Annotated in this window: 43 protein-coding genes and 4 pseudogenes (1 of these 47 running past the window's edge); 15 read left to right on the top strand and 32 right to left on the bottom strand. The window is 68.7% G+C overall.

Annotated features, from left to right (window positions below):
- Positions 1 to 123: 123 nt before the first annotated feature.
- Positions 124 to 330, bottom strand: a pseudogene (locus ACFPZJ_RS30650) (hypothetical protein); the annotation flags it as partial.
- Between the two features lie 466 nt (positions 331 to 796).
- On the opposite strand from ACFPZJ_RS30650, the gene ACFPZJ_RS30645 reads away from it, so the two are divergent.
- Entirely contained in the window at positions 797 to 2,851 is a 2,055-nt protein-coding gene (locus ACFPZJ_RS30645; protein WP_215153574.1) for an alpha-L-fucosidase, read from the top strand.
- A 150-nt stretch (positions 2,852 to 3,001) separates the two neighbouring features.
- Here ACFPZJ_RS30645 and ACFPZJ_RS30640 read toward each other — a convergent pair whose 3' ends face one another.
- The 9 genes from ACFPZJ_RS30640 to ACFPZJ_RS30600 are packed head-to-tail and all read right to left on the bottom strand — an operon-like array spanning position 3,002 to position 11,051.
- Positions 3,002 to 3,637, bottom strand: a complete 636-nt coding sequence (locus ACFPZJ_RS30640; RefSeq protein WP_381028317.1) for a LutC/YkgG family protein — start codon at positions 3,635 to 3,637, stop codon at positions 3,002 to 3,004.
- Positions 3,634 to 5,133 carry a LutB/LldF family L-lactate oxidation iron-sulfur protein gene (locus tag ACFPZJ_RS30635; RefSeq protein WP_381028315.1) on the bottom strand — a complete coding sequence of 500 codons (1,500 nt, stop codon included), beginning with the start codon at positions 5,131 to 5,133 and terminating at the stop codon, positions 3,634 to 3,636. The genes ACFPZJ_RS30640 and ACFPZJ_RS30635 overlap by 4 nt, the downstream gene beginning before the upstream one ends.
- The gene (locus tag ACFPZJ_RS30630) at positions 5,130 to 5,870 is read right to left on the bottom strand and encodes a (Fe-S)-binding protein (protein ID WP_215153577.1); all 741 of its coding nucleotides are present in this window, start codon (positions 5,868 to 5,870) and stop codon (positions 5,130 to 5,132) included. The genes ACFPZJ_RS30635 and ACFPZJ_RS30630 overlap by 4 nt, the downstream gene beginning before the upstream one ends.
- A complete protein-coding gene (locus tag ACFPZJ_RS30625; RefSeq protein ID WP_381028314.1) occupies positions 5,861 to 6,778 on the bottom strand; it encodes an amidohydrolase family protein in 918 nt (305 codons plus the stop codon). Before ACFPZJ_RS30625 ends, ACFPZJ_RS30630 begins: the two co-directional genes overlap by 10 nt.
- A complete protein-coding gene (locus tag ACFPZJ_RS30620; RefSeq protein ID WP_381028311.1) occupies positions 6,766 to 7,077 on the bottom strand; it encodes an L-rhamnose mutarotase in 312 nt (103 codons plus the stop codon). The genes ACFPZJ_RS30625 and ACFPZJ_RS30620 overlap by 13 nt, the downstream gene beginning before the upstream one ends.
- On the bottom strand, positions 7,074 to 8,084 hold the full coding sequence (locus ACFPZJ_RS30615) for an aldo/keto reductase (RefSeq protein ID WP_381028309.1): 1,011 nt from the start codon (positions 8,082 to 8,084) through the stop codon (positions 7,074 to 7,076). Before ACFPZJ_RS30615 ends, ACFPZJ_RS30620 begins: the two co-directional genes overlap by 4 nt.
- Positions 8,081 to 8,854 carry an SDR family NAD(P)-dependent oxidoreductase gene (locus ACFPZJ_RS30610; RefSeq protein ID WP_215153580.1) on the bottom strand — a complete coding sequence of 258 codons (774 nt, stop codon included), beginning with the start codon at positions 8,852 to 8,854 and terminating at the stop codon, positions 8,081 to 8,083. Before ACFPZJ_RS30610 ends, ACFPZJ_RS30615 begins: the two co-directional genes overlap by 4 nt.
- Complete coding sequence (locus ACFPZJ_RS30605; protein ID WP_215153581.1) at positions 8,851 to 10,188, bottom strand: L-fuconate dehydratase; 1,338 nt, start codon at positions 10,186 to 10,188, stop codon at positions 8,851 to 8,853. The genes ACFPZJ_RS30610 and ACFPZJ_RS30605 overlap by 4 nt, the downstream gene beginning before the upstream one ends.
- Positions 10,189 to 10,199: 11 nt before the next feature.
- Complete coding sequence (locus tag ACFPZJ_RS30600; protein WP_381028306.1) at positions 10,200 to 11,051, bottom strand: fumarylacetoacetate hydrolase family protein; 852 nt, start codon at positions 11,049 to 11,051, stop codon at positions 10,200 to 10,202.
- An 855-nt stretch (positions 11,052 to 11,906) separates the two neighbouring features.
- On the opposite strand from ACFPZJ_RS30600, the gene ACFPZJ_RS30595 reads away from it, so the two are divergent.
- The 4 genes from ACFPZJ_RS30595 (at position 11,907) to ACFPZJ_RS30580 (ending at position 16,469) form a co-directional block, all read left to right on the top strand.
- Positions 11,907 to 12,956, top strand: a complete 1,050-nt coding sequence (locus tag ACFPZJ_RS30595; protein WP_215153583.1) for a sugar ABC transporter substrate-binding protein — start codon at positions 11,907 to 11,909, stop codon at positions 12,954 to 12,956.
- Between the two features lie 105 nt (positions 12,957 to 13,061).
- The gene (locus tag ACFPZJ_RS30590) at positions 13,062 to 14,633 is read left to right on the top strand and encodes a sugar ABC transporter ATP-binding protein (RefSeq protein WP_215153584.1); all 1,572 of its coding nucleotides are present in this window, start codon (positions 13,062 to 13,064) and stop codon (positions 14,631 to 14,633) included.
- 2 nt (positions 14,634 to 14,635) lie between these two features.
- Positions 14,636 to 15,679, top strand: coding sequence for an ABC transporter permease (locus tag ACFPZJ_RS30585; protein WP_215153585.1), 1,044 nt, complete (start codon positions 14,636 to 14,638; stop codon positions 15,677 to 15,679).
- 88 nt (positions 15,680 to 15,767) lie between these two features.
- The gene (locus ACFPZJ_RS30580; RefSeq protein WP_215153586.1) at positions 15,768 to 16,469 is read left to right on the top strand and encodes a FadR/GntR family transcriptional regulator; all 702 of its coding nucleotides are present in this window, start codon (positions 15,768 to 15,770) and stop codon (positions 16,467 to 16,469) included.
- Positions 16,470 to 16,508: 39 nt separating this feature from the next.
- Here the strand turns inward: ACFPZJ_RS30580 and ACFPZJ_RS30575 are convergent, their stop codons facing one another.
- Entirely contained in the window at positions 16,509 to 17,108 is a 600-nt protein-coding gene (locus ACFPZJ_RS30575; RefSeq protein WP_215153587.1) for a TetR/AcrR family transcriptional regulator, read from the bottom strand.
- 82 nt (positions 17,109 to 17,190) lie between these two features.
- Here ACFPZJ_RS30575 and ACFPZJ_RS30570 point away from each other — a divergent pair, with 82 nt between their 5' ends.
- Entirely contained in the window at positions 17,191 to 18,120 is a 930-nt protein-coding gene (locus ACFPZJ_RS30570; RefSeq protein ID WP_215153588.1) for an oxidoreductase, read from the top strand.
- A 29-nt stretch (positions 18,121 to 18,149) separates the two neighbouring features.
- Here the strand turns inward: ACFPZJ_RS30570 and ACFPZJ_RS30565 are convergent.
- From ACFPZJ_RS30565 to lgt, 3 genes and pseudogenes are all read right to left on the bottom strand, one after another.
- Positions 18,150 to 18,791, bottom strand: a pseudogene (locus ACFPZJ_RS30565) (siderophore-interacting protein); the annotation flags it as partial.
- Between the two features lie 313 nt (positions 18,792 to 19,104).
- Positions 19,105 to 19,527: a DUF6069 family protein gene (locus tag ACFPZJ_RS30560; RefSeq protein ID WP_215153589.1), complete on the bottom strand. Its 423-nt coding sequence runs from the start codon at positions 19,525 to 19,527 to the stop codon at positions 19,105 to 19,107.
- Positions 19,528 to 19,558: 31 nt separating this feature from the next.
- A complete protein-coding gene (gene lgt, locus ACFPZJ_RS30555; RefSeq protein WP_215153590.1) occupies positions 19,559 to 20,425 on the bottom strand; it encodes a prolipoprotein diacylglyceryl transferase in 867 nt (288 codons plus the stop codon).
- A gap of 179 nt (positions 20,426 to 20,604) precedes the next feature.
- Here lgt and ACFPZJ_RS30550 point away from each other — a divergent pair, with 179 nt between their 5' ends.
- Together ACFPZJ_RS30550 and ACFPZJ_RS30545 are read left to right on the top strand one after the other, a co-directional pair.
- On the top strand, positions 20,605 to 21,828 hold the full coding sequence (locus ACFPZJ_RS30550) for a sensor histidine kinase (protein ID WP_215153591.1): 1,224 nt from the start codon (positions 20,605 to 20,607) through the stop codon (positions 21,826 to 21,828).
- Complete coding sequence (locus ACFPZJ_RS30545) at positions 21,825 to 22,472, top strand: response regulator (protein ID WP_381028303.1); 648 nt, start codon at positions 21,825 to 21,827, stop codon at positions 22,470 to 22,472. The genes ACFPZJ_RS30550 and ACFPZJ_RS30545 overlap by 4 nt, the downstream gene beginning before the upstream one ends.
- 176 nt (positions 22,473 to 22,648) lie before the next feature.
- Here the strand turns inward: ACFPZJ_RS30545 and ACFPZJ_RS30540 are convergent, their stop codons facing one another.
- The 3 genes and pseudogenes from ACFPZJ_RS30540 to ACFPZJ_RS30530 all read right to left on the bottom strand — a co-directional run bounded on the left by ACFPZJ_RS30540 (position 22,649) and on the right by ACFPZJ_RS30530 (position 24,042).
- On the bottom strand, positions 22,649 to 23,014 hold the full coding sequence (locus ACFPZJ_RS30540; protein WP_381028300.1) for a thioredoxin family protein: 366 nt from the start codon (positions 23,012 to 23,014) through the stop codon (positions 22,649 to 22,651).
- 27 nt (positions 23,015 to 23,041) lie between these two features.
- Positions 23,042 to 23,158, bottom strand: a pseudogene (locus ACFPZJ_RS30535) (thioredoxin-disulfide reductase); the annotation flags it as partial.
- A 62-nt stretch (positions 23,159 to 23,220) separates the two neighbouring features.
- Positions 23,221 to 24,042 carry a tyrosine-type recombinase/integrase gene (locus tag ACFPZJ_RS30530; protein ID WP_381028297.1) on the bottom strand — a complete coding sequence of 274 codons (822 nt, stop codon included), beginning with the start codon at positions 24,040 to 24,042 and terminating at the stop codon, positions 23,221 to 23,223.
- Between the two features lie 641 nt (positions 24,043 to 24,683).
- On the opposite strand from ACFPZJ_RS30530, the gene ACFPZJ_RS30525 reads away from it, so the two are divergent.
- From ACFPZJ_RS30525 to ACFPZJ_RS30510, 4 genes are all read left to right on the top strand, one after another.
- Entirely contained in the window at positions 24,684 to 24,911 is a 228-nt protein-coding gene (locus ACFPZJ_RS30525) for a helix-turn-helix domain-containing protein (protein ID WP_381028294.1), read from the top strand.
- Between the two features lie 350 nt (positions 24,912 to 25,261).
- A complete protein-coding gene (locus ACFPZJ_RS30520; RefSeq protein ID WP_381028291.1) occupies positions 25,262 to 27,202 on the top strand; it encodes an ATP-dependent nuclease in 1,941 nt (646 codons plus the stop codon).
- A gap of 3 nt (positions 27,203 to 27,205) precedes the next feature.
- Positions 27,206 to 29,113, top strand: a complete 1,908-nt coding sequence (locus tag ACFPZJ_RS30515; RefSeq protein ID WP_381028289.1) for a UvrD-helicase domain-containing protein — start codon at positions 27,206 to 27,208, stop codon at positions 29,111 to 29,113.
- A 386-nt stretch (positions 29,114 to 29,499) separates the two neighbouring features.
- On the top strand, positions 29,500 to 30,123 hold the full coding sequence (locus ACFPZJ_RS30510; RefSeq protein ID WP_381028287.1) for a hypothetical protein: 624 nt from the start codon (positions 29,500 to 29,502) through the stop codon (positions 30,121 to 30,123).
- Between the two features lie 6 nt (positions 30,124 to 30,129).
- Here ACFPZJ_RS30510 and ACFPZJ_RS30505 read toward each other — a convergent pair whose 3' ends face one another.
- Positions 30,130 to 31,287 (bottom strand): hypothetical protein, encoded by a 1,158-nt coding sequence (locus ACFPZJ_RS30505; protein WP_381028284.1) that lies wholly within the window; start codon positions 31,285 to 31,287, stop codon positions 30,130 to 30,132.
- Between the two features lie 5 nt (positions 31,288 to 31,292).
- The gene (locus ACFPZJ_RS30500) at positions 31,293 to 32,408 is read right to left on the bottom strand and encodes an ImmA/IrrE family metallo-endopeptidase (protein ID WP_381028283.1); all 1,116 of its coding nucleotides are present in this window, start codon (positions 32,406 to 32,408) and stop codon (positions 31,293 to 31,295) included.
- Between the two features lie 339 nt (positions 32,409 to 32,747).
- Between ACFPZJ_RS30500 and ACFPZJ_RS30495 the strand changes: the two genes are divergently transcribed.
- Positions 32,748 to 37,265: an NACHT domain-containing protein gene (locus tag ACFPZJ_RS30495; RefSeq protein ID WP_381028280.1), complete on the top strand. Its 4,518-nt coding sequence runs from the start codon at positions 32,748 to 32,750 to the stop codon at positions 37,263 to 37,265.
- 63 nt (positions 37,266 to 37,328) lie between these two features.
- Here the strand turns inward: ACFPZJ_RS30495 and ACFPZJ_RS30490 are convergent, their stop codons facing one another.
- The 7 genes from ACFPZJ_RS30490 to ACFPZJ_RS30460 form a co-directional block, all read right to left on the bottom strand.
- Entirely contained in the window at positions 37,329 to 37,640 is a 312-nt protein-coding gene (locus ACFPZJ_RS30490; protein WP_381028277.1) for a hypothetical protein, read from the bottom strand.
- Between the two features lie 125 nt (positions 37,641 to 37,765).
- Positions 37,766 to 38,086: a hypothetical protein gene (locus ACFPZJ_RS30485; RefSeq protein ID WP_381028275.1), complete on the bottom strand. Its 321-nt coding sequence runs from the start codon at positions 38,084 to 38,086 to the stop codon at positions 37,766 to 37,768.
- A 536-nt stretch (positions 38,087 to 38,622) separates the two neighbouring features.
- Positions 38,623 to 39,336, bottom strand: coding sequence for a ParA family protein (locus tag ACFPZJ_RS30480; RefSeq protein WP_381028272.1), 714 nt, complete (start codon positions 39,334 to 39,336; stop codon positions 38,623 to 38,625).
- 191 nt (positions 39,337 to 39,527) lie between these two features.
- Positions 39,528 to 39,734, bottom strand: coding sequence for a helix-turn-helix domain-containing protein (locus tag ACFPZJ_RS30475; protein ID WP_381028269.1), 207 nt, complete (start codon positions 39,732 to 39,734; stop codon positions 39,528 to 39,530).
- Positions 39,709 to 40,098: a helix-turn-helix domain-containing protein gene (locus ACFPZJ_RS30470; RefSeq protein ID WP_381028267.1), complete on the bottom strand. Its 390-nt coding sequence runs from the start codon at positions 40,096 to 40,098 to the stop codon at positions 39,709 to 39,711. The genes ACFPZJ_RS30475 and ACFPZJ_RS30470 overlap by 26 nt, the downstream gene beginning before the upstream one ends.
- Positions 40,095 to 41,618 carry a helix-turn-helix domain-containing protein gene (locus tag ACFPZJ_RS30465; RefSeq protein WP_381028265.1) on the bottom strand — a complete coding sequence of 508 codons (1,524 nt, stop codon included), beginning with the start codon at positions 41,616 to 41,618 and terminating at the stop codon, positions 40,095 to 40,097. The genes ACFPZJ_RS30470 and ACFPZJ_RS30465 overlap by 4 nt, the downstream gene beginning before the upstream one ends.
- Before the next feature lie 502 nt (positions 41,619 to 42,120).
- Positions 42,121 to 42,948 (bottom strand): SAM-dependent methyltransferase, encoded by an 828-nt coding sequence (locus ACFPZJ_RS30460; protein WP_381028262.1) that lies wholly within the window; start codon positions 42,946 to 42,948, stop codon positions 42,121 to 42,123.
- Between the two features lie 160 nt (positions 42,949 to 43,108).
- Between ACFPZJ_RS30460 and ACFPZJ_RS30455 the strand changes: the two are divergent.
- Together ACFPZJ_RS30455 and ACFPZJ_RS30450 are read left to right on the top strand one after the other, a co-directional pair.
- Positions 43,109 to 43,276 (top strand): annotated as a pseudogene (locus ACFPZJ_RS30455) (molybdopterin dinucleotide binding domain-containing protein); the annotation flags it as partial.
- A 116-nt stretch (positions 43,277 to 43,392) separates the two neighbouring features.
- On the top strand, positions 43,393 to 43,536 hold the full coding sequence (locus ACFPZJ_RS30450) for a hypothetical protein (RefSeq protein ID WP_381028368.1): 144 nt from the start codon (positions 43,393 to 43,395) through the stop codon (positions 43,534 to 43,536).
- Here the strand turns inward: ACFPZJ_RS30450 and ACFPZJ_RS30445 are convergent.
- From ACFPZJ_RS30445 to ACFPZJ_RS30420, 6 genes are all read right to left on the bottom strand, one after another.
- On the bottom strand, positions 43,523 to 44,917 hold the full coding sequence (locus ACFPZJ_RS30445; protein ID WP_381028259.1) for a GH1 family beta-glucosidase: 1,395 nt from the start codon (positions 44,915 to 44,917) through the stop codon (positions 43,523 to 43,525). The genes ACFPZJ_RS30450 and ACFPZJ_RS30445 overlap by 14 nt on opposite strands.
- A 125-nt stretch (positions 44,918 to 45,042) precedes the next feature.
- Complete coding sequence (locus tag ACFPZJ_RS30440; RefSeq protein WP_381028256.1) at positions 45,043 to 45,636, bottom strand: DinB family protein; 594 nt, start codon at positions 45,634 to 45,636, stop codon at positions 45,043 to 45,045.
- A 274-nt stretch (positions 45,637 to 45,910) separates the two neighbouring features.
- Positions 45,911 to 46,621: a GAF and ANTAR domain-containing protein gene (locus tag ACFPZJ_RS30435; protein WP_381028254.1), complete on the bottom strand. Its 711-nt coding sequence runs from the start codon at positions 46,619 to 46,621 to the stop codon at positions 45,911 to 45,913.
- A 464-nt stretch (positions 46,622 to 47,085) separates the two neighbouring features.
- The gene (locus ACFPZJ_RS30430; protein ID WP_381028251.1) at positions 47,086 to 49,026 is read right to left on the bottom strand and encodes a protein-arginine deiminase domain-containing protein; all 1,941 of its coding nucleotides are present in this window, start codon (positions 49,024 to 49,026) and stop codon (positions 47,086 to 47,088) included.
- 113 nt (positions 49,027 to 49,139) lie between these two features.
- Positions 49,140 to 49,538, bottom strand: coding sequence for a hypothetical protein (locus tag ACFPZJ_RS30425; protein WP_381028248.1), 399 nt, complete (start codon positions 49,536 to 49,538; stop codon positions 49,140 to 49,142).
- Positions 49,442 to 50,933, bottom strand: partial view of an NACHT domain-containing protein gene (locus ACFPZJ_RS30420; RefSeq protein ID WP_381028245.1) — the 3' portion only. Its footprint extends 1,556 nt past the window's final position; 1,492 of the gene's 3,048 nt are visible here — the last part of the coding sequence; its start codon lies off the right edge, out of view; the stop codon is at positions 49,442 to 49,444. The genes ACFPZJ_RS30425 and ACFPZJ_RS30420 overlap by 97 nt, the downstream gene beginning before the upstream one ends.

Genomic DNA, 50,933 nt, shown 5'->3' with positions numbered 1-50,933 from the left:
CGCGACCCGCGTCGCCACCGACCAGCTCAACGCCCGCGCCCGACCCTGGATCTGGGGCAGACCCGCACCACCCACCAGGCGCTTACACCGCCGATATGTGTACATCCTTTGAGGAACGCAGCACTAGTTCTTGGACGGCACCTTCGGCATTCCCGGGAACGGCAGCCACAGCGCACCGAAGGCCTCCGCCGGGACCGCGGTCTCGCGGGAGGAGCCGATGGGGCAGCCGCCGAGGAAGTGGGCCGTGAGGGGAGTCCCCACCAACTTGCCGACGTGCGACCCCGCGACCCCATTGATCTCGGCCGCGATGGCCGACGCGCCCTCCGAAGCCTCCCCTGTCAGGTACGCCCAGGAGCTCGTGGCGGGCATCGCTCATGCCGCCCTGGAGATGCTCGATACCGCCCATCTTGCGGTCGAGGATCCACGAGCCCTGAGGGCGGTGCTCCAGGCCCGTCTGGACAGGGTCGACACTCGGGCGCTTCAGGGGTTCCGCCGCTCGACTGAGCCGGTCAGCATGGGCTCTGGCTCGGATCGGGAAGAGTGGAACATCAAGAGATCCGATGTGTGGCGGGTTCCTGAGGCTTGAGGGTGGCCTTCAAGGCTCGGCAGGCCTCTAGGAATCGCCTGTCTATAGTGCTGCTTTGGTTGAATCTCCGTCCCAGCTCTAGACGCGGCCACCTTCGTGCTTCTATAAACCCATCCGATGTCTTCTTTAGGGCGACGCGAAGCATGGCCGTCGTGTCGGCGTTCCGCTCCTGACGCCCTGTCATCCCCCCTTGACCCATGGAGCCGCACCATGTCCTCTGCCTCCCTCAGCAGACGCTCTCTGATGAAGGCCGCCGCCCTTGCCGGAGGAGTGGCGGCCTTCGGGCTGCCCCAGGCCCTGTGGCCCTCCACCGCCGAGGCGTACACCGTCCCCTCGAAGATGGACTGGTGGTACCAGGCCAGGTTCGGGATGTTCATCCACTTCGGGTCGTACTCGTACCTCGGCCAGGGCGAGTGGGCGTTCGACAGCCAGCAGTGGAGCAAGGCGGACTACCAGACCCAGGTCACCAAGAACTTCAACCCGACCCAGTTCAACGCCGCCACCATCGCCGAACTGGCCAAGAACGCCGGCATGAGGTACCTCGTGATCACCGCCAAGCACCACGAGGGCTACGCGATGTGGAACTCCGACGTGGCGGGCTTCACCGACACCACGGGCACCAAGCAGTACAACCTGCGCGACTACAACGGCATCCAGACCGACCTGCTCATGGACCTCAAGACGGAATGCGAGAGCCGTGGCATCAAGTTCTGCCTCTACTACTCGATCCTCGACTGGAACCACCCGTCCCAGACCGACCGCCACGAGAGCGGTCTCACCACGATGTCCTCTCAGGCCGCCCGCACCGCCTACATCGCCGACATGAAGGCACAGCTTCAGGAACTGCTGGACCGCTACGACCCGGCACTGCTGTGGTTCGACGGCGACTGGTTCGACGAGCCCTCCAGCCCCACACTGCAAGACTGGTGGCTGACATCGGACGGCGAAGACCTGTACGACTGGCTGATCGCCCGCAAGCCCGACCTCATCGTCAACGAACGGGTCAAGCGGGACCACGGCCTCGGCGACTACGCGGTCGCGGAGTTCGCGATACCCAGCACGCCGATGGGCCGCCCGTGGGAGCGGTGCGCAACCATGAACGGCTCCTGGGGTTACGACGCGTCGAAGGAGAATTCCTACAGATCAGTCACGGACATCGTTCGAGAGCTCGTGACGGTCGTCTCCCGGGACGGCAACCACCTGCTGAACATCGGTCCCAAGGGCGACGGCTCGGTCACCGCGGGAACGCAGACGGTCCTGAACGGCCTGGCCTCGTGGATGTCGACGTACAGCGACAGCATTCACGGCACCAGCGGCAGCCCGTTCGCCGCGGAACCCGCCTGGGGGAAGGTCACCAAGAAGAACGGCAAGCTCTTCGCCCACGTCTTCACTTGGCCCACGAACGGGCAGCTGCGGATCCCGGCGATCGACAACAGGATCAACCGCGTCTATCTGCTGAACAACCCCTCGGTCTCGCTCTCGTACACGGTCACCGACCAGATCAACGTCACCGTCCCCGCCACCGCGCCGAACGCCAGCGACTCCGTGGTGTGCGTCGAGGTGCAGGGCATGCCCGTGAGGGTCTCGGCGACGGTATTCCAGAACGTCAACTACGAAGGTGCCCGGGCCGTCCTGCCGCTGGGCGGCTACACCTCCTCCCAGCTGTCCGCCGCCGGCCTGGGACCTGCCATGACCTCCTCCCTCCTGGTGCCCGACGGCTACCAGGTGACGGGCTACTCCGGCGACAACTTCACCGGCACCGCCTGGACGTTCACCTCGAACACCCCCGACCTCCGGGTGACCGGCAACAACGACGTCATCGCCTCGCTGAAGGTGACGTTCAGGCCCGACAAATACTTCAGCCTGACCAATGTCACGAACCACCTGGTGCTGGACAGCGGCGGCAATGTCGCCAGTGGCTCGAACCTGAAGCAGTGGGAGTCGATAGACAACGCCAATCTCCAGTGGCAGGCGATCGAACTCGGGAACGGCTACTACAGGCTCGTCAACCGCACGAACGGCATGGTCGCCGACGGCTGGGGCGCCACCCGCAACGGCGACCCGGCCCGGCAGAAGGCCTGGGACGGCAGCAACACCCAGCAATGGCAGATCGTCCACCGCGGCCAAGGCCAGTACTCCATCGCCAACCGCAGCACGGGACTGGTCCTCGACGGCGGCGGAATGGTCGCCTCAGGGTCCGTGACCAAGCAGTGGACGTGGCAGCAGAGCACCAACCTGCTGTGGACGATCAGGCCTGTTGGCTGACTGGGTCGGTGGCTGCACAAGCGACTCAAGAACACAGCTGAGCGGTCACATCGGATGCGGCGGCGCTGAGGAGCGCCCCCGCCCAGTGACCACAGGACGGTGGACATCTCCCGTCACCCACTCGGCCTCGGGCTGTCCGCCGACGGGCCGCTACGCGTCCTCGACCACGACGATGTCCAGGACGCGCGGCCCGTGCACGCCTTCCACCCGGTCCAGTTCGATGTCGCTGGTGGCCGAGGGGCCGGAGACGAGTGTCAGCGGCCGGTACGGGTCCAGCCGGCTCAGCGCCTCGGGCACGTCGGGGGAGATCTGGCTCGCCCGGACCACGCAGATGTGCTGGTCCGGCAGTAGGGTCAGGGCCCGGCGGCCCTGGCCGGGGCCGTGGTCAAGGGCCACGGTTCCGGTGACGGCGATGGCGGTGGCGACGGTGGTGATTACGGCGTCCGCCGCGTCGAGCTGGTCCACCGTCAGCGGCGGGACGTCCTCCAGCCGCGACCAGGGCCCCTCGGAGACGAGGTCCTCGGAGAGTCCCGGCGGCAGGACCACGGACCGCGCTCCGGTGCGTGTCAGCGCGCGCCCGACGGCGGCCGCGGCACCGGCACTCGGCACACGGACCACCGTGGCTCGGTACTCGGCGGCGCGTTCGGTGAACATCCCGACGGTGTCCGGCCCCGCGTGATCCGCGCGACGTCCGTGCGGGACCGGTACGTCATCGGGGCTCTCAGAGCCCGGCACGTCGCCCAGAGCCGTCCTCACGGCGCTCAGGATGGTCTCGCGGCCGCTCATCGTGCTTCCTTCCCTTCCGCCGTCGTACGGCCTTCGTCTCGTCCGGTCGTTCTCGTACGGCGCCACCAGGCACGCATCGATTCCCGGGCCGGCGCGGGCGCGTCCCGGGTGGCGGACCAGCGGGCGAGGGGACCCGGCAGGAAGCCGATCCGGCCCTCGCGGCCCACGAGTCGGGCCCCGAGGGCGGCGAGCTTCTGGACTGCGGCCAGCCGTCCGGGGGAGGACAGCACGGCGCCCGCGGCCTTCATGGCCAGCGCTTCGCTGGTGGGCAGCAGCCGGGCCGCACGTTTCGCCTCCACGGCCTTGGCGCGCAGATGGACCAGCACTTCAGGGATGTTGATCTTCACGGGGCAGGCGTCGTAGCAGGCACCGCACAGGGTCGAAGCGAAGGGCAGCGAGGCAGCGTTCTCGACGCCGACGAGCTGCGGCGTCAGGACGGCGCCGATCGGGCCGGGGTAGACGGAGCCGTAAGCGTGGCCTCCAGTGCGCTCATACACCGGACAGACGTTCAGGCAGGCCGAGCAGCGGATGCAGTTCAGCGCCTGGCGGCCCACCTCGTCCGCCAGGGTGGCGGTGCGGCCGTTGTCGAGGAGCACCAGGTGGAAGTCCTGGGGGCCGTCGCCCTCGGTGACGCCGGTCCACAGGGAGGTGTACGGGTTCATGCGCTCGCCCGTGGACGAGCGGGGCAGCAGCTGGAGGAAGACGTCCAGGTCGGCGAAGGACGGCAGCACCTTCTCGATACCCATGACGGTGATCAGTGTCTCCGGCAGCGTCAGGCACATCCGCCCGTTGCCCTCCGACTCCACGACCACCACCGTGCCGGTGTCGGCGGCGGCGAAGTTGGCACCGGAGACGGCCACCTTGGCCCGCAGGAACTTCTCCCGCAGATGGAGCCGGGCCGCTTCGGCGAGGTCGTGTGGGTCGTCGGTGAGTTCCTCGGGGGCCGGTCTGCCCCAGTCGCCCATCTGCCGCCGGAAGATCTCCCGGATCTCGGAGCGGCCCCGGTGAATGGCCGGCACGAGGATGTGGGAGGGGCGGTCACCGCCCAACTGCACGATGAGTTCGGCGAGATCGGTCTCATACGCGCGGATGCCGGCGTCGGCGAGTGCCTCGTTGAGGCCGATCTCCTGCGTGGCCATCGACTTGACCTTGACGACCTCCCTTTCGCCGGTCGCCTCCACCAGACCGGTGACGATGCGGTTGGCCTCGGCGGCGTCCGCCGCCCAGTGCACGGTTCCGCCCGCGGCGGTCACCGCCTTCTCCAGCCCCAGGAGATGGTGGTCGAGGTGGCGCAGGGTGTGGCGCTTGATCGTCGCGGCCGTCTCCCGCAGGTCCTCCCAGTCCTCCAGTTCGGCGGCGACCGCGAGGCGCTTGTCGCGGATGGTGCCGGTGGCCCGGCGCAGGTTCGCCCGCAGCCGGGTGTCGGCGAGCGCGCCTCGCGCGGCCTCGGGGAAGGCCGGTGTGCCCAGCCATACGACGTTGTCGGCGCCACTCACCGTGCGTCCCCTTCCGCGGCGGCCAGGATCTCGGCCAGGTGCAGGGTCTCGACGCCGGTGCGGAGCCGGGACAGGCCGCCGCCGATGTGCGTGAGACAGGAGTTGTCGCCGGCGGTCAGAAACTCGGCGCCGGTGTCCAGGACATGGCGCATCTTGTCGGCCAGCATGGCGTTGGAGACGTCGGCGTTCTTCAGCGCGAAGGTGCCGCCGAAGCCGCAGCAGGAGTCGGCGGCGGGCAGTTCGACGAGGTCGATGCCCTTCACCGCGCGCAGCAGCCTGAGCGGCCGGTCGCCGACGCGCAGCATGCGTAGTGAGTGGCAGGTGGGGTGGTAGGTGACGCGGTGCGGGAAGTACGCGCCGACGTCGGTGACGCCGAGCACGTCGACGAGGAGTTCCGACAGTTCGTACACCGTGGGCGCAACCTGCTCGACCGCCTCGGTGAGGGCGGTGTCCCCGTATTGGGCGGCGACCACCTGGTGGTGGTCGCGCACCATGCCGGCGCAGGATCCGGAGGGGGCGACGACGGCGTCGTAGCCTGCGAAGACCTCGGTGAATCGGCGCACCATGGGCAGGGTCTCGGGGCGATAGCCGGTGTTGAAGTGCATCTGGCCGCAGCAGGTCTGAGCCTGCGGGAACTCGACGGTGTGGCCGAGGCGCTCCAGGAGTGCGGTCACCGCCTGGCCAGTGCGCGGGAACATGGTGTCGTTGAAGCAGGTGATGAAGAGGGCTATGCGCATGGTGCTTCCTGGGGTGGGCCCGGCAATCCAATGACGGGCAGGCCGTAGGTCCGTGCGGCGGTGCCGGTGAAGACTTCCTGGCGTTCCGTGGGGGCGAGCCAGGCCGTCAGCTTTTGTGCTGTAGCGATCACTTGGCCGTAGGAGGCAGCGAGCCGGCAGACCGGCCAGTCGGAGCCGAACATCACGCGCTCGGGGCCGAAGGCGTCCAGTACCGTGTCGGCGTACGGCCTGAGGTCCTCGACGGTCCAGGTGCCCCAGTCCGCCTCGGTGACCAGGCCGGAGAGTTTGCAGACGGTGTTGGGCAGGGCGGCGAACCATCGGATCTCCTCGGCCCACGGGTCGACGGCACCGGACACGATGGGCGGCTTGCCCGCGTGGTCCAGGACGAACATGAGTTCCGGCAGGCGCGCGGCGGCCTCGGCTGCGGCCCTGAGTTGATGCGGCTTCACCACGAGGTCGTAGACGAGTCCGGCTTCGGCGACCGCGGTCAGCCCGCGCAGCACGTCGGGGCGCACAAGCCAACGAGGGTCCGGTTCTCCCTGCACCTGATGGCGGATGCCGACCAGGTACTCGCCACCGAAGCTCGCACGCAACCCCGCGAGGGTGTCGGCGACATCGGGGGCGGTCAGGTCGGTCCAGCCGACTACACCGGCGAGCAGATCGCTGGACGCGGCGAGGGCCAGGAACTCCGGTGTCTCCTCCGGCACGGTGATCGTCTGTACCAACATGGTGGCCGAGACTCCAGCGGCATGGGCCTCCGGCGCCAGGTCGGCGAGAGTGAAGTCACGGCGCAGTGAGGCGAGTTCGGGGCCGGTGAGCCAGTCCTGGTCGCGTACCGAGAGCTGCCACACATGATGGTGGGCGTCGACGATGCCCGGCCAGGGATGCGGCACGGTCACAGCTGCCACACCACCGGCAGTGAGGCATCCGCGCCCTCGGCGGAGTAGTCGTGGACGACCTTCAGCAGCTCGGCCATCCGCGCCTGCCAGGCGACGTTGACCGGCAGCTTCTCCAGTTCGGCGATCATCGCCGGGTAGTCTTCGACCTCCAGCAGGTGGAACAGGTCGGTCCCGCTGCGCCAAATCGTCCACTCGCTCGCCCCGGCGGCGCGGATGGCGGCGGTCAGCTCCTCGGGCACCTCCCGGTGCGCCGCCTCGTACTCCTCGACGCGGTCGGCGCGAACCTTGGTGTGCAGGGCGATCCTCATGAGGGCTCCTTCGACGGCGGGGCTACGGGGACGGGGGTGCCCTCGGTGAGCAGCCCCTCGGCGCGCAGCTCGTCCCACAGCGCGTCCGGGATCGGACGGCGCAGCTGCTCGACGGTGTCGCGTACCTCGTCGGCGGAGCGGGCGCCGGTCAGGACGCTCGCGACCGCGGAGTGGCCGAAGGGGAAGCGCAGGGCGGCGGTGCGCAGCGGAACGCCGTGGCGTTCGGCCACCTCCAGCAGGCGCAGCGCGCGGTCGAGCACCGCCCGGGGCGCCGGGGCGTAGTCATATGTGGCGCCCGGCCTCGGATCGGTGAGCAGGCCGGAGTTGAAGACCCCTCCTACGACCACGCTCCGGCCTCCCGCGGCGGCCTCCGGCAGTAGTTCGGCGAGCCCGCCCTGCTCCAGGAGGGTGTAGCGGCCGGCCAGCAGCACCACGTCGATGTCCGTCTCGCGTACGAATCGGGTGGGCAGCGCCGACTGGTTCATACCGATGCCGATGGCTCCCACCACGCCTTCGGTGCGTAGGCGTTCCAGGGCCGGGTACGCCTCGCGCAGGGCCTGCTCGGCATGGTCGTCCGGGTCGTGCAGCAGGGCCACGTCGATCCGGTCGAGGCCGAGGCGGTCCAGGCTCGCCTCCAGCGAGCGCAGCACCCCGTCGGCTGTGAAGTCCCAGACGCGGCGGTGGGTCGCGGAAACGGCGAAGCCGTTCGCGAGGTCGTCGCCGCAGCCGGCCTCCGGGTCGGGGACGAGCAGCCGGCCCACCTTGGTGGAGACGGTGTAGCTGTCCCGGGGGCGGTCGCGCAGGGCCGCGCCGAGCCGCCGTTCAGACAGGCCGAGCCCGTAGTGGGGTGCGGTGTCGAAGGTGCGGATTCCGGCGTTCCAGGCCGCGTCCACGGTGGCGAGGGCGGCCTCGTCGGTGACCGGCTGGTAGAGGTTGCCGATGGCCGCGCACCCGAGCGCGAGTTGCGTGACCCCGACCGCGCTGCGGCCCAGCGTGGTGGTCCTCATGACCGGTCCGCCGGGCGCAGCCGTAGCCCCTGCATGCCGCCGTCCACTGCGAGGGCGGTGCCGGTGACGGACGCCGCGGCGGGACTGGCGAGGTAGATGATGGCGGCTGCCACCTCGTCGGCGGTGACCAGGCGTCCCATGGGCTGGCGGGCGTTGAGCGCGGCGCGTTCGGCGGCCGGGTCGGCGGCGGCGTCGAGCAGGCGGCCGACCCAGGGGGTGTCGGCGGTGCCGGGATTGACGCAGTTGACGCGGATGCCCTCACGGACGTGGTCGGCGGCCATGGCGAGGGTGAGGGACAGCACGGCGCCCTTGCTGGCGGAATACAGGGCGCGCTGTGGCAGTCCCGCGGTGGCTGCGATGGAGCAGGTGTTGACGACGGCCGCAGTGCCCGGACGGGCAGTGGCAGCGCGGCGCAGATGGGGCAGGGCGGCCCGGGTGGTGCGGACCATGCCGAGGACGTTGACGTCCAGGACGCGGTGCCACTGCTCGTCGGGGTTGTCCTCGACGGTACCGATGGCGCCGATGCCGGCGTTGTTGACGAGGATGTCGATGCCGCCCAGCCCGGTGGCCGCGGCCTCCACGGCGGCGCGTACCGAGGTGTCGTCGCTCACATCGGCCTTGAGACCGAGCAACGGCCGGGGCACACCGGCGGGTTCGAGATCGAGGACGACCACCGCCGCGCCCTGCGCGGCCAGCGCGCGGGCCGTGGCGAGCCCGATCCCGGCAGCGCCTCCGGTGACGACGGCTCTGAGACCTGACAGTTCGGTCATGCCGCATCCTCCTGCCCGGCGTGGTAGGCCACCCAGAAGCTCCCGTCCGGGTAGCGGTACTCGGCGATGGACTCCTCGCGCATGGTGGCGGAGAAGCCGGGGGCGAGCGGCGCGGTGTAGTGGCCGTCGCGCATCACCACGGGCGTGGTGAAGTGCTGGTGGAGGTGGTCGACGTACTCGATGACGCGGTTCTCTGTGGTTCCGGACAGGGCCAGGTAGTCGAACATCGACAGGTGCTGCACCAGCTCGCACAGCCCCACCCCGCCGGCGTGCGGGCACACCGGCACCCCGAACTTGGCGGCGAGCAGCAGGATGGCGAGGTTCTCATTGACCCCACCCACCCGGGCGGCGTCGATCTGGAGGACGTCGAGGGCGCCGGCCTGCAGGAGTTGCTTGAAGACGATGCGGTTCTGGACGTGCTCGCCGGTGGCGACCTTGACCGGGGCGACCGCCTTGCGGATCGTGGCGTGGCCGAGGACGTCGTCGGGGCTGGTGGGCTCCTCGATCCAGTACGGGTCGAACTCGGCGAGGGCGCGGGTCCACTCGATCGCCTCGTCGACGTTCCAGCGCTGGTTGGCGTCGATGGCGATGCGGATGCCGTCGCCGACGGCGGCCCGGGCGGTGCGCAGCCGCCGGATGTCGTCGTCCAGGTCGGCGCCGACCTTGAGCTTGATCTGGGTGAACCCGTCGGCGACGGCCTGCTTGGCCAGCCGGGTGAGCTTGTCATCGGAGTAGCCGAGCCAGCCAGGCGAGGTGGTGTAGCCGGGATAACCGCGCTCCAGCAGGATCGTCTCGCGCTCGGCGAGCCCCGTCCGGCCCTCGCGCAGCAGCTTCAGGGCCTCCTCCGGGGTGAGGGCGTCGGCGATGTAGCGGAAGTCGACCTGGGAGACCAGCCACTCGGGTTCTGCGTGGGCGAGCAGCTGCCACAGCGGCTTGCCCTCCCGCTTGGCGGCGAGGTCCCACACGGCGTTCACGACGGCGCCGATCGCCATGTGCATCACGCCCTTCTCGGGGCCGAGCCAGCGCAGCTGGCTGTCCCCGATCAGGTCGCGGCTGAGCGAGCCCGGGTCGGCGCAAAGCTCCGCCACGTCACGCCCCACCACGTGCAGCCGCAGTGCGTTGATCGCGGCCGCCTGGACGTCGTTGCCGCGTCCGATGGTGAAGGTGAAACCGTGGCCTTCGAGCCCGTCACCGGCGTCGGTGCGCAGCACCAGATAGGCGGCGGAGTAGTCGGGGTCCGGGTTCATCGCGTCTGAGCCGTCCAGTTCCCGTGAGGTGGGGAAGCGGACGTCGAAGGTGTCGACCGCGGTGATCCGGGCGGAGGTTGCAGTCAAGGGGGTGCCTTTCACGCTTGGCCGAAGGTCTGGCGCTGGCTGCCGAGCCCGTCCACGGACAGCTCGACGGTGTCACCGGAACGCAGATAGGGGGTGCCGGGCAGACCGAGGGCCACGCCCGCGGGTGTACCGGTGTTGATCACGTCGCCCGGCTCGAGAACCATGTACTGGCTCAGATACGCCACGATGTGGTCCACCGGGAAGATCATGTCGCCGGTGTGGCCGTCCTGCCGCTTCACGCCGTTGACGCTCAGGTGCAGTCCGAGGTTCTGCGGGTCGCCGACCTCGTCGGCGGTGACCAACCAGGGGCCGAGGGGATTGAAGGTCTCGCAGGACTTGCCCAGGTCCCACTGCGGCGAGTACTCCAGCTGGAACTCACGCTCCGAGACATCGTGGCTGACCGCGTAGCCGGCGATCACGGCCCGCGCGGCGGCAGGCCCGTCGAGGTAGCGAGCCCGGCGGCCGATGACGACCGCCAGTTCGACCTCCCAGTCCGTCTTCACCGAACCGCGGGGAATCAGCACCTCGTCGTACGGGCCCACGACCGTGCCCGGGTCCTTCATGAAGACCACCGGACGCGGCGGGATCGGTGCACCGGTCTCGGCGGCGTGATCGCGATAGTTCAGGCCGGCACAGACGATTTTGCCAGGGCGGGCGACAGGTGCGCCGACCCGCAGACCGTCCGCGTCCAGTTCGGGCAGCCCGCCCGCCGCGACCGCCGCACGGGCTCGGTCGACACCGTCCTCGGCAAGGAACGCGCCGTCGATGTCGGAGGCCACGGAGGACAGATCCAGCAGTCGGCCGTCGTCGGTGCGGACAGTGGGCCGCTCCTCGCCGGGCGCGCCGACTCGTAGCAGTTTCACTGGGCAACTCCTTGCCATGGATGGGTTCGTGAGGGGGTGACCGGCCGTATGGGCCGCGACGCCGTCGGTGCCATGAGCCAGACCTGCGGAGGGTTTTGCGCCTCTTCGCAGTCATCGGAGGAATGGCGGGCAGGGCGACTGTAAACGCAGAAGGGCCCGCTGACAAAGGAAACCTCGGATGTATTTCGCTGTCGCTGGCAGTTGAGCCCCGCTTGTCGGGTCGTTATAGGACGTTTTGCCCGTAAATGGAGATTGGGTTCGACTCCTTCCCCCGGATGAATCCCAAGAGTCCTCACAGGCCCATCTTCCCTGCTGAGAGCAGGGAGCGTCTGTCAGTCCTCCTGGTATCCAGGGGCGAGCGCCGCCTCGCTTGCCCCTGGCCTCGCCATCACGCGGTGGTCTGTGGTGGCGTCGTTGCTGAATTGTGAGCTGTTGTCGCTCTAAGTCCTGAACCCACTGCCATCGATATAAGTGCAGGTGAGAAGCAGTTGGGACAGGTGGTCCAGGGTGCCCGCGCGGACTCGTGGCGCTCTGCGGACCCATGTCGCGGAAATCTGCAGCCACGCACTCTTGTCAACGCTGGCAACGCCGTCGTAACGTCCTCGACGTCCCAAATACATCGGAGGAATAGCTCGCACATTCCGGTGTGCAACCGGTGTGCACCGTGCGGCCGTTCGGCCTCCACGTCCGTCTGGCTGCCACTCCCTCACGCCCCCGTTTGGTGCGGTCCGCACATGCCCTGCGCCGGATCCGCAGTCTGCCCGGCGGCGGCCTCGTCCTTCCCCCCGCAGGCGAGTACGCCCCCTCCACCCTCGCCCGGCGGCTCCCCGCCCTGCCTGAAGAGAGAACACGGTCATGAAGCTCGCTCGCACCCGCTCCACCGCCGCAGGCGTCATCGCCGTCGTGGCGGCGATGTCGCTCGTCACCGCGTGCAACCGCGACAGTTCCGACTCGGCCGGCTCGAGCAGTGACGCACCGGCGATCGGTATCGACCTGCCGCGCTCCGACTCCGACTTCTGGAACTCCTACGCGCAGTACCTGAAGAAGGACATCAAGTCCGAAGGCATCAACGCCCTGCCGCTGAGCAACTCGCAGAACGACGTCACCAAGCTGGTCGCCAACGTCCAGGTGTTCCAGAACACCGGGGCCAAGGCGGTCGTCATGGCGCCCCAGGACACCGGCGCCATCGCCTCCACCCTCGACACCCTGTCGGCGGCGAAGATCCCGGTGGTCAGCGTCGACACCCGTCCCGACAAGGGCGACGTCTACATGGTCGTCCGCGCCGACAACAAGGCGTACGGCACCAAGGCCTGCGAGTTCCTCGGCAAGCAGTTGAACGGCGAGGGCAAGGTCGCCGAGTTGCAGGGCGCCCTGGACTCCATCAACGGGCGCGACCGCTCCGAGGCCTTCGCCGCCTGCATGAAGGAGAAGTTCCCCAAGATCAAGGTGTTCGAGCTGCCCACCGACTGGAAGGGCGACGTGGCCTCCGCCAAGCTCCAGTCGCTGCTCGCCCAGCACCCGGACCTGAACGGCATCTACATGCAGGCCGGCGGTGTCTTCCTGCAGCCGACCCTGGCACTGCTGGAGCAGAAGAAGCTGCTCAAGCCGGCGGGCCAGAAGGGCCACATCACGATCATCTCCAACGACGGCATCCCGCAGGAGTTCGACGCCATCCGCAAGGGCCAGATCGACGCCACGATCTCCCAGCCCGCCGACCTGTACGCCAAGTACGCGCTCTACTACGCCCAGGCCGCGGCCGAGGGCAAGACCTTCAAGCCGGGTGCGACCGACCACGACTCCACGATCGTCAAGATCCCGAACGGCCTGGAGGACCAGCTGCCCGCCCCGCTGGTGACCAAGGACAACGTGGACGACAAGGCCCTGTGGGGCAACAACGTCGGCTGATCACCGGCAGCTCACGCCCGTGGTGGGGAGGGACCGGCACCTGCCTCCGTCCCCACCGCGCTCTTCCCCGCTCCCAGCATCCGACGTCAAAGGACGGAATCCACCATGGCGGATACCGCGACCGGTCCCGGGCATCCGGCCCCGGTGGCCGAGGCGACCGGCATCAGCAAACGGTTCGGCGCGACCGTCGCCCTGCGCGACGCACGTATCAGCGTCGCCGCGGGCGAGTCGCACGCCTTGGTCGGCCGCAACGGCGCCGGCAAGTCGACGCTCGTGTCCATCCTCACCGGCCTCCAGCAGCCCGACACCGGCAACCTGCGCTTCTCGGGCGAACCGGCGCCCGCCGTCGGCGACATCGACGCCTGGCGCTCCCGCGTCGCCTGTGTCTACCAGCGCTCCACCATCATCGGCGACCTGACCGTCGCCGAGAACCTCTTCCTGAACCGGCAGAGCGCCGGCGCGGTACAGCCCATCCGCTGGAAGCAACTGCGGCTGCGCGCTGAGGAGCTGCTCGGCGAGTACGGGGTGGCTGTCGATCCCGCCGCTCGCGCGAAGGACCTCACCGTCGAGCAGCGGCAGTTCGTCGAGATCGCCCGGGCGCTGTCCTTCGGCGCCCGATTCATCATCCTCGACGAACCGACCGCCAAGCTCGACGCCCGCGGCATCGGCCGACTCTTCGACAAGCTCCGCGACCTGCAGGACCAGGGCGTCGCCTTCCTCTTCATCTCCCACCACCTGCAAGAGGTGTACGACCTCTGCAGCACGGTCACCGTCTACCGCGACGCGGCGCACATCCTGACCGCGCCCGTGGCCGAGCTCGGTCACCAGGCGTTGGTGGAGGCCATGACCGGCGAGTCCGCCTCCGTCGCGGCGGTTGCCGAGAGCAGGAATCCGGCCGCACGGGCAGGCGCTGCGGAGCTGCTGGAGATCAGCGGCCTGACACTTCCCGGTGCCTGCGAGGAGCTGTCCCTCTCGGTCCGCGCGGGCGAGGTGATCGGGCTCGCCGGTGCCGCGGCCAGCGGCAACGTCCAGGTGGGCGAGGCCGTCGCCGGTCTCCACCGGGCCAAGGACGGCAGGATCTCAGTCGGTGGCAGGAGCGTGCGCACCGGGAGCGTGCCGTCCGCCCTCGCCGCCGGGGTCGGTCTGGTCCCCGAGGACCGCCACCTCCAGGGACTGGTCAACAACCGCAGCGTGGCGGAGAACGCCACCCTGACCGTCACCGACCAGCTCGGCCCGTTGGGCACGGTCCTGCCCGCCCGGACCAGGGCCTTCGCCCAGCGCATGATCCAGGACCTCGACATCAAGACCCCGGGCGCCGCCACCCCGGTCTCCGCCCTCTCCGGAGGCAACCAGCAGAAGGTCGTCATCGCCCGCGCCCTGGCCACCGACCCCCACGTACTGGTGGCCATCCGCCCCACCAACGGCGTCGACGTCAAATCCAAGGAGTTCCTGCTCGGCAGGATCCGGCAGGTCGCCGACAGCGGCAAGGCCGCGCTGATCGTCTCCGACGAACTGGACGATCTCAAAGTGTGTGACCGGGTCGTCGTCATGTTCCACGGCCGGGTGGTCGCCGAGTTCGACCGCGGTTGGAAGGACGACCATCTCGTCGCCGCCATGGAGGGCGTCGGCACCCCCCTCGCATCCACCGTATCCGGCACCGACGAGCACGGAAGGTAGTCATGTCCGCCACCACAGATCTCACCGAGCCCGCAGCGAGCGCGGCGGAGCCGGCCACCGCGGACACCGCCCGCCGCCGGGTCGACCTCGGCCGCTTCCGCGACCTGTCCCTGGTCCCCGCCATCCTCGTCCTGATGCTGATCGGGTTCATCGTCTCGCCGGCCTTCCTCACCGCCGACAACCTCATCGGCGTGCTGCAGCAGTCCACCGAGCTGAGCCTGCTCGTCCTCGCCACGGCGCTCATCCTCATCTGCGGCCGGATGGACCTGTCCCTGGAGTCCACCATCGGTGTGGCTCCGGTCATCGCCGTGTGGCTCGTGCTGCCTTCCAGCGGTGGGCGGTTCACGGGCCTCGGGCTGTTTCCCGAATGGGCGGCGGTCCCGCTCTGCCTCCTGGTCGGCGCGGCGATCGGGGCCGTCAACGGCTTCCTGATCCTGAAACTGCGCCTCAACGGCTTCATCGTCACGCTTGGCGCCCTGACCATGCTGCGTGGCCTCCAGGTGGCTCTGTCCGAGGGGCAGTCCATCGTGGAGCTGCCGTCCTCGTTCACGTACCTGGGCAAAGCCTCCTGGCTGGGCGTCCCGGCCGCCATCTGGATCTGCGCGCTGCTGTTCGCGGTGGGCGGCAGCGCGCTGGCGTGGCTGCGGCACGGCCGCGCGCTGTACGCGATCGGAGGCAACGCGGAGGCCGCCCGCACCGCAGGCATCCGCGTCGACCGAATCGTCTGGGTGGTGCTGATCATCGGCAGCCTGCTCGCCGCGTTCGCCGGCATCCTCTACAGCGGGCACTACGGCTCCATCTCCGCCACACAGGGCAGCGGCTGGATCTTCCAGGTCTTCGCCGCGACCGTCATCGGCGGGGTCAGCCTCAACGGCGGCAAGGGCTCCGTCTTCGGCGCCCTCACCGGTGTGCTCACCCTTCAGCTCGTCGTCAACGTGATGACACTGGCGGGTGTACCGCCCCTGTGGAACCAGTTCCTCAACGGCGCGATCATCATCGTCGCCCTGATCATCTCCCGCTTTGCCTCCGGCGAGAAGCAGGAGTAGAGGCCGACTCCCGGTGGCTTCGCGCTCCGCCCGGACGAGGACCGGGCGGAGCGCGACGGCCCCTACCCCCCCACAGAGAGGCATCCCAGTGGCACTGACGGACGAGGCGATGGACAAGATCAAGGCGATGATCGTCGCCGGCGAACTCGCCCCCGGCTCCCGCCTTCCCAAGGAGGAGATCCTCGCCGCCCAGCTCGGGCTCTCCCGGAATTCGCTGCGCGAAGCCGTGCGGGCCCTGACCGCCATGCGAATCCTGGTCAGCCGACAGGGCGACGGCACCTACGTCTCCAGCCTGGAGCCCCACCTTCTCCTCGAAACGCTGTCCTTCGCAGCGGATGTGTCCCAGGGGCGTGCCGCGCTGCAGTTGCTCCAGGTGCGCAGGTTGCTCGAGCCCCAGGCGACCGGACTGGCCGCTGCCATGCTGCAACCGCACGACCTCCAGGAACTCCGCGACATCCTCGACCGGTGCCGTTCGGCCGCAACCGTCGAGGACTTCGTCGCCCACGACATAGCCTTCCACCTGCGCATCGTCGAAGCCGTCGGCAACCCGGTTCTCTCCATGCTCCTGGAGGTGCTCTCCACCCGTACTCAGCGGGTACGCATCGTCCGCGGCAGCCGCACCCGTGATGCGCTGGACAGCGCCCACCAGGATCACGAGGCGATCCTCCGCGCGCTCCAGGCACGCGACGCGCTGCTCGCGGTCTCTGCCGCGACTGTTCACATCACCGCCGTCGAGCAGTGGCTGGTGACGAGCTGCGTGGACGACACTCTCCGCCCGATCGACGGCTGATTCTCCTGGGACTGACCAGTCCCGGTCCCTGCAGTACTCCTAGTCAGGCGCGCATCCTCGCAGGATGTACGCGATCACGTCGTCCAGACCGTGTTCGGCGGTCTCGGTCGGCAGCGTGCCGTTGGCTGCCAGCCCGGCATAGCCGCGCAGGGTGGTGAAGACCGGCAGGGCCAGGCGCTGCCACGGTCCTTCCCGCACCTCGCCTCGGCGCTGGCCCTCGCCGATCATGTCGACGACCTGCTGACCAAAGCGCTGCTCGGCCGCGCGCAGTGCCTCCGACGCCTCGGGCGCGTGCTTGACGGAGTACATCAGGTCGAGCAGCGCGGCGTTGGTCAGGGCGAAGTCCACGAAGGCGCGGGCCAAGGCGTCCAACTGCTCGGCGAACGACTCACCGGCCCGCTCCTGAGCCGCCGTGCTGATCTCGATAAGCCGCTCGAAGCCGATCAACGCCAGCGCGTCCAGCAGCGCCTGCTTGTCCGGGAAGTGGCGGTTCGGCGCCCCATGGCTGACGCCCAGGTCGCGGGCGAGCTCACGCAGCGACAGCGCGGTCGGCCCTTTGTCCCGCAGGGTCTCCTCGGCCCTGATCAACAGCGCGGCGCGGAGGTCTCCGTGGTGGTAAGGGCGACGACGAGTCTGCATGGCAGCCATAGTACAAGGCGAGTGGCCGCCGTCTACATTGTAGACATTGACAGCAATGTAGATGGCGTCTACTTTAGCGGCCATGGCTACTGCATCCAGCAAATGGAAAATCACCGACATCCCCGACCAGACCGGCCGCACCGTCGTCGTCACCGGTGCCAACAGCGGGCTCGGCCTCGCCACCGTCGAAGCACTGGCCGGCGCGGGTGCCCATGTGGTCCTCACCGCGCGGGACGTGAAGCGCGGCGAGGCCGCGGCCGCTACCGTGCCAGGGAGCGTGGAGGTGCGCCGGCTCGACCTGGCCGACCTCGCCTCCGTGCGCGAGTTCGCCGCCGGCTGGCACGGCGATCTGGACGTGCTCATCAACAATGCCGGCGTCATGAACATCCCGAAGCCCACCCTGACCAAGGACGGCTTCGAGATGCAGTTCGGCACCAATCACCTGGGGCACTTCGCCTTGACCAACCTGCTGCTGCCGCACATCACCGACCGAGTGGTGACCGTCTCCTCCGGCGCGCACAAGGCGCCGGGCAGCCCGCGGATCCACTTCGACAACCGCAACCTGACCGGCGAGTACGCCCCCATGAAGGCGTACAGCCAGTCCAAGCTGGCCAACCTGCTGTTCACCTTGGAACTCCACCGCAGGCTCACCGAAGCGGGCTCACCTGTGTGCGCCCTGGCCGCACATCCCGGCGCGGCCAAAAGCAACCTCAGCAGGCACAGCATGCAAGACTCCCGCGTCCTCATGCGTGTCGGCAGCCGGTTGGCCCAATGGTTGCTCGCGCAGGAGACCCAGGCCGGCGCGCTGCCCACCCTGTATGCCGCCGTCGAGGACCTGCCCGGCGCCAGCTACGTCGGTCCCGACGGCTTCGGCGAGTTCCGGGGAGCCCCGACCCTGGTCGGCCGCTCGAAGGCAGCCAGCGACCCGACCACCGCCCGACGCCTGTGGACCGTCTCCGAGGAACTGACCGGCACCGCCTTCCCCGAACAGGCTCTGACAGCGCGGGCGTGAAGCCCGGCCCGGCTCAAGCTCCTGTCGATGGTGAGGACCGATCGCCGGTCCCAGCCTGCCTCCCGCACGAGCACCTGTTTCACCGCTTGCACCGTCCGTGCTTCCCCTGCGACAGGCGATGCCGCCGGGCGGGGGCGCGAGCCGTCGTACGGCAGCAGGCAGCGGTGTATCGCCCCTGACCAGCCAGTCCAGGCGGTCGCCGTGGTCCAGCGGCAGCCGGTCGGCCTCCGTCGCCGTCTCCACGCAGCCCGAGACCCGCGCGTTCTCAGGGAGCGCGGCCAGCATCGCCCCGAAGGCGATGGCCGCGGTCTCGTCCCCGGCGAAGAAATGGTTGGTGGCGTCGGGGCGCAGCACGAAGGATCCCTCCGGCTTGCTCAGCCGCACCTGGTCTCCCACCTCGGCGGTCCGTCCCCACCGGGCCCCGCGCCCGGATGATCCAGCACGCACAGCTCGACAAGGCCCGCGGGTTCGTAGCGCCACACCGAGTACGTGCGCCGGGTCAGCCCGCTGCCCACCAGCACCCGCACCTGCTGGCCGGGCCGCACCCTCAGCCCGGCGAGCGAGTCGCCCTCGATGCGTAGCCGGCGCATACGCGCGGCGACCGGCTCGGTGGCCGTGACGGTGCCGCGCAGCATCAGCAGGTCGAGGACGGGGTCCAGCAGGGCGGGCATGGTGGACTCCAGGGGGATAGTGGCAACAAGGCGATGAGGGAACTGAGTTGGCGTCAGGTGGACGCCGGGACAAGCGACACTGCGTGTTCCAGGTCAAACGCGATAGCAGGCGAGCCGCCCCTGGCGTCGTACCCGGCCATCACGTCCGGGAGCGGCCTGGACCCGTTGCTGCCATCGAATGTTGAGCGCACCGGCAGGCGGCAGACGCACCTCGCAACAAGGCGCCGGCCGGAGGTTACGGACGTACGGGTTCCCGAGTTCACGGAGCGCGTGAGCGCGACCAGCGGGGCCCAGGTGCCGGACTGGCGCCTGGTCACCGAACCGAGCTCAGTGGCATGACCCTGTAGTACGTCGGCACTGCGATCACCGCGACCGCGACGTGCATCAGGAGCAGCGCCACCACACCGGTCACCTCGCCCTCGCCGAACAGGAAAAAGTCCGGCACGAAGGACAACACGACGACCGACGGGACGATCCGGTGGAGCAGCCGTTCGGGATCGGGGGAGAACCTGCGGACGAGGGCCCACCCGACGGACCCTCCCAGCACTCCCAGCGCGGTCGAAAAGACGTACGACGACGGCTCCAACGGGCCGAAGTCCTCCGGTGCACCGAGCGCGTGCGCCAGTACGGCGATCAACGCGTTCACCAGCGAGGACAGCAGGAAGGCGACGAACACACCTCCCGCCACCATGATCGGACCCCGACGGGAGGGGAGCGTCTCAGAGACACGGGACATGGCAACTCCAAACAGATGCGAGGGACATTGGTCAGTTCTTGGGGCTACTGGGGGCATTCACTTGTTGAAAGGAACGGCCGACGTCGACGCCGTCACGCCTGCCGGCTGCGCGCCGTGTCGTAGCCACGAGGTAGTAGACGGCGACGGCGATAACCAGCAGCGCGGTCCAGTCGTTCAGGCGCAGGCCGAGGATGTGGTGGGCCTCGTCCACCCGCAGGTACTCGATCCAGAAGCGACCTGCGCTGTACGCGGCGGCGTACAGCGCGAACGCCCGCCCCCGGTCGAGACGGAAACGGCGATCCGCCCACAGGACCAGGGCGACCACGCCGAGACACCACAACGACTCGTACAGGAACGCCGGGTGATACGTGGCCAGGTTCGGGGTGGCCTCAGGCCGGTGTGCGGGGTCGATCTCCAGGGCCCAGGGGAGAGTGGTGGCCCGCCCGTAGAGCTCCTGGTTGAACCAGTTGCCCCAGCGGCCGATGGCCTGCCCCAGTGCGATGCCGGGAGCGACGGCGTCGGCGAACGCGGACAGGGCAACGCCCTTGCGGCGGCAGCCGATCCAGGCTCCGACGGCCCCACCGGCGATGGCGCCCCATATACCGATGCCTCCGTCCCAGATGAAAAGGGCCTTGACCGGATCGCCGCCCTTGCCGAAGTACAGCTCGCCGGACGTGATCACGTGGTAGAGGCGGGCACCGACGACACCGAATGGAACCGCCCACAGGGCGATGTCCGCCACGACGGGCTTCTCTCCGCCGCGAGCGGCCCAGCGACGGCCGCCCAGCCACACCGCGGCGGCGATTCCGAGGATCAGCATCAGTGAGTAGCCGCGCAGTGGGAGTGGGCCCAGGTGGACCTCGCCGATGGACGGGCTGGGAATGAAGGCCAGGAGCACTGGTGGTTCCTCACAAGGGGCGGTGGGGCAGCAGACTGTCGGCTGCGGGGCCGATCGTCGCCGCCCGCGCCCCTCCCGCACATCGACCGATCGACGCGCCCTGCATCCACCGATCGGTGGACCCGCCCCCACTGGCCGGCTGATTCTCCCGCTACGCGGCTGCGCCTACTCTGAGGGCCATGGCACTGCGACAGGCGTGGGAGTGGGAGCGGTGGAAGGCTATGGGGCAGCACGCCTTCTTCGTCACCGTGCTCGCCTTGTCCATGCCGGGTGCGCTGGCCGGGGCGGATATGACGACCGGCGCCGCGCTGTCGCGGATCGGCCCGGCAGTGGGGCTCGCCCTTTGGTATGCGTACTGGATCGCGCTGCGCGGTGGCGCCGACCGCCCGCCGCTGCCCTACCTCGTCGGGGCCCTGTCCGGGTGGGCGGTCATGGCCACGGTGGACCCCGCGTTCCTCCCGGTCGCCGTGGCGGTGCTGAGCCCGTACTGGCTGCGGCGGGCCTGGTGGTCGGCCGGCGGGATGCTGGTGCTGGGCGCCGGCTGGTCGTGGCAGAGCCTGACCACGGACGGCTCCGTCGACGTGCGGGCGCTCACGGGATGCGTACTTGGCACCGCCGTGGCGGTCACGATCACCTGCTACGTCGCGACCCTCGATCACGAGAGTCACAAGCGGCAGCGGCTCCTCGACGAGCTCACTGCCACCCAGGCCGAACGCGCGGCAGCGGAACGCCAGGCGGGCACCCTGGCCGAACGCCAGCGCCTGGCCCGCGAGGTCCACGACACGCTCACCCAGGGGTTCGCCTCCATCGCCATGCTGCTGGACGCCGCACGCGACGACCTGCCACCCGATTCCCCTGCGGCTCGCCGCGTCGAGCAGGCCATGCGCACGGCCCGGGACAACCTCGCCGAGAGCCGCCGCCTCGTGCACGCCCTCCGCCCGGCGCCACTGGACCGCACGCACCTGGCAGAGGCGGTCCGTGAACTCACCGCCCGGCTCGCGGAGGAGACCGGCACCGAGGCCTACACGGTCGTGACCGGCCGCCCGGCCGCCCTGCCTCCCAGTACTGAGGGCGAGTTGCTGCGGGTCGTGCAGGAGGCACTGACCAACGCCCGGCGGCACGCTCGCGCGATGAGTGTCTCGGTCACGCTGTCGTACCTTGGCGACGTCCTGGCGATCGACATCCAGGACGACGGCACCGGTTTCGCACCCATTGCCCGGCATCCGGGCGTCGGCCTGACCACCATGCGGGAGCGCATCGCCGCCTTGCACGGCACGTTCGCGGTCGAAAGCGCCCCGGGCGAGGGCACGACCGTCGCCGTCACGGTGCCACTCCCGGTCGAGCCTTCCGCCTCCGACCCCTCAGCCGTGTCGGGCACCGAGCGGATGGCCCCGGCCTCATGAGGACTTCGACCGGTCCCACGATCCGAGTCCTCCTCGCCGACGACCACCCCGTGGTCCGTGACGGGCTTGCCGCCATGCTCTCCACCCAGCCCGATTTCACGGTCGTCGGCGAAGCCGCCACCGGCGCCGAGGCACTGCGCCAGACAGCCTCACTCGCACCCGACGTCGTGCTGATGGACCTGCAGATGCCCGGCATGGACGGCACGACCGCGACCGCCGCCATCCGTGCCGCCTACCCCGAGGTGCGGGTACTCGTTCTGACCACCTACGACACGGACGCCGACATCACTGCCGCCGTCGACGCCGGCGCAGTCGGCTACCTGCTCAAGGACACCGGACGACACGAGCTCTGCGAGGCCGTTCGGACCGCGGCTCGGGGAGGCGCGGCACTGTCGCCCACCGTGGCTGCCAAGGTCCTCGCCCATATGCGCGGCGACCGGGGCGCCGGCTTGTCCGGCAGGGAGCTCGAAGTCCTGTCCGCCGTGGCCCGGGGGCAGAGCAACAAACAGATCGCCCGCGCCCTGCGCCTGTCGGAGGCCACCGTCAAGACCCATCTGCTGCACATCTACGCCAAGCTCGACGTCCGCGACCGGACCGCCGCCGTCACCGCCGCCCTGGGCAGGGGAATCATCCGCATGGACTGAAGGCCCTGCTGAAGGCACAGGGGCATGGGGCAGTCCGGTGGGAGAGAGGCCGAGGAGGTCGCGGCGTTGCGCCGCCCGGGAACACGAAGCACCCCACAACCGTGGGCTCGGCAGCCGGGCTGGCGAGACCGAGCAGAACGCCGGAGACCAGCGGCCGTATGGTGACGATACTGTCTTCACCGACTGGTCACGGAATTACCCCAGTTGACTTCCTGCGCCTCGGTATCCCACCAACACTCAGGACAAGCACGGCGACGAACCGCTCGTCGTCGCCGGTCTGTTGGACACAGGAGTTGCACCGGTCCAGGAGCGTCCCGTTGAGCCAGGATGGTGGCGTACGGCCAGGGCAGGGCCGGGTTCTTGGCGATGTTGAGCTTGACGATGTTGATCTTGTCGCCGTGCTCGGCGGCGATCGCCTCCAGCGAGGGGGCGAGCTGTCGGCAGGGGCCGCACCAGGCAGCCCAGAAGTCCACCAGGACCGGCTTTTCGCTGGCGAGGACGTCCTGCTCGAAGGAGTCGTCGGTGACGTTCTTGAGAGCCATGATGTGTCTCCGGGCGTCAGACGGCGGCTACGGCCGGTTCGCCGCGGTGTCGATGTCGCTCAGGGCGGCGAGATAGCGCTCGACGTCCAGGGCAGCCGCACAGCCAGAGCCGGCCGCGGTGATGGCCTGGCGGTACCGGTCGTCGGATCGACCGCCCTGCTTGTACCGCCGGAAACGGAGCCGCTGAGCCATCGCCCGGACAGCGCTTACGCGAGCCGACCTTCCCGTCGGTCTGCGGCTTCAGGACACGTCGGACGCCCGAGCAACAACGGTTGCCCATTCCGCAGTGCGCCCGCCGGTGTGTCGATGTGTGAGAACGCGGTCCCGAACACGGTGACCGTGACCTCCTCCACAGCGAGGGGTGGGTGGGCGTAGGTATCCCAGGTCTCAGAGAATTTGGCATGCCGGGAGAGTGCTTGCACGGTCTTCGCGTCGTGCTTGCCGGAGCCGCCGAGCGTGGTGGTGTAGAAGTGTTTGAGGTCGTGGAAGCGGGTTCGTTCCGGAAGTCCTGCTTGCTTCACTGCCCGTCGCCACTTCTGATGGAAATCTGTGTGAAGTACAGGGCGGCCGAAACGGTTCGTGACGATCAGGCCCTCGTCCGGCGGCTCGACGTAGCCCCGTGCCCGACGACGGCGCTGAGCGGCTGGCGAGACGGGCTCTGGCTCGGAGAATCGTGACCTGTGCCGTGTCAGCTGCTCGATCAGGAAGTGATCCACGGGCAAGGTGGCGTAGCTGGCCTTGGTCTTGAGACGTACCGCCTTGCCGCGCTGCCGTTGTTCTTCGATGTGAAGCAGGTCGTGCATCCAGGCCACCTGGTTTTGCTTCAGTCCGAAGGCCTCGCCCTGGCGCAGTCCGGCGCAGGCTCCGAGCCAGACCAGGACCTCATAGCGCGGCGCCACCCTCCGCATGGCCGCTGCGACTGCCGCGACCTGTCCGGGTGACAAAGCGACCTTGACGCGTGGTGTGACGTCAGGGAGTTCGATCCGGGCCACGATGTTGGGAGGGAGCGGGACATCCTCGTCCAGCATGTAATGCACGAGGATGCGCCAGGTCTTGAAGATCTGGACGACGGTGCAGGCCGAGTCGATGCCTTGCTTGTCGAGGAGGTAGTCGACGAAGGCCGCTTGCGTCTCCTGTTCATCATCTCGGTCGCGAAGTATTCGACCTGCAGGCTGCCCGGATTGTTGTCTCTCGCCGTCTGCCTTTCGGATTCCGTGAGCACCTTGTCCAGGCGGTTACGGGCTTCCTGCCAGGTGGCGAAGGCCGGTCGCTTCTCTTTTCCTGAGCGGTCGGTGTACCGGGCCTGCCAGCGATGGCCGCGGCCGTGGTCCGCAGACGGGTACAGAGGCTGCTGTGGCGTGCCGCATCGGCACGGTACGTCACCGCGTTCTGGTTTTGGATATCTCTTGTGCCAGCGATCGAACGGCTCGATTGGCTTGCTCATGTGTCCTGCCCGCGAAACTGAGCTGGGTGCTGGACCCGTCGCCGACCTTTTCGCCCTGGCCTGGCGACGTGCGCGGCGGCCTTGTCGCTGTCCGCCAGGGCGAGGCTGTCCGCTACTACCAGTAGTTATGCATAGCTGTTCATGGTGCACGCAAAGGTGTGACGGTCGAGTCACCGTGTGCCAGCACGTGACCCGTCACCGGACCCGCGACTCCTGTCCCTGGGTATGCAAATCCGTCGCCTCAGAGAGGAGCGGGGATACAGCCTGGAAGAACTCGCAGAACGCAGCGGGCTGAGCTTCCGTGGCCTCATCTATATCGAGCACGGACAGCGCAGCCCCAGCGTTCTTACGCTCCTGGACGTCGCTGCAGGACTCGATGTGGAACCGGGGGAACTCGTCAATCACATCGCCCAGGAAGAATCCGGTAAATCTGCCCCTGATGGTTCGTGGTAACAATCCGAGAATCATAATTTCGTCAGGCGGTGCTGGGGTCGTGGCCTGTCCTCGCTGTCTCGCGGTTCGTCCTGAGGTCGGTGCGTGTGGAGTACAGGAACCCGACGATGTGCTCAGCCCTTGCTGTACTGCCATGCATGGACGGCCTGTTGCGGTGTCGGCCGTGGTCGCTCCCCTTCGATCCCTCTGCCGGCCGCGGCAGGGGGACCTGACTGGCGTGCCCTGACGCTGGAGGCTGCCGACGGGATTTGGCGTGCCCATTTCCAGTAGTGGGGATGTATTTCGTTCTTGGGGCGCAAGTGCCGGGGTTAATCGTATGATGCGTCAGAACTGCTGATGTGTGGGGGCACTTGGCGGTTGCGGTCGCCTGTGTCGTCGAGGGCGCGGGCCTCAGGCTCTCGGGGGCGTCGTTGTACTTGGCTTGTCTGTACGTAGAGAATTTCCGGATCTTCGGTTCGGCACCACAGAAGGACGGCGCCCCGGACTCCAGCCTGAATCTGGAGTTCGGCCCCGCCACGAACGTCCTTGTCGGTGAGAACGACAGTGGCAAGACGGCCGTCATCGACGCGATCCGCCTGTGCCTGCTGACCACGGCAGCTGACTTCTATCGGATCACCCGTGACGACTTCCACGTCGGATCGGCCGGCCGTGCAGGCACCTTCAAGATCACGTGCGGTTTCAAGGCCCTGACGACGGAGGAACAAGGGGTCTTCCTGGAACTGCTCACCACCGACGATGACGGCAACGTCGCCCTCTACGTCACCGTCAAAGCGGAGCTGATGGACCCGCTGCGTCCCCACCGGGTCTCGGTGACCACACGCACCGGCCGCGACGGGCAGGGACCCGCCCTGGACGGCGCCGCACGCGAACTACTGAAGGTCACCTACCTGCGCCCCTTGAGGGACGCCGAGGCCGAACTGCGCTCCGGCCGGGGATCGCGGCTGTCGCAAATCCTCGCCGGCTACCCGGCCATGCGCGCCCAGGGTGAGGACGACTTCGACGAGGAGAGCGACAGCGCCACCACCCTGGTCGGCATCCTGCGCCGCGCGGAACGCCACATCAGCGACAACGCGGCGGTGGCCGCGGCCCGGGACGACATCAACACCCGCTACCTGCAGAAGTTCTCCATCGGCTCCGACGTCCTGCGCGGAGAGATCGGCGTTGCCGGCGACGCCACCCTCGCCCGCGCCCTGGAACGACTGGAACTCACCCTGTTCGCGGGGACGGGGGAGTGGACCAGACACGGACTGGGCTACAACAACGCCCTGTTCATGGCAGCCGAACTGCTTCTGCTCGGCAACAGCGACTTCGCACCGCTGCTGCTGATCGAGGAACCCGAAGCCCACCTCCACCCGCAGCTGCAGACCCGCATCATGGACCTCCTGAGGGAGCGCGCAGAGGCCGCCAAGACGGCCGGGACGCCGCCGGTCCAGGTCATCCTCACCACTCACAGCCCCAACCTGGCCTCGGCCATCCCGGTCGAACACCTCACCCTCGTCGCCCGCGGATCCACCTTCCGCCTGGCCCCAGGACTGACCAAGCTCGACGAGGGTGACTACGCCTTCCTCACCCGCTTCCTCGACGTGACCAAGGCCAACCTGTTCTTCGCCCGCAGCGTGGCCATCGTCGAGGGCGACGCCGAAGCCATCGTCCTGCCCGCCCTCGCACAGGCGGTCGGCCGGTCCTTCAGTGAATGCGGCGTCAGCGTTGTCAACGTCGGCGGCGTCGGTCTCTTCCGCTACAGCCGGATCTTCCAACGCGAGGGCGAACAGATCCCGGTCGCGGTGGCCTGTATCCGTGACCGGGATCTGGTGCCCGCCGGTACCTCGGCAGAGATGCGCAAGGAGCTCAAGTGCTCGGCGGAGATGACCAAGCAGCAGATTGACGATCACGTCGCCGGGCTGAAGGAAGGAGACAGCGGCCACGTACGCACCTTCGTCTCCGACCACTGGACCCTGGAGTACGACCTGGCCGCCGCCTCCTGGACCATGGCGACCCTCATGCACCAGGCCATCCGTGCCGCCGTCGCCTCCAAGACCACCTGGCCCACCGCGGACAAGCTCGCCGCCCTGGACCGCTCCGCCCAGGAACAGGTCAAGACGTGGCGCGAGAACGAAGTACCCCTGGAAAAGGCGGCCTTGGACATCTACGAACCCCTGCGCATGGGCCGGGCCAGCAAGCCGATCGCCGCCCAGCACGCCGCCCGGCTGCTGCAGACCACCCCCGTGACCGACGACGATCTGCCGCCGTACCTCGTAGCCGCCTTCACGTACCTGTGCAGCGAGGTCTGAGCGATGACACCCCTCTACGCCCCCGACGTCTTCATCAAGGACAAGGTCGAAGCCCTCGCTCAGCAGCTCGGCCTCGAACTGCCGCACCAGGAACAGTGGGACTTCATCCAGAGCGCGGAATCCCTGGATCTCCAAGCCGCGCCCGGCTCGGGCAAGACCAGCCTGATCGGGCTCAAGCTCGCCCTGCTGGGTCAGGGATGGGCCTCGCCCACGCGCGGCATCTGCGTCCTGTCGCACACCAACACGGCCAAGGACGAGATCACCCACCGCCTTGCCGTCACACCGGCGGGACGCCGTCTACTGCACTACCCGCACTTCATCGGCACGATCCAGGCCTTCACGAACACCTTCTTGGCTCTGCCCGCCCTGCGGTCCCAGGGCACTGAAGTCCAGACCGTAGACGACCAGGCCTACGCGAACGAAGCCCTCCGGCTGCCCGAACGCCACCCCCAGTTCCGGAAACTCAACACCGCACTCGGGCACCGCACGAACGGCCCCGCACTCGTCGCCGAGGCCCGCTACGTGTGCGACGCCGGAGACCTGATCGCGACAGGACCTGACGGCACCCCTCCCTTCAAAGCATCCAGCGACAGCGGCAAACAATTCGCCGCGCTCAAAGAAACGCTCCGCGAGCGAGGCGTCCTCCGCTACCACGACATGTTCGCCATCGCCGAGCACCACCTCTTCCATCACCCCCAGCTCGCGCTGGCCGCCGCCCACCGCTTCCCCTTCGTCCTCCTGGACGAAATGCAGGACACCAGCGACCTCCAACAACGCCTGCTCGACAAGGTCTTCGGCTCCCCGAGCACGGTCGTCCAGCGAGTCGGTGACGTCAACCAGCGCATCTTCGCCGACGGACCGGATGCCGCACAGCCCTCATCGTTCCCCCTGCCCCACGCCGCCCAACTCCCCGTCAGCCGCAGGTTCGGCAGCAAGATCGCAGCACTCGCGAGCGACCTCACGGTCCACCGCCGCCAACACATCGACGGCGCCGGCCACGACGGAACCGTCGCCCTCCTACTCTTCGACGACGACACCGTCGCCGAGGTCGTACCGGCCTTCGAACGGATGGCAACGGCCACAGTCCCCCGCCAGCTGCTGCTGGACAACCCGCCCCGCGTCCTGGGCGCCCGCCTCACGCCGCGAGGCGCCAACGCCTATCCGCAATCCGTCGCCTGCTACGTACCCGGCTTCACCAGCACGCCCGTCCAGGCAACCGGCAGTCTCATCACGGCTACCCGCACCGCCCAGGCACTCCGGCGATCCGGCGACAACCACACAGCCGTCACGCTCCTGTGGAACGCCATCCGTGACGTGGTCCGACTCGCCAGTTCCGGCGCCCTGCCCCCGCTGAGACGACTGGACCGAAACCCGGCGACAGCCGGAGGCCGAGCACGCCTGCTCCTGCACGACCTGCTGACAAGCCCACTCGACAGCCGCGCTGAATGGGCAGTTCACACCGCCCGGCTTCTGCGGCTGCTGCAGGACCTGACCCAGAGCCCCTTGAAGGGTGTCGCCCGTCTCGCCGATCCCCTTGCTCACATCCCGTACGTCACCCAGCCAGCACCCGTGCCCGATGCGCCGGCTGATGCGGACCAGGGCGTGGTGGCGTCGATTGCGGGATCGATCCAGAGCGCCAAAGGCGAAACCCACGCGGCCACACTCATCCTCGAATGCCTGGAACGCAGCGGCAAGAAGTACGACGTACACGAGGTACTCGGACTCCTAAGCCGACAGCAGGACCCCTCCAAAGCCCTGATCACGATCCAGCGCGCGGCGCAACTCGTCTTCGTCGGCGCCACCCGCCCCACCCACCTGCTCGCCTTCGCCGCGCACCGCACAAGAGCCGAACCGCACATCAAGGCGATCACGGCCCGCGGCTGGTCTGTCCACGACATCAGCCTGCGCTAGAGCGGGATCTTCGTATCAGTGCCCCAGCCTTGAACGCCTTGAGCGAGCATTCGTATGATCGATCAAGATCGGGAAACGTTTGGATTGCATGGCAAGACGACCGTTGTGGACCGCTGAGGGCTCGCACTAGGGTCATCGCTGTCACTCCGTCGGCGGGGCAGGCATGACAGCACTAGCCTGACCTGAAGACAGAGGCTTGTGCCCGTGACCCGGGACGTAGTGCCTCAGTTGTGCCTGGCAGGCAGCGTGGTCGTCATGGGTGCGGCAGCCGCGGCTGGCGGTGCTGGCGCGTTCAGCCCATTCCGTGAAAGGTTTCCTACCGGTAGGTAAGTAGGCGGTCGTCTGTGAAGGGCGAGCCTCCTTGAGGCGAGGGTAGAGGTAGCAACATGGCTGTGGCGGCGCGGGGTCCGGCGGAAGCGATCTCCGGTGCGGCGGCGCCTGGCACTTTGTTCCCTCGGGGTGCGGATATCGGCGTGTTGAACATGTTCGGTATCGATGCCGTAGTTGCGTACAGCGAAAACGGGGACGAGATCGAGCGACGTGCTCGCGTCGGCACGCGGGAGCTCACCAATCCTCGGGCACTGGACCTGCTGATGAACCTTCCCTTGGGCGAGCCTGTTCCGGTGACTTCGCTGAGCGACAGGGAGCAGCGTGTCCTGCGGCGGATGCCCGTGGGAACGGTTGCCCGTCGTGACAACGTCGTCGTTCGCGAAGCAACCCATCCCATCCGAGTCGATCTGGCCGTTGTCCCCGGTAAGGGCTGGGCCTCCGCTAAGGAAAAAGCCGAATGGTTCACACCTTTCTGCGCGCGGGCTGTCTTGATCGACCGGCCCTTGCGGCGTCGAGATGACGCCGTGATGGAGGCAGAGTTCTACGGCATTGGGCTACTCGTAGCGATCAGCAATGACGTCGAGGTCGTTGTCCCGCCTCGCCCCTTCGTTCGGCGTCGGCACACTGTGGCCGGCTGGAGGTTCGTGGAGGAGGCGTATAAGCAGCTCTCGGCTCGGTGAGCCGCCTCAGGGTGTGATCGGCAGCGTTGCCCAGGCCTCCAGCGGGTCAGGGACTGCAAAGCCCGCCTTCGAATTTGCGGACAGCCCCAGACGCTGGTTTTCCAGGGCGTAGTGCGCGATGGCTGCGGCACACTTGTCGCGCCACCACGATTTGCGCTCCACTCCGGGCTTCCGGCTGGCGATCTCGATGACCCAGGTGCTCCAAGTGCTGATGTTGTGGTCTTCCGACTCGCGTCGCGCCTCGCCGCCCGGATCGTTGAATCGGTCCAGGCCGCGACCGTCACAGACGTCGCAGCTGCACGTTGCCGGTGGGTGATTGGCGTACAGGCGGGCCAGGGACTGAGCGCCCTTGAAGCACATCAGGCTCGGCATCAGCACTGACGGATATTGGGGTCCACCGCCGTTGGGGTTGAACAACGCCCGCTCGCCAGGCGGAATGCTGTGCCGACTGGCGCTGTCGGCACCGATACCGGCGAACAGTCCACCGTGCGCGAGTGCGTCCAGCGCGGCCAGATCGGTCCGCAGCAGGGCGACGTCAGGCAGCTCGGCTACGACGCGGCGCAGATTGGCGGGCACGCTCTTGGCCTGCTCCATGGGATCGAACTGCCGGAAAAGCGTCAGGGCCTTCGGATGGGGGATGCGTTTGCAGACGGCGATCAGCTGGCTGAGGAATTCGTCGGTGAGCCAGGCGATGTCGATCGGGAGGTTGACGATTGTGTCTGCCCGCTCGATGCGTTCGGACTGGCGCATGACTGCCTTGAGCGCCCTGGAGGCTCCCGGAGGGATGTAACCAGTAGGTGTGAGAGCGGCGCTGGCACCGCGGGCCTTCTGCAGCTGAAGCGAGGTGTCGACGGTGTCGAACAGCTCGTTGCCGTCCAGCAGAAAGGGTTCATCGGCTGTCGCCGTGTGTGTCTTGTAGGCCGCGGTGTCGATCAGCAGGGCGCCTGTGTAGCCGGAGGTCCGGAGCTGGTAGGCGCGTTCACCCGCCTTCTCCCCGGTCGTGACGACGCCACCGAGGTCATCGTCGAGCGGAGTCCGCATCTGCGGTACGAAGCGGGCGTTCTCATGCAGCAGTACACGTCCCTGCAGCAGGGGTGTGGCCGGTACCGACGCATCGAGGACCCGCAGGGCGGGGGTGCGGCCGGGGAACGGCGAGTTTGCCATGTCACCTACCTGTTGGTGAATCCGGTGGCCGTGGGGCCACCGGGGGTGGAGGAAGGACACGAGTAGATCTCGGTGAACTCCTCGAGTTCCAGGCCGGCCAGGTGGGCTGCCTGGGACAGGTCGAGGTGGTGCTGTCGCCTCAGTCGGGTCACGACCTCGGCAAGGTGGCGCGGGTTCTCGAACCCGATGGTGACGGGTTCGGTGGTTCGGTAGCCCAGGGCGGACATCTCCACCGTGAGCGAGCGGTACTGCCACTCGGTGAGGACGCCAAGTGACTTGGCTCGGCGGGCGAGTGCTGCCATCGAGACCCTCCACCGACGCTTCAGTTCCATCAACCGCGGCAAGTCCAGACGCGGCCGGAGCTCGGCCACGATGCTCTCGTGCGGCATGAGGAACTCGGCTGCGAATTCATCGGCTTGCTGTTCCTGCAATCGTCCGTCCCCAGGCTCAGTGTGCATCACGATGTGCCCGAGTTCGTGCGCCAGGCTGAAACGATAACGGTCCGCAGGGGCAGTTGAGTTGAGCAGAACGAGCGGGCGTTCACCGTGCGGCCACTGGCTCACGGCATCCAGCTCACGAGTTTGGAGATCGCGGGTCACGAGCAGTGCGCCGGCGGCTTCGAGCACCTCTACCACATTCGGGACGGGTCCAGAGGGGAGCCCCCACTCCAACCGCAGCGTCTCCGCGGCATCGGCCGGCGTATCAAAGTCGTCGACCGCGATGTGCCTGAACGTATGTTTTTCGTCGTCGTGGCTCGCGGCCGTCAGGGCTTCCACCTGGAGGCGTGTAACTGCCAGAGTCGCGTGAACGCGTCGCAGTGCCTGCGCGCCCATGGAGGCGCGCTTGCGGTGGTGAACGAGCCCGACGCCAACCCCGCCGTTGTCAGTGGTGCGGCATAGCATCTGGGGCGTGTACCTGAGAGCTGCGGCGAACAGGGCGAGTCGCTCGCCCCTCACTGCCAGGCGACCGGCTTCGGCTCGGCTGACATACCCCTGCGACACCGTTTCGTTGGCCGCGCGGCCCGTCATCTCCCGTGCCAGGTCAGCCTGCGTCCAGCCACGCGACTCACGGGCGAGTGTCAACATGGCGGGCTGCGCCACCAAGTCGACGATGTCATCCACGACGACACCCACCTCCCGCGATCAGGCTCTCCAGCGTGCAGCACCATACAACTCAACGCAGTATACGCAGAAACATGCCTCAAAATATTCCGTGCATGATGCGCGCCTCTGCTTCCGGTGCAAAGATCGCCTGGCGATCGGGCTGGCCCCCTGTGTACTTGAGGCCAGACATGTGGTCATGGCTCAGTGGCGAAGCCGAGCGGCTGCAACCAGCGCCGGGTCTACCATGGCTCCTCACCTGCTCCGCCAGTCCCGTGACTTGGCATCCGCCCCGACGGGAGTAAGGGCGATCGCATCTGGGTCTACAAGCCGGAAGGGGCCACGAGGGGTGGAGACGGATTGAGCTTCAGGACGCTACGTGCCTGGAACGGCGAACAGAGTCGGGCATTCGAAGAGCTGTCGTATCAACTGCTCAAGAACCGCGTGCCAACAGGTACTCAGGCCATCCGAACCGGCAACCCTGACGGCGGCGTGGAGTGGTACGCCACGCTGCAGGACGGCACGGAGTGGGGCTGGCAGGCCAAGCACGTTGAGGGCATCGATCCGCTACTGACGGCCATGACCGATTCGGTGAAGCGCGTAGCCAAGGAGCGACCGGAACTCCGCAAGCTGACGTTCGCGATCTCCTGGAACCTTGCCACCGGAACGCGCGGCGGGGAGCGCAAGTCTCAGCGACAGAAGTACGAGGCAAAGGTCGCAACCTGGAAGGAAACGATCTCCGGTGCCGACAGGATTCAGTTCGAGCTGGTGCAGGAGAGCGACCTGCTGGACGAGCTGTCCAAGCCGGAGCACCGGGGTCGGCGCTGGTTCTGGTGGCATCACGTCGTGCTCGGGCGCGACTGGCTGGAGCAGCGGTACCAGGAGCAGGCCGACGCTGCCGGCGAGAAGTACCGGCCCGACCTGCAGGTCGACATTCCCATCCAGGAAGACCTCATCGCGCTCGGCTTCGACCAGGCGGTCCTCACTCATTTCAATCGTCTGCGCCGCGACGTCATCACCGCCGTAAACGATCTACACGTCCTGGTCAAGGATGAGGACGCCCCTGGCGCCTTCGCCTATCAAGCCATCCATGACGCGGCAGCAGCCCTGAAGTCGACCGCGAGCGCCATCGCAGCACAAGCTGGGGATCCTCCAACTACCCTCCTGCACCTCACAGATCAGCTGTCGGCCACTGCTGAAGCCATTGAAGCTGCCAGGGACTACGAGCGACGTGCGAAGGCCGAGTGGCGAGAGCTGCCGAGCGACGACCCCAAGCGGAACCAGAATCCTCCGGAACGCGCCGAAGGTTACGGCGTCGGTGTGCTGGACAAAGCGATCAACGAACTGCACTCGTGGCTTGAGTCTTCGGTCGGCCGAGCCTTCCGGCGGCGCACCTACTTTCTGACAGGGAAGGCAGGGTCGGGCAAGACACACCTGCTCCTTGACGCCACCCACCGTGCTCTGCTCGCTGATCGGCCCGCAGTGTTCCTGGCCGGTGCGCAGTTCGGCAGGGGCGACCTCTGGGCGAGCGTCGCGGACCAACTAGGCCTGGAGCCGGTCGGCGGCGATGTGCTCCTGAGCGCCATGGATGCCGCCGGCGAAGCTGCCGCGACGTCTGGTAGCCGCTTCTTGATCTTCATCGATGCGCTCAACGAGACGACACCAGCAAACTTCTGGCGAACGCACCTCCCGAGGCTGCGGGCTGCCGTTGCCCGGCATCCGCACGTCGCCCTCGTCGTCTCCTGCCGTGACACCTACCGCGATCTCGTGCTGGAGGGCACCGAGGACAAACACTACGTCCACCGCACACATCCGGGATTCGCCGAGCGGGAAGTCGAGGCGACACAGCGCTACTTCGATCACTATGGTCTCGAAGCCCCCAAAATCCCACTCCTGACGCCCGAGTTCACGCTGCCGCTCTTCCTCCGCCTGTACTGCGAAAGTCTCTCCGAGGCCGACACCCGCTCGCTTCCAACCGGCCACCAGGGCCGCGTCGCCATCTTCGAGCGCTACCTCGGCGCAAAGATCCGCACCGTAGCTCGCCGCCTCCGCCCCGACGCAACCTCAAGCTACGAACTAGAGGCGGCACAGACTCATGTCCGCCATGCGCTGAACGCTCTCCTTGACGAGTTGTCCCGGCTTGGCCGCGAGAGCATGAGCGCCGCCAGCGCCCATGAAACACTCAGCTCGTCGCTCGAAGACCCCAGAATTGACGCTGTCAGGCTCATGGGCCTTCTGCAGGAGGAGGGAGTGCTCACACGCGAGCGCCTCCACCTGGGCAGCGGAAGGTCTGGGGAAGGCGTTCGGATCGTCTTCCAGGCCTTCGCTGACTTCCTGCTCCTGAGACGTCGCCTTGCGCTGTCCGACGACCCGCTGAACGACGAAGCGGTCAGACAGTGGCTGACGGAGGAGAGCAGCTGGGGGATCCACGAGGCAGCGACCATCCTGTTCCCCGAGGTCTACGGTGTGGAGCTGCTGGACTTCCTGAGTATCAGCATGACCGAGGCGCCGGACGGACACGAAGACAGGGACGCCTGGAACCGGCACCGGCGCGCCCGCCGGCTCTATGAGGTACTTGTGGAGACCCTGCCGTACCGTGCCTCGGAAGCAATCACTCAGCGGACGATTGACCTGCTAAATGAGGCCCAGCGCTATCTGCGTCGTTCGGACCTCTACGAGGTGCTCTTCGCCCTCGCACCGCAGCCCGACAACCGACTCAACGGCGAGGGACTGCACCGGTATCTCCTTCACCGAAAGATGCCCGAGCGCGACAGCGACTTCGGTATCGCGATGTATCAAGCGCTGTCCGACGCCTCGGGAACGGCAGCCCGACTCGCCCGCTGGGCGGCAGCGGGACCCTATCCCGCCTACGACCCCAAGGTAGTCGAGCTCGCCTGCATCCCCCTGTGCTGGCTCCTGTCTTCTCCGAACCGATTCATGCGGGACTGGACCACCAAAGCCCTGGTGCACCTGCTGCGTGGGCATCTCGACGTCATGCGCGCACTCGTCGAGCGTTTCTGGGCGGTCGACGATCCTTACGTGGTCCAACGTGTAGTCGCGATCGCCTATGGTGCACTCCTGCGCAGCTCTCCTCAACAAGCTGATCAGGCAGAATCTCTCGCGGAGCTGGTTCACAACCTGGTCTTCACTCCACCCGTCCGACCGGACGAGCTGCTTCTCGACGCTGCCCGCGGCGTCGTCCGATGGGCCGTAGCGCAGCACCTGCTACCCGCATCGGCGCTTGATACGTCCCGGCGCCCATACGGGCTGGCGGTGCCTGGTCCGCCACCGACGGAAGCGACGATCAAGGCCAAGTACGGTGGGCGCGAGGGGCAGTCGGCTGACGAGAGCTATTTGTCGATCTATCTCTCACTGATGGGCATGGGTGATTTCGCCCGCTACGTTGTCCAGCCTGGCATTCATCACTTCTCGCGCTACCGTCTCGGGCGGATGTATCCCGAACGGAAGCCCCGGGAGCCGCGGTTCATCAAGAGTCGCTGGGAGAAGTTCGTCGCGTCGCTCAGTGAAGAACAGAAGGTGACACTGGCCAACAAGTTGCGTAACCCTGAAGAGCAAGCACTGAGCCGACTCAAGTCCCTTCTGCGCCGTGCCGAGGATCCGCTGAGCGAAGAGCAGCGAAAGCTCTGGGACGCCTCGTTTGTGTATCCCCAGCCGGTGGACCACGACTACCCGGCAGACATTGCGTGCCGCTGGATCTTCCGCCGCACACTCAGTCTTGGCTGGATACCCAAGCTCTTCGGAGACGAAGACCGACGCATCGGCCGTGGGCGCGGTGGGAGAGAAGGACACAAGGCCGAACGCTGGGGCAAGAAGTACCAGTGGATGGCCTACCACGAGCTGTTGGCACGGGTTGCGGACAACTACCAGGCATCGCGGCACTTCGGAGATAGCGAGCCCTATGAGGGCTTGCACCAGATCATCGGCGACCGCGAGATCGATCCCAGCCTGCCTCCGATCGACTACCACGCCTTCAACGAAGAAGGCGGCAACGGCGTAACGGCGTGGAGCCCGCCGCTGATCAGCCTCGAAGAGTGGCCACCAGCCCTCCTCGACTTCAGCCGATACCGCGGAGATATCAGACGGTTCGTGGCCGATACCGCCTCCGAGCCGACCGTCGCCGACTCCCTGTTCCTTCGTGACCGAGAAGGCCACGACTGGGTGGCACTCGAGAGCTTCGTGCACAAGGTCGATCCGATGGCCGATAAGGGATGGCGTGGCCTGCAGGAGAAGAGCACTATCCACACACTGCTCGTCAAGGCGGATGATGCCGAAGCCCTCCTGAAGGCCCTGCGAGACGAATCACGCCACGACACCCGTGACCTCCTCGACTCACATGGCCATACAGACTGCTGCTATGTCGGCGAAGTGGGCCGTATCGGACCGAACTGCCCGCACCGGCACGACACCCTTCGCTGGGTATCGTTCGGCGGCAAAGAGATCGAGGTCGTACCCACCATCGAGGAGTACACCTGGGAAGGCAGCATTCTCGACTGCTCCATTGGCGATACCGCCAGTGTTCTTCTGCCTGCGACCTTCATCCAACAGGCCGCGGAATTGACCTTCGATATGCGAGGTCCGGGCTGGCTCGATACTGCGGGCGCGCCCATGTTCACCCACTACGAGGAACCCGGGGATGAAAGCCGGGCGCTTCTGGTGAAGAAGACCTTCCTGCAGAACTTCCTCGTGGAGCACAGTCTTGAGCTGGTTGTGTGGCACTGGTACGAACGAATGCAGCTACGAGACGACTATCACCAAGGCCAACACCCCTATGTCGAATCGAGCGTCATCGCCCGGCTGGGGGCGGACATGAAGATTGGCCAGGGCACCCCGCAGCGGACAGAACGGGACCTGGAGTGATTGGCAGGTCCTTTCTCACCGTGACGTACGGTGCCCCAGTGGCTTCCGCTGTGAGACGGCTGGTTAAAGGACTTCCGTCCCCGGCGGTTTGAGGTCCGGTGGGTAGCCCTTTGCACGGAGCCAGGTGTCAAGGGCGAGCGCGACGATGTCACCGTGAGGGATGTCGGTGTCGGCGTTGCACCGGCGGATCCGGCGCTGGAACTGAAGAACTTCAGGGACGGCGTGGTTGAGCTGCCCTCGTTTGGTGTGCCGGTCTTTGATGACGTTCAGGGTGTCGGGGTGCGGCCTAAGAGCGTCGTCGGTTGGCTGGAACTCGGCGTCGAGCGCGTCGGCGATTTCACGCAGTCGGCGGGCGTAGGGGGAGTGATCAGGCACGAGAGCTGCTCCGGTCGGTCCGGCTAGGCGGATAGCTATCCGCCTATTGGGCTATTGGAATAGTCGGGGGGAGGGGCGGCCGGACCCCGATGCGAGGACGGCCGCCCCGTGCGTTTCTGCCGGGTTCAGAAGCCGCGGGTGGTGAGCCACTCGTCCAGCGCGACCGAGACGATGTCGCCGATGGGCAGGTGATCGAGTTCGTTGTCGAGCGCGAAGCGTTTGATCCGCTTCTTGAGCTTCAGGGCGGCGGGGACCGACGAGTCGAGGCTCTCGCGGGCGATGATGCGCTGGTTGAGAACGACGGCGACCTCGGGAACGTCCTTGGGACGGCCGGGACCGTGAGCGTACGGCGTCCCCTCGCTGGGAGCGTCCTGCGATCGAGCGTGCTGTTCCTGGTGAGCCCCCGGGCCATCGGTCCTTACCGGGAACGCCGTACCGCCTGCCACCGGGGGAACGGTCGGGCGGACCGCCACTTCGGCGGCCGGAGCCGCCCCAGTAGCTGCGGTGGTGACAGGGGACGGCCCGTGCTGCGCAGCATCTTCGGCCGGCTGCTTGGGCTGGACCGCAGGTGCTCCAGGCTCGGCAACCGGGACCGCAGGCGGCACCTGCCGTTCCACCGGCTCCCCACCGGCCCCGGTCCCCGCCTCAGGGGCGACGACAGCCGCGTGAACCGGCTGACTGGCAGCTGGCTCCGGCACGGGACCGCTCGGTGCCCCGGCAGTCGGCTGGGTGGGGGCCTGCGCCACTTCGGGCACCGCCTCGGTCCGGTCGTGCGCCGATGCATCGGCGGGAACAGCGGAAGGAGCGGGCTGAACCTGCGGCTCGCCCGCAGGGGGACGGCCTTCGCCCTGGGCAGCGGCCTGCTCGGCGGCGTACTGCTCGGGGGTGAGCTCGGCGGCCGGGGGAGGGGGCGGCGGGGTCGCCTTCTTGGCCCCGCCGAGGGTGCGACCAGCCCGGCGGGCCGGGGGCTTCATGCGCTCGCTCATGCCGTCAGCTCCTTCATCAGCTCGGCGTACTCGCTCAGCTCGGTCGGGATCTCGCCGAAGGCCTCCATGTAGTGCACCCAGGAGTGGATGGTCGTCTCGGCGAGCGGGAACGGCTCGTCACGGTCCGGGCCGATGCCCTCGCCCTCGGCGGGCTCCAACAGCTTGTCCTTCGCGTTGCGGGGCAGGCTGGTGCGGTCGTCGGCCTTGACCAGCACCACGTGGGCGGTGACGTCGCGCTCGTTGCGGGCGGCGGCGCGCTCGGCCTCGTCGAAGGTGGCCACGAGCTTGCGGCGCTCGATCTTGGTGGGGGCGACCGGCACGATCAGCCGGTTCGCCTCGGTAACAGCCTCGTGGAAGATGCGGGCGCTGCCGCCGCCCGCGTCGACCACGATCGCGCCGAACTCGGCGCGCTTGGCGCGGATGTACTCGGCGATGTCGTCGAACGGGTACCGCTCGACCACCAGGTTCTCCGGGATCTCGAAGCCCTCGGCCTGGGCGACCTTGAACCAGTCCCAGGCGGACTGGCTGGTCGCGTCGGCGTCCAGCAGCAGCGTCGGCAGCCCCAGGACGACGGCGTAGTACAGGGCGATGAACCAGGCCGAGGTGGTCTTGCCGGTGCCGCCCTTGAGCATGCCGACAACGATCACGAAGGCGTCCCAGGCGTGGGCTGTGGCCGCCGCCAGGGTCTTGATACGGGTGTTCTCGTTCACGTGTGCTTGATCTCCTGAAGCTGGAAAGGTGCGTTGACTTGGCGGGGTTGTCGACGGCGTCGACGCTGGCTTTTGGGCCTGCCTGCGGGGGAGCGGGGGTGCCCTTGCTGCGCAACTGCAGCCGGGATGGTGGATGGGCGGGTCGTTCAGCCGAGCGGCACCGCGGGGGACACCTGCGAGGACGAAGGCGCTCATGGCCGCTTCCTCATGTCGCGGGCCGGGCCGTGATTGTGCTGTGGCCGCATGGGAGTGCGGGCCTGGTGCAGGAGCCGGTAGACCGTGGCCACCGAGTAGTTGCTGTCCTCAGCGAGCTCCGGCACGGTGGCGCCGGCCTCGTACCGTGCCCGCAGGGACAGCGCGAGCTTCTGCCGCTCAGCGGCCCGAGCCGCGGCGCGCATCCGCAGCGTTTGCTGCGGGGTGCGCACAGCGCCGCCGGCCTCGATCAGCAGGCGCCGGGCAGCACGCCTCGTCCCAGCCCCCGCCGCGGCGAGCTCGGTGAGGGTCGCGCCGTGCTCCTCGTACAGGGTGCGCAGGTGAGCCGCGAGACGCTGGCGCGCGCGGATCCTGACGCATCCGACGGGTCTGCCACGACGTGCGCATCACGGTCCCGGCATCGTGCAGCCGGTTGAGAACCGTGCCGTACGACAGGCCGCTGCTCGCCACGAGTTCGTCGACCGTGGCCCCGGACTCGTAGCGGGCGCGCAAGGCCTCCGGCGTCACCGCCTCGCTCGCATCGGATGTGACTGGGGGCTCTGAAGTCATGCGACGGACTCCCATTCGCTGAGGGCTTCGGCATGGGCGGCGGCCAGCTCGTCGTAACTGCGCTCGTCGGCAGGGGTGATGAGGATCAGGCGGCCGTCGGTGGCGACCCGCCAGTTGGCGGCCGGACGCCCTGTGACCGGGTCGAGGACGCGCCCATCCGGGGCCCGCCACGTCGGCGGGATCTCGTCTGGGCGGGGTGCCGGGACGAGGAACTGGCGGCCATCGCGGACGATCACCACCGCCCTGCGGCGATGCTCAGCAAGCCGCTCCAGTGCCTGCCGGTATGCCGCGCGCTCGGCCGCGTGCAGCGCCTTGCGCCGGGCCGCGACACCTGTGGTGCGGTAGTGCTGGGCGACCGCGTCCCAGCCCTGTGTCGGGTGCGCGGTTGGGCCGGGAACCGCATCCGGCAGGCTGGTACCGAAGCCCTCCAGCGCGCGAGGCGCGAGGCTCCAGGTCTCTCCGCTGTGGTGCACGAGGCCGTGGTCGGCCAGGCGGCGCAAGGTCCGGTAGGCGGTGGCCCGGGACACCGATGCCGAGCCGACGAGCTCGTTGATGGTCTGGGCTGGACGGGCGTGCAGCGCGCCGATGATCATGAGGGCGGAGCTGCCGAGGCCGTGGTGGGCGAAGGCGTCGTGGCCCATGAGGCGGCTGATGACGGTGGAATCGATGTCGGCCGCCGTCCCTGTCTCAGGGGTGGGCCACTCCTCAAGTGCCGGGTCGGGGGGGTACTGAGTGGTCCGGAAACGAGACAGCGAAGCGGGGGCGATGCCGTCAGCGAGGTACCAGGTGGAGCCCTCCCGGCCATGGCCGACCCGAAGGCGGCGCAGCCAACCTTGCGGCTTGAGGACCGTCTCGTAGACGGCCCGAAGGGTCGTGCGGGAGACGCCTGCTTCCTCGGCGGTCTGCCGCTCACTGGCGTGGTGCAGGGGGCCGCCAGCGATCTCCGCGAAGTTCAGATGTGCCCGCAGCACGCGCAGTGCGGTTCGCCCCCGCTCGCCGCGCCAGGGCGTGGTCTCGATTCGGTTCCGCAGCGTGGCGAGAACCTCGTGCGCCTGATGACGCGAATCCAGGACTCGCGTGCTGCTCACCACCGCAGAGGCGCTGGCCCACACCCGACGGATGTACTCCAGGGCTCGCGCCTGCCCGGAGCGCAATGCGATGTGCTGGGCGTGCCGGCCGCCTTCGTGGTCGGGGTGGAGCAGCAGCCGGGTCAGTTGGTCGACGGTTCCGCCGGCGCGGGCGACGTGGCAGGCGATGGCCGCAGTGATCCGGTGCCCGTGCTCGGCCGCACCCTGCCGGTCTTCGCGCAGGACCACCGTCCGGGCGTCGGAGCGGAGCTTGCTGTAGCTTCCTGCCGCATAGCGGCCGGTGAGGTCGCCGAGCAGGACAAGATCAGCCGCGGCCGAAGACAGTCTGTAAAGGCCCAGTCGCTCGCTCGGGTGAAATGTCCGTCGGGATGGGTCTGCCTGGTGGGTGTGGTGTGGCACTGTGGGGTCGTCTCGCAAGGACGTGGACGCCACCCAGGCCCGCTAAAACCACGGGCGGTGTCCGGAACCGACCTCCAATCGGTGCCAAGCGAAGCCTCCAGGATGGCCGTCCTGGAGGCCTTCGTATGCCTGGCTCCTCAGCGGAGGCAGGCGTCCCCATCGCGGCTCGACCGAGATCGACTCGGAGCGCCGCCAGAGGAATCCTGACCGTCCGACACCGCTCCGACCTCGGCCGATTCGGGGCCAAGCAGAGGGCGATTGCCTCTGACTGGCTCCGAGCAGCTCGGGTCGAATCGGGGTCGAATCAGAGCGGTTTCCTCTGACTGCCTCCGATCGCCTCTGCAACCCGTCCTAGCAGGTCACAGCCGGTCCGATCCCGGAAAACTGCAGGTCAGAAAGGTGCCCCAGGAATACCCGGCGTAGCGTCACACACGCAGGTGGGACGCACCCCGGTGCACCCACACCCGTGTGAGACGAGCGGTGCGGCACGGGAACGCCCCTCCCGTCCGGCGGTGAGGGGCGTTCCCGAGGCTGCCTAGCCCTCCAGCGGAATCCGTCCGACTCCGCCGAACTCGATCCATTCGTGCGTGAGTTGCCGCGGCGCGACCTCGGTGTCCGGGCGCCACGTCGACACCTCCACGAGCCCCGGTTCGAGGATCTCCAGACCCTCGAACAGCTCGGCGACGTCCTTCTCCTCGCGGACGCGGCCCCAGTGCCCCTGGGTCGCCTTGTCCATGAAGTCGGTGACGAACGCACGGACCTCGGGGTCCTCACTGACCAGTTGGCACATCACCAGGAAACTGCCGGGCGCGAGCCGTTCCCGGACCCGGCGGGCCACCGCGAGCGGTCCGTCGGTGTCGCTGTCCGGGATGCAGTGGAACACTGAGTTGAACAGCACGCACACCGGCTGCGAGAAGTCGATCAGCCGCTTGGTCTCGGGGTGGTCGAAGATCTCGTCCGTGGCGCGCATGTCCGCGTGGATGACCGTGGTGCGCTCGTCCTGCTCCAGCAGAGCGCGGCCGTGCACCAGCACCATCGGGTCGTTGTCGACGTAGACCACGTGGGTGCTCGGGTCGATCCGCTGGGCCACCTGGTGCACGTTGTCCTGCGTCGGCAGCCCCGATCCGTGGTCGAGGTACTGCCGGACACCGAACTCCTCCGTGAGGGTTTTGACGACCCGCTGGAGGAAGCGCCGGTTGTTCAGTGCCAGGCGGCGCGTGCTGGGCACGACCTTGTCGAGCTGCTCGCACGCGGCACGGTCGGCCGCGTAGTTGTCCTTGCCGCCCAGGTAGTAGTCGTACATCCGCGCGGCCGTCGGCACGTTGGCGTCGATCTGCGTGGACAGTTGCTTCTCGATGGGCATCGTTCCCCCTGCTTGGCGCCGCGCCAACTGGACTGGCATGACAGGGAATACATCCTAGGGAGCCGGACTCGGGCGGTGCCAGCCCATCGGCCGAACCAGGTGATCGACATCGTGATCCTCGGCGGCTCCGGTCTCCCCCGCCGAGGCCGCCAGGCAGGGGCTGGCCGACGGCGACCTGGTCCAGGTCAGCACCCCGCGTGGGGCGGTGCGCGCCCGGCTGCGCACCACCGCGATCCGGGACGGGCTGATCTTCCTGCCCTTCCACTACGGCTACTGGGACACGCCCGAAGGGCACCGCCCGCCCGAGGGCGGCCCGGGCCGCGCCGCCAACGAGACCACCGTCACCGACTGGGACCCGGTCTGCGAACAGCCCCTGTTCAAGACGAGCGCGGCCCGCGTCACGCTGGTTGCCCGGCCGCCACCCGGAACTCGCTGCACTGCGAGATGCTCGCCCAGGCCGCCCAGGCCACCCGCGACGACCGGCTCCTCGGGCTGGCGAGCGCCTGCCACCCGCAGACGCTCCGCCAGATGCGCTGGACCAACACCCTGATCAAGGAGCCGGCGCCGCAGCTGCTCACGAGCGCGTGAGCCCCCGCCGCCGGTCGGCGAGCATCGCCCGGTACCAGTGGTAGCTGTCCTTCGGTGTACGCGCCTGCGTGCGGTAGTCGACCCGGACGATGCCGAAGCGCTTGCCGTACCCGAAGGCCCACTCGAAGTTGTCGAGCAGCGACCACACGTAGTAGCCGCGCACGTCCACACCCGCGTCCATCGCCGCCCGCAGCGCGACGAGGTGATCGCGCAGGTAGGCCACCCGGTCGGTGTCGTGCACCGCCCCGTCGGCGCTCACCGTGTCGTCCTCGGCGGAGCCGTTCTCCGTGATGTGGACGGGGGGCAGCGCGTCGCCGTACCGCTGCTTGAGCCGCACCAGCAGGTCGGTGAAGGTGCCCGGGGCGACGGGCCAGTCCATCGCGGTGTGCCGGACTCCCGGCATCCGGACCTCCGCGTAACGGTTGTCGGTGGCCACGCGCCGCGCCGGGTCGCTCTCACGGTACGGGGCGTCGGCGACCACGATCGGCCGGTAGTAGTTGACGCCGAGGAAGTCCAGCGGTTGTGAGATCAGCTCCAGGTCGCCGTCCAGTCGGAAGTCCTGTCCGGTGATCAGCTCGCCCCAGGTCTCCTCCTCCGTGGCCGGGTAGCGGCCCGCCAGGATCGGCTCGGTCCACACCAGGTTGTGGTGGGTGTCGGCGCGGACGACGGCCGCCCGGTCGGCGGGGGAGTCGGTGGCCGGCAGGTTGTGGTCGAGGTTGAGGGTGATACCCACCTCCCGTGCGCCGGCCGCGCGCAGCGCCTGGACGGCCAGGCCGTGGCCGACCAGCAGGTGGTGGGCGGCGGCCAGCGCGCCCCGGCCCTCGCGGGCGCCGGGCGCGTGCCGCCCCACGGAGTAGCCGAGGAAGGCGCTGCACCAGGGCTCGTTGAGGGTGATCCAGCGCGGTATCCGGTCACCCAGGTGCCCGGCGACGACGGCCGTGTACTCGGCGAACCGCTCCGCCGTCTCCCGGACCCGCCAGCCGCCCCGGTCCTCCAGGGCCTGCGGCAGGTCCCAGTGGTACAGGGTGGCGGCGGGCTCGATCCCGGCCGCGAGGAGTTCGTCGACCAGCCGTGAGTAGAAGTCCAGCCCCTTCGGGTTCACGGGCCCCGATCCGTCGGGCACCACACGCGGCCAGGCGACCGAGAAGCGGTACGAGTCCACGCCCAGGTCCCGCAGCAGGGCAACGTCCTGCGGATAGCGGTGGTAGTGGTCGCAGGCGACGTCGCCGGTGTCACCGTCGGCCACCAGGCCGGGCGTGTGGCTGTAGGTGTCCCAGATCGACGGGCCGCGTCCGTCCTCCCGGGCCGCGCCCTCGATCTGGTAGGAGGCGGTCGCGGCACCGAACACGAAGCCGGACGGGAAACGGGGGAAGTCACTCATGCGATGAGCCCCTCTCAAGGCGTGCGGTGGTCACTTGGGGGATTCCGCCGGGGCCACCGGGCGACGATGCGCCGACCGACCGACCGACCGACCGATCGGCCGATCGGCCGGCGCGCGGGCGGGGGTCAGGTGCGGCCGGCCTCCCGTGCCGCGTCCTCCACCCGGCGCCGGTGCTCGGCCCACCAGCCCTCGTCGGTCGACGGCAGACTGTCGTTGTTCCTCAGCATCCCGACCGAACCGTCCACGAGTTCACGGACGATGTCGGCCTGCCCCGCGTGCCGCTGGGTGTCCGCGAGCACACGCACCAGGACATGATGCAGCGTCACCTCACTGCGCTCCGTCGGCCACCAGGGGACATGGCCGGTCGCGTCGAGCGGCAGGTCGGCGATCGTGGCGTCCGCGTGCTGCCACGCCCGCCGGTACAGCCCGATGATCTCCTCACTCGACTCCTCGGCGGTGGCCCACATGTCCGCGTTGGACTCGGCGTCCTGCTGGTCCCAGGAGGACGGCTGGTCGGCGAAGGGCCGTCCGAACGTGTCGCCGAGGTACCCCGTCTCCACACGGGCGAGGTGCTTGACCAGACCCAGCAGGTTGGTGCCGGTCGGCGTCAGGGGACGGCGCATGTCGTACTCGGACAGCCCCTCCAGCTTCCACAGCAGTGCGTCGCGGGCATCCTGCAGATAGCGGAGCAGGTCCGCCTTCGCCTCTGATTCGATCATGCGGGCCAGTGTCGCACCCGGCACTGACAGCCGGGTCCGCTCGGGCCGCGACGACAAAACGCCGCCGGAGTTCCTCCACGATGACCCGGCAGGGCTCACGCCCCCGTCTCACCGGGCGGAGCCCTGAGGGGTGCCACGACGCCGGGTGACCGGCGGTCGCGAACCGTCAGCGGTGCCGTGGCTACGGTCCGAACCACGACACCTCACGCAAACGCCTCTGCAGCGGCGTTTCCGTGTCCTCCCCGCGTACCCCGTTTCCGGCGGCGTGGTCGTGTCAGCCGTTCCCGTTCCCGTTTCCGTTCCCGGGCGGTTCGGCGCGAATGTACTGCGCCACGTCCCGGAGTTTGATGTTGTGGTGCTGGGAGATGCGGCGCAGCACGTCGAAGGCGGCTTCCTCGCTGAGTCCGTGCCGCTCGCGCAGCATCCCCATGGCCTCACCGATGGCGTGCCGGGTTTCCAGTGCGTGCTCCAGCTGGTCCACGGTCCGGGCGCTGGCCAGGGCGACCGCCGCGTGGGAGGCGAGGAGCCAGCCGGCGGTCTCGCTCTCGGCCGTGAACGCCCCGGGGCGGTAGGAGTAGAGGTTCAGCGCACCGAAGTCCTCTTGGCGCGTGTACAGCAGGAAGCCCATCATGCTGCCGATGCCGAGGCCCCGGGCCGCGGGCGCGAACTGCGGCCAGTCGGGCTGCGGACGGGTCATGTCGGCGATGCGGAAGAGGCGCTCGCCGTTGGTGCGCCGCGCGGCGTCGAAGCAGGGTCCCTCACAAAGCTCCCCCTGCAGCCGGTCGGACTTCTCGACCACGTCGCCGCAGGAGGAGAGCGTCACGGAACGGCCTTTGCTGAGCGCCAGGATCCCGGCCGCGTCGCAGCCGTCGATCAGCTTGACCGCCGCGGCGGCGATCGCGTCGAGCGTCTCCTGCGTGGAGCCCTGCTCCAGCAGGTGCCGGGCCAGCCGGGCCATCTCCTCGGCGAACTCGGACCACTCCATGGACACCCACCGTCCCGCTTGTCGCACCGTCCCCGCCGGAGGGCACTGCACCCGGGTCCGATCGTCGGGACGCCCCGCCTGGCCGGCCGTCGGTGACCGACCCCGCGGCGGGCGGCCGGGCGGTGACCTTGCACGCCGACACGACTGCCGTGTCTGGCAGCCTACTCCTGGGCCACGGCCGGTGCCCGCCCCGCCCCGGCGGGGCGGGCACCGGCCGTGGCGCCCCTGCGGAGTGCCCGCACCGCCTCAAGGGCGTGCGTGGCGCGAAGCCGGGCGTCTGGCTGTCGCCGGGACCGGGCCTCGCCCGGAGGAGGCCGGGAGAGGCCGGGGGAGGGCCTGGCGGAGGACCTCCCGGCCAGGATCCTCCACGTCCGCGACGCGCGCCCTGCACAACCGGTCCCGCCGGCCCTCCGCCGTAGCAGCGCGGCGGAGGACCAGCTGTGATCAGCCGGGGACCGGGGACCTCAGCGCATCCACCAGGCGGCGGAGGCGTCGCGCAGGGTGTTGGTGCCGCAGTGCACCTCGCCCATGCCGAGGTGGTATGTGTACCAGTCGTCGATGTACGACACCTTCACGCCGGCCCGCCGGTAGGCGGCGGTGACCGCCTCGGTGAAGATGTCCTTGCCGCCGACGACCGGACCCCACTGGCGGGGCGCCACGTAGCGGTCGCGGCCGAGCAGGATCCCGTTGACCGCGCCGGGGACGTACGCGCTGGTCTGCACCGTCGGCGCGGCCACCGCACCGGAGGGGGTGCCGCCGTCGGCGCGCCGCTGCCCGGTCTTCTCGATCGACTTCATCAGGCCCGCATCGCCGCCCACGCGGCTCAGCAGCGGCACGCGGGTGCCGTCCGCCGCCTGCCCCCGTGTCTCCGTGCCGCGCGTGTACAGCGCGGGCACCCGCACGATCTCGTCGTCGGTGATGCCGGTCTCGCGCTTGAGGATCTCCAGGTTGGCCGCGATGCGCCGGGCCGCGAGCTCGTTGTCGGCCACCAGATGCCGGGAGGACAGGGCCTGCGCGATGGTCTCCTTGGGCGCCGGCATGCCCGCCAGGCCCGGCACGGAGAACATCTTCGTGGTGCCGTGGCCCGCCTGCCGGGCGTCCCGCAGCAGCTTCAGCCCGGCCTCCGGGTCGGCGATGCCGATGCGCCAGCCGCGGGGCGTGTCGGCGGGCAGGAACTGCACGAACTCGTCGACGTGGCCGACGTGCAGCCACGAGGTGTCCAGCAGCAGCGGGTCCTGCAGGCCCTGCGACTTCAGCAGCGTCCGCATCACCTTCGACGGCCGCTGCCCGCTGTCCTTGCGCTCGCCCATGATGATGCGTCCGGCCGGGTAGGAGCGCCCGCCGTGCGCGTAGGGCGGGACGGTCTCCAGGTTCCCGAACGAGTTCAGCGACCAGTCGTCCGGCTCGGACCGGTCGGTGACCTGGACGACCCCGACGTTCCTGCCGCGCACCTTCTCGAACAGCTCCCGGCCCGCCTCCCGGTCCGGCTGCGCCGAGCGCAGCATGACCCGCATGACGTGCCGCTTCCCGCCGGGCCCGGTCATGCTGACGTAGGCCGGCTCCACGAAGTCCTGCGCCCAGATGTCGCCGTACTTCTCGAAGGTCACCAGCGGCTCGGTGATACCGGCCCGCTGCACCTCCCGGGCCAGGTTCTTGACGAACATGCGTTGCAGGCGCTCCCATTCGCCGTTGCCGCGCACCTTGGTGACCATCACCTGCCGGGTGTTCTGCACGGGGTGATGGGTGAGGAGCGGAGCGACGCGCAGGGTGACCGCGTCGGACGTGGTCGTGCCGCCCGAGGTCACCGTCAGCCGGATCACCGCCCGGCCGTCCCATGCCGCGCTGTCCCGGATCACGTCGGTGGCCTCGACGCCGAACTCCACACCGGAGCGCAACTCGGCGGCCGACAGCCGGGTCCGCGCGGTGACGTGGGTCCAGCCGCCGGAGCGCTTGACGAAGACTCGGGTGTGCTTCGCCCCCGTGGTGACCTTCACGCTGCCCTTGGCGTCGCCGGCCAGGCCCGGCATGGGCGCCGACCGCACCCGGGCCAGGTCGGCGGCGTCGGCGGTGCCGTTGACCTTGGTGTCGGAAGCGTCGTTGCAGGCGGCCAGCCGGGCGTCGGACAGCGGTCTGCCGCCGGTGCCGGTGACCGGGCAGCGTTTGCTGTCGTCGTCGATGTTGGGCAGCGACAGCGCGCCCCGTCCGACGGACCAGGCGTCCTCGCCCGCCGCGTCGGTGCCGCCGGTGACGTCGACCCGCCCGTCACGGTTGACGTCCGCCCGCAGGTCGGCCCGGGCGGCCGGTTCCGCGGCGAAGGCCGGCACCGTGGGCGCCAGCACGGAGCCCGCCGCGGTCAACGCGAGCACCACGCGCGTGGCAGAGGCCGTACGTATACGCGTACGCACAGTGTGTCCCTTCCTGAGTGGGGGGTGTTTCCCTGAGGAAGAGGAGGGACACGGGACATGCGTTGGCTGTGAGAACCCTGGATTTCTGCCGGACCGTCAAAGGCGGCCTGTGCTCATCTCATCCGCAGGTCGTTCTGCGCGCGGCGGCCCATCCGCTCCCAGAAGTCCCGCAGTTCGGCCAGGTCCGTGTGCCGTTGCCAGTGCGCCTGCGGCCGGGCGAGCAGACGCGACCGGGACAGCAGGGCGAGCTGGGCCCGGCAGAACGCCTCGGTCAGCTCCACGCGATGGGTGTCCAGCCCCTTGGGCGGATACGGGCACAGCTCGAAGGCGCAGTCGTCACGGCAGTTGGAGCCCGCCTGGGACCCGGCGGTGCGCACCACGGTGCGGCCGGGGTCGAGCGGGCGGCGGTCCCGGGTCAGGCACGGCGGCAGGTCGGTGCGGGCCGTGTGCTCCAGACGCCGCAGCCGGTCCTTGGGCCAGTCGCCCCGCTCGGCGAGGTTGAGCAACAGCATGACGTCCGCGAGGAGTTGACGGGCGCGCGGATGCAGGGTGCTCCAGCCCGTCGAGGGCGGGATCCACAGATGGTGCTTGCGCTCTTCGCCGCCCCCGGCCGTCTGCGAGCCGACGGAGGCGGCCACACCGCACTCGTCGATCCACAGGAACCGTTCAGGGCGCCCGGTCGACAGCGCCCACCCGCACAACTCGGCCGCCGCCTCCACGAAGGGATGCTGCGGGGTGCCGTCGGGCAGCGCGAGCCACTGGCGGATCTGCTGCGCGGGGTCGGAACCGTCCTGCCGCCCGGGGGACGGCGGGGCGGGCCATCGGGGAGTTCCCACAGGGTGAGCGCGTGCAGCAGGGTCAGGCGGGTGAACCAGAACCGGGACCGCTTGAGCATGTCCCAGGCCTGCTCGCTGAGGTATTCACGCGCCTGGGACCGCGCGTGCGGATGGCGGTCGCGGCGGTTGGCCGCGTACTTGAAGCCCTGAGCGAGCGCGACCTCCAGCGTCAGGTCCAGGGCGGACGTGCCGTCGTGCTCGGGCGTGCCGACTCTCCGTACCCAGCTCTCCAGGATCTCGTACGGCGTGTCGTGGTGGCGGCGGGTGGTCACCGACCCGACGAGCAGGGGGATGAGCCACGCGCACAGCACGTTGTCGCGCCACTTGCGTTCCTCCTCCTCCCGTTCCGTCTCCTCCCGCCGGCGCAGCTCGCGCCGCTGTTCCTGACGGGCCCGCGGGGTGCGGTGGGGAGGTGCGCCGTCGCTGTCGTCGCGATGGAACTGCGGATCGCCGGGCTCGGGGAAGTCCTCGGGCTGCTGGTGCCCCCAGGTGTCCAGCGGCCAGCTCGCCGGGCGTTCCATCGGAGCCTCCCGCACGATCTCCGGCCCCCGCAACCGGGGTTCGAGGATGCCGAAGGCGCTGTCACCGCCCGCCCCGATCTCCTGCGCGATCGCCACGCGGACCGGGTACGACGGCTCCAGCACACCGATCTGGAACAGCCACAGGTAGGCGGGCTGCTCGGTGTGCCGGTGGGCGACGGTCCGCAGGGCCTCGCCGAAACGGGAGACGAGGAGTGTCTTGGCCACCGCCAGGCTGTGCGGGTCGCGGGCGCGCAGGTCCGGCCACGACGTCGTCAGCTCCATGGCGATCTGGCGCTGCCGGGGTTCGGCGTCGACGCTGTCGACCTCGATGGCGGCGGTGTACAGCTGGAGGGCCTTGGTGTGCAGAACGCGGCCGAAGACCGCCTGCACCCGTTCGCGGTGTGCGGTGCCGGGCCGCTCACCGCGGCTCTGCTGGGCCAGACAGGCGGCGTTCAGCAGCAGGTCGCGCGTGGCGGACACCGGGCACCAGAGGTCGCCGTCCTTGTGGTCCCGGTCGTGCGGGCAGGACCCGTCCGGCGTGCGCGACCAC

It is taken from the genome of Streptomyces bullii (genome assembly GCF_042657145.1).
GTDB lineage: Bacteria > Actinomycetota > Actinomycetes > Streptomycetales > Streptomycetaceae > Streptomyces > Streptomyces bullii.
This window is presented reverse-complemented; position numbering and strand designations above follow the sequence as displayed.

Coding starts and splice junctions, on each gene's coding strand:
- ACFPZJ_RS30645 (WP_215153574.1), top strand. CDS start 797: ATGTCCTCTGCCTCCCTCAGCAGACGCTCTCTGATGAAGGCCGCCGCC.
- ACFPZJ_RS30640 (WP_381028317.1), bottom strand. CDS start 3,637: ATGAGCGGCCGCGAGACCATCCTGAGCGCCGTGAGGACGGCTCTGGGC.
- ACFPZJ_RS30630 (WP_215153577.1), bottom strand. CDS start 5,870: ATGCGCATAGCCCTCTTCATCACCTGCTTCAACGACACCATGTTCCCG.
- ACFPZJ_RS30620 (WP_381028311.1), bottom strand. CDS start 7,077: ATGAGGATCGCCCTGCACACCAAGGTTCGCGCCGACCGCGTCGAGGAG.
- ACFPZJ_RS30615 (WP_381028309.1), bottom strand. CDS start 8,084: ATGAGGACCACCACGCTGGGCCGCAGCGCGGTCGGGGTCACGCAACTC.
- ACFPZJ_RS30610 (WP_215153580.1), bottom strand. CDS start 8,854: ATGACCGAACTGTCAGGTCTCAGAGCCGTCGTCACCGGAGGCGCTGCC.
- ACFPZJ_RS30595 (WP_215153583.1), top strand. CDS start 11,907: ATGAAGCTCGCTCGCACCCGCTCCACCGCCGCAGGCGTCATCGCCGTC.
- ACFPZJ_RS30590 (WP_215153584.1), top strand. CDS start 13,062: ATGGCGGATACCGCGACCGGTCCCGGGCATCCGGCCCCGGTGGCCGAG.
- ACFPZJ_RS30585 (WP_215153585.1), top strand. CDS start 14,636: ATGTCCGCCACCACAGATCTCACCGAGCCCGCAGCGAGCGCGGCGGAG.
- ACFPZJ_RS30575 (WP_215153587.1), bottom strand. CDS start 17,108: ATGCAGACTCGTCGTCGCCCTTACCACCACGGAGACCTCCGCGCCGCG.
- ACFPZJ_RS30570 (WP_215153588.1), top strand. CDS start 17,191: ATGGCTACTGCATCCAGCAAATGGAAAATCACCGACATCCCCGACCAG.
- ACFPZJ_RS30560 (WP_215153589.1), bottom strand. CDS start 19,527: ATGTCCCGTGTCTCTGAGACGCTCCCCTCCCGTCGGGGTCCGATCATG.
- ACFPZJ_RS30550 (WP_215153591.1), top strand. CDS start 20,605: ATGGCACTGCGACAGGCGTGGGAGTGGGAGCGGTGGAAGGCTATGGGG.
- ACFPZJ_RS30545 (WP_381028303.1), top strand. CDS start 21,825: ATGAGGACTTCGACCGGTCCCACGATCCGAGTCCTCCTCGCCGACGAC.
- ACFPZJ_RS30540 (WP_381028300.1), bottom strand. CDS start 23,014: ATGGCTCTCAAGAACGTCACCGACGACTCCTTCGAGCAGGACGTCCTC.
- ACFPZJ_RS30530 (WP_381028297.1), bottom strand. CDS start 24,042: ATGCTGGACGAGGATGTCCCGCTCCCTCCCAACATCGTGGCCCGGATC.
- ACFPZJ_RS30525 (WP_381028294.1), top strand. CDS start 24,684: ATGCAAATCCGTCGCCTCAGAGAGGAGCGGGGATACAGCCTGGAAGAA.
- ACFPZJ_RS30515 (WP_381028289.1), top strand. CDS start 27,206: ATGACACCCCTCTACGCCCCCGACGTCTTCATCAAGGACAAGGTCGAA.
- ACFPZJ_RS30510 (WP_381028287.1), top strand. CDS start 29,500: ATGGCTGTGGCGGCGCGGGGTCCGGCGGAAGCGATCTCCGGTGCGGCG.
- ACFPZJ_RS30505 (WP_381028284.1), bottom strand. CDS start 31,287: ATGGCAAACTCGCCGTTCCCCGGCCGCACCCCCGCCCTGCGGGTCCTC.
- ACFPZJ_RS30475 (WP_381028269.1), bottom strand. CDS start 39,734: ATGCGCGCCGCGGCTCGGGCCGCTGAGCGGCAGAAGCTCGCGCTGTCC.
- ACFPZJ_RS30470 (WP_381028267.1), bottom strand. CDS start 40,098: ATGACTTCAGAGCCCCCAGTCACATCCGATGCGAGCGAGGCGGTGACG.
- ACFPZJ_RS30460 (WP_381028262.1), bottom strand. CDS start 42,948: ATGCCCATCGAGAAGCAACTGTCCACGCAGATCGACGCCAACGTGCCG.
- ACFPZJ_RS30450 (WP_381028368.1), top strand. CDS start 43,393: ATGCTCGCCCAGGCCGCCCAGGCCACCCGCGACGACCGGCTCCTCGGG.
- ACFPZJ_RS30445 (WP_381028259.1), bottom strand. CDS start 44,917: ATGAGTGACTTCCCCCGTTTCCCGTCCGGCTTCGTGTTCGGTGCCGCG.
- ACFPZJ_RS30440 (WP_381028256.1), bottom strand. CDS start 45,636: ATGATCGAATCAGAGGCGAAGGCGGACCTGCTCCGCTATCTGCAGGAT.
- ACFPZJ_RS30435 (WP_381028254.1), bottom strand. CDS start 46,621: ATGGAGTGGTCCGAGTTCGCCGAGGAGATGGCCCGGCTGGCCCGGCAC.
- ACFPZJ_RS30425 (WP_381028248.1), bottom strand. CDS start 49,538: ATGCTGTTGCTCAACCTCGCCGAGCGGGGCGACTGGCCCAAGGACCGG.